Below are 45,027 nucleotides of genomic sequence, written 5' to 3'. Positions count from 1 at the left end.
GCCCCGGTCTCTCGACCGGGGCTGACCTGGTGGTGCGCGATACTGGGATTGAACCAGTGACCTCTTCCGTGTCAGGGAAGCGCTCTCCCGCTGAGCTAATCGCGCGAGGTGGAGACGGGAATCGAACCCGTGTGCACGGCTTTGCAGGCCGTTGCCTCACCACTCGGCCACTCCACCGCGCAAGGGGGACGGCAACTTTCGCTACCTGGCCCTACCTCTCGAGCGGATGACGGGATTTGAACCCGCGACCCTCACCTTGGCAAGGTGATGCGCTACCAGCTGCGCTACATCCGCATTTCGCCTCCTCGGGGGCTTTTGAGCCCTCCGTGGTGCGAGACAGAACATTAGCCCACCCGCGCTGCAAGGTACAAATCCGCTGGTAGGCGGCTTGCTGGGGCGTTAATGCCCGGGTCGCGCACGGCGTGCGTGAATTCTCCCAGGTCGGAACGCGATTTGGTACCGCGCGGGCACCCCGTGCTAATGTTCCAACTCGTTCAGCCGCTCCGCGGTCGAGCGAAATCCCGGTCCCATAGCTCAGCGGGAGAGCGTCCGCCTCACACGCGGAAGGTCGCTGGTTCGAAACCAGCTGGGACCACAAAATGCCCTTGACTTCAGTGCAGGTCAGGGGCGTTTCCGTGTCGGTAGCCGGGTGGCATCCTTACCCCGCTTTCGCCATTGTTGACCTTGATTTTCCGGGCTGAGGGGCACGTCCGGGGCACGCCTACCGGCTTCCGATGCATCGGTGACTTCCCTTTCCCTGCTTCCTCATACTGGCTGTCCCTGGCTGAGGGAGGTCGTGTCAAGGGCGCTCTTTCCCTTGACTCGGCCGAGTGAAGTCAGACAATCGGGCCATGAGGAGGCAGGGGTTCCCCAGCTCGATGCCGTAGACCGGACCGCACAGCCTGGCTGGCGGAAACCGGGTGATGGGGGCCAAAGCCCCCGCCGCCGGATCAGGTGCCGTCGCAGCCGCAGCCCATGCACAGCAGCAGCGTCTCGTCCAGGTACCAGGCACCGCGAGTCCACGTGCAGGTGCCGGGCTCGAAGGGCCATTCGTGGTCGGGGAACACCGCGCGGCCGACCTCGACCGGGGTGCCATCGGCGCAGTCGCGGACGGTGGCGGTGGTCCACTCGCCGCCGAGGTGGGAGATGTCGGGGAGTTCGTCGATCGGGTAGCTCATGTCGGGTGCCTTCCTGCCGGGGTGGTCTGACTGAGGGCGTCTCGATCACGGCTGTGCTGGGTGTCAAGAGTTGCGAAGCAATCACGCAGTGACGCCGTAGGCGCTCTTGATGCCCGGCGCAGTCGTGATAGCCCTCGGATCGGTCAGACCGTCCCGGCAGGACCGCACAGGGCGCGAGACGGGCGAGGAACTGCCCGGAATCGGACGCAACCCGGGAAGCACCGGCGCCAACCTTGCAACGGCGCCTACCCCGGACCCGGCGCGATGTTCCCCGACCACGAATGGCCCGGACCGGACCACAGCCGGTGGACCGGGCAGAGTGCCGGTCGATTCGGATCGACTGCGGGAGGTCAAGCCGGGGACGGCTCACGGCGTGCCCAGCACTGCTCGGTGAACGAGAAAGCGGCCCGAGCCGGTGAGTCTGCGTGCTGCCACGTCGCCAGAGCGCATGCCCGATTACGTGAAATGGAGCGGATGCGCTCCGGTGGTCTGCGTGCCGTCCGACGCGCTCGACGCGCCGCGGCGACCGCAGTTCAGGGAGCCGCGCTGCGCGTCGTAGCGCGGCGGCGGCGCGTAGCGCCGCCGGTGCGCCTTGACTCTATATAGCGAATTTCCGCAACAACTCGAACTCGTGGTGCTGACGCAGCAATGCCCCGGTCGATACAGCATTGTCGGTGCTGTACCGCCGGGGCATGTTCGCGGGTGAAGCTACACGGCTTGACCAACCTCGGCCAAGATGCGCTCTGCGGCCTCTCCGGGTCGATCGGAGTTCGTCACCGCTCGGCCGATGACCAAGATGTCGGCTCCGCTACGAATGGCACCCGACGGTGTGGCAACTCGGGCTTGGTCGTGCGTCGGTGTGCCTTCCGGTCGGATGCCGGGCACAACCGTGAGGATCGTCGGCGCAACGGCTCGGATCACAGAAAGATCGGTTGCAGCACAGACGATTCCGCCGCAGTTCGCGGCCACGGCGGCTTCAACTCGCCACCGGAGTGCTTCTTCGGAGGCATTCGGGTCGCTGGTGAGCACGGTGACCGCGAGCACAGTCGGCGCGTCAACCCCCGCGGAACGCGCTCCCTCATCGAGCCCGGCGACTGCGGCTTGCATCATTTCGACACCGCCGGATGCGTGGACGGTCAAGAATCGAGCGCCGAGCGAACCGAGCACTTTGCTGGCTCCGCGCACGGTGTTCGGGATGTCGTGGAGTTTCACGTCCACAAACACGTCCATTCCGAGTTCTCGGATTTCCTCGACCGCCCGTTGACCAGCTGCGCTGAACAGCTGTAGACCAACCTTCGCGATTCCGATGCTCGGTTGCACCTCTTTCGCGATGGACACAGCCTGATCGAGATAGCTGGTATCGAGGGCGATTGCGAGCTTATTTCGTGCGTCGTTGGACAAAGTTCCTCCTACTGGTCGTTCTCGGACAAGGGCGCTTCGAAGGTCTCGAAGGTGATGACGTGGCCGTGTGCGGGGCGTACGTTTATTACCGCTTCGAGCGGTTCGCCGTCGGCGCCGAATGTGCCGTGGCTGTGCTCGAAGATGACGCCGGGCTCGGGCAGCCCGAAGATCTCGCTTTCGTCGCTGGTCGCTGCGCGGGCACGGATCTGATTCTCGGTTCGGGTGACGACGTGTCCCGCACCCTCAATCAACGCGACGACTCGGATTTGACTGTCGTTTTCGAGGGCGGGAACTTCTCGAACGATGGCCTCCGGAAAGAACATGAACGTGTTCTCGCTCAGAACGTCGTTCACGAATGTGCGGCTGTGGCGGCGGAAGATTCGCACCCCCGTGTCGAGTTTCAAAAGGGCCGCAACGAGGGGCGGGGCCTCGATCCATTCTCGCCCAACAGTGTCTTTCCGGACGTTCCCATTGACATCGCCCGCGAAAAGAAGTCCCTGTGCCGCCCGCGCCCGCGCGTATCGACCAGTCATCGGCCAGTTGGTGGCGCGAAGCTCGGGCGGTATCGGGATGGCTCGCATCCCGGGGCGGTAGATGAGCACACCTTCGGCGGTGAGGTGCTGCACCGCACGCCCGGCGGTCTTCTCGTTCACGTCGAATCGTTCGGCCAGTGCGGCGTTGCTCGGAAGAGGTGACCCGTCGTACTGACCGGCCAAGACCTCCGCTTTCAGCGTCTCGGCGATGGAGACGTACTCAGGCTTTCTCGGCATTTCGACAGGATACAGGCGTCTAGGGGGCTAGCCCATCTCCCCTATCCACCCCGTAGACAGGTACCTAGTACCTAGGTACTATGTAGTTAGTGGATAGCCACTGACTACCGAGCCAAAGGGGTTTGAAAGATGGCGATCAAGAGGGGTTTTCGGTTCCCGATCGAGTCGGGGCAGGCGTTCCCGGAGAAGCTGCTGTTGATGGGTGAGATTGGCCCGTCGATCAAGTACAACCCGGACCGCAGCGCGTTGGCGGAGCAGGAGCGGGACTTCAACCCGAAGACCGGGGAGGGGTCGGGACTGCCGCTGTGGAGCGCCACGGTGAGCGATCCGGATGAGGCGAAGGCCAAGCGAGCCTCGTTCGAGATCAAGTTCATCTCCGAGCACCGGCCGGTTCCGGCGGGGCAGGAACTGGCGGCGGGTATCTGGCTGATCGAGCTGGAGGGCCTGACCGCGGAGCCGCGCGTGATGGGGCAGGGGGACTTCAAGTACCTGGGCTACGTCTACCGGGCGACGGGGATCAAGGGCGACAACAACACCCCGAAGACCGCGGTCAACGGCAACGGTGCGGGCGCGAAGGCGGGTGCGTGATGACCTACGTCAATCTGCACGCGATGCGGCTGTCCGGGGTCAAGGTCGACTACAGCGCGGCACGGGTGTCCACCAGCGGCGGCTACGAGGTTGAGCACTCGGCGGTGGTGGATGTGCACCTGGGCCGGTGCCACGAGGTGTACGTGTCGTTGTCGATCGAGGACGCCCGCGCGCTGCTGGCCGCGCTGCCGGGTGTGCTGGCCGAGCACGACGCCGCCGAGGCCGCGACCACCGATACCACCACCGGCGATGACGCGGTGGATGCCGGGAAGGCGGCGTAGGTCGTGTCCGAGCACTCGACGGCGATGCGGGCGGCCCGGTGGGTTGCGGTCCTGGTGATCGTGACCATCGGCGTCGCCGCCTTCGCTCTCTCGTTCGCTGCGCTCGAAGAGTTGGCGATCATGGCCCGCACCCCTGAGCATCTGGCGTGGCTGTGGCCGGTGATCGTGGACGGCACGATCATCCAGGCGACCATCTCGATGCTCGTCCTTGCGTCGGGGCCGGAGCGGCGCTGGTTCCTCGGGGTGCTGGTCTGCGGCGCCCTGGTCTCGGTCACCGGCAACTCCGTGCATGCGGCGATGGCGGGTGAGCACCTGCCCTGGTGGGCCGCTGCTCTGGTCGCCGCGGTGGCTCCGGTGTCGTTGCTGGTGGATACGCACGGGCTGGCGATGCTGTTCCGGGCCTCCAACCGCGACACCGCTTCGGAGCCCGTGGCCGAGCCCGAACAGTCCGCGGTCGTGGTCTCCGACCCGAGCCCGGTCGATCCTCCTCGCCCGGCCCCGGTGCGTCGCCGCAAGCCCGCCGCTCGTCGCGATCCGGCCAAGGTCGCCCGCGCGATCGAGATGCACGCCGACGGCGCGAAGTTCCCCGACATCGCCGCCGCGCTTGGGGTCTCGCCCTCGACCGCCCGCAACTACGTCGGCAAGGCCAAGACCGCCGACACCCCGGCCCCGGCACTTGCCGCGCCGCAGCCTCAGCCGACCGCGGCGTCTCCGGCGTCGTTCACGGCCCCGATCCGTCCTGTTCTTGCTGCCCCGCCTCGTCCGGTGGTGCAGCCGATGCTGCCGCTCACTGTGGCAGCTGGGGGGTAACCCGCCATGTCTCTGGAAGCTCTCATGGTCACCACCACCAGCGTCGTCGGCGCCGGTCTGCTGACCTGGTGGCGATACCTCGACCACCACACCACCCGACCCGACTCCCTCGACCAGATCGTCCAGGCGGCTCCGCCGGAGTTGCGGACCGCGGCGTTCATCCTGGCCGACCCCGCCCAGACCAACATCATGTTCGAAGCCCTCAAGCTCGGCTCCCGCGAGCACGGGTTCCCGCATGTGGTCGCCTGGGGCTACACCGACCACGGCATCGACGCCGAGGTGCAGTTGCTCGGCGGGCAGAAGCCGGGCGACTGGACCAACGACGACACCACGGCCACCCTGGCGACCTACTTCGCGGTGCCTGAGGTCACCGTGGTCTCGACCGAACCGTCCCACGTCCGGATCCAGGTGCGGACCTTCGATGTGCTGGGCGAGACCATCGACGCCACTGCCCCGGCCCCGGCGCCCGTGGTGAAGGTGGTGACCGCAGCGTCGGTCGGGGTCGATCTGGAGTCGATCCCGGTCGGGGTCACCGAACTCGGTGTGTCGTGGCGGGTGCGAATCCTGTACTCGCACATCCTGGTTGCGGGCGCTACCGGCTCGGGCAAGGGCTCGGTGCTGTGGTCGATGCTCGATGGTCTCGGTCCCGCTATCCGGGCCGGGCTGGTGGATGTGTGGATGGCCGACCCCAAGGGCGGGGCGGAGTTCGGGCGCGGGGAGAACCGGCTGTTCGTCCGCTTCGCCGTCGACTCGGAATCGATCCTGGCCATGCTCAAAGAAGCGGTCGAGGTGATGCGTGAGCGGCTGGCCCGGATGCGTCACGACGGGCTGCGCAAGCTCGTTCCTACGACTGATGAACCACTGATCGTGATCATCATCGATGAGGCCGCGTCGCTGTCGTCGTATGCCACCCGCGAGGAGCAGAACGAGTTCCGGCGCCTGTCCGGGCTGCTGCTGTCCCAGGGCCGCGCTGCCGCGGTCACGGTGGTCGCCGCGCTGCAGGACCCGTCGAAGGAGACGATGCCCAACCGGCAACTGTTCCCGGTCCGCATCGGGCTGCGCCTGGACGAGCCCACCCAGACGGCGATGGTTCACGGCCAAGGCGCTCGGGATCGGGGTGCGCGCTGCGACAAGATCAGCGAGGACACCCCCGGCGTCGGCTATGTCGGCGAAGACGGCACGACCGGATTCGTGCGGGTGCGCGCCTTCTGGGTGGACAACGACGCCGCGAACGCCATCGTGGACGCCTACAGCCCCGCCCAGCCCGACACCGCCCCGGCCGCGGATTACTCCGGGTTCGACCCAGACGACCTCGGTGACGAAGGCGGGGTGGCGGCGTGAGGCGCGGGTTCGTGACCGAATCGCACGTGGTCGTCTACTGCGACTCCTGCGGGGACCTCTACACCGGCAGCGATGGCGAGTCGGTCTGCTTCGACACCCGCTACCAGGCGATCGCCTACCTGAACTGCCTGCCCGGCCCGGCTCGCTGGGTCTACGACGGCGACACCATCATCTGCCCCCGCTGCCAGGGCGCCACCCGCTGCGCCGAGCACGCCCACTCCTTCCCCGAAAACCGAGGCTCCCTGATGTCCGATGTCCGAAATCTGTTCTTCGACAACCCGAACCACGGCCGCGACCGGGACGCCGAGCTGGTGGTCGACACCCGCGCCGAGCGTCGCTGCCGCTGGGAACGCTTCGGCGCGGACCCCCTGGCGGTGGTGGTGCACCTGCTGGCCGAGACCGGCGACGCCCCCGGCTGGCACCTCGACCTCGACCTGCACGGCGGGGACGACGACTGGCCGGAGGCGGCATGAGCACCACCGGCAAGCCCGCCGCCGACGAGGTGCACCCGATCGTCGCCAAAGCCGCGGCCGGGGTCCGCAAGCGCCGGACCCGCAACACCGCCCCGATTCCCTTCGCCCCGACACCGGGCCAGCTCGAACTCTTCGCCCCCGCCGACCTGGAGGACCAGCAGCCGTGAAGACCACCACCACGACCACCGAGACCGGCACCGACCCCTTCGACGCCATCCTCACCGGCGCCGGATACGCCCTGCTCTACACTGGCTACGCCGCCGCCCTGGCGATCAAGTGGGCGGTGCTGTTCCCGGTCATCTCCGCTCCGCTCGGGTTCTCGGTGCTGGCCGGGGTCCTGCTGGGCTGGCCGGTCGGCCTCGGGCTCGGGCTCGTGTTCACCGCGGGGATCATGCTCTGGCGACACCGGAGTCCGGAGATGTTCGAGCGGTGGGTCACCGACCGTGTCCGCACTCGGTTCCTGACCTGGTGGCGCTACACCCGCCGCTGGCGTCGCCTGCTGGCTGCCTGCAACCTCACCCTCCGCGACGGCGAGCGCACGTTCTGCCCGCGGCTGCTCTCGGTCGCGGTCGGCACCTCCACCGACGTGGTCCGGGTGAAGATGCTGGCCGGGCAGTCCCCGGCCGACTTCGAGAACCGCGCCGAGCACCTGGCCCACGCCTTCGGCGCCGACGCCGCCCGCGTCGCCATCACCGGCCCGGCCACCGTCGAACTGTCGTTGCGCTACGGCGACACCCTCGCCCAGACCATCACCCTCCCGACCCACCGGCACCTGCCCGGCGCGCTGGGCTCGATCGAGAAGGGACAGGCGGCGTGAGGTTTTACCTGGGCAGCCACCACCCCGGTTGGCTGACCCGCACCCCGGTCCCCTTGTTCATCTCCGATGTCCGCCTGTCCCGCTACAAGAGCTTGCCCCGTGCGATCGGCCGGTGGGCACTGGACTCCGGCGGGTTCTCCATGCTCAGCGTGCACGGCACCTGGGACGCCGGTCCCACCCCGGCCGAGTACGCCGCGCGGGTGCGCCGCTACCGCGACGAGGTCGGCGGCCTGGACTGGGCGGCGCCGCAGGACTGGATGTGCGAGCCGTTCATCACCGACCGCACCGGCCTGAGTGTGGCCGAGCACCAGGCGCGCACGGTCACCAACTACCTGACCCTGCGTGACCTCGACCCGGACCTGCCGTTCGTGCCGGTGTTGCAGGGCTTCGACCTGCCCGACTATCTCGCCTGCGCCGACCTCTATCAACAGGCCGGGATCGACCTGGGTGGGGTGCAGGTGGTCGGGGTCGGGTCGGTGTGCCGTCGCCAGGGCACCCGCGACGCCGCCGCGATCATGACCGCTCTCTGCCAGCACCTGCCCGGGGTGCGGTTGCACGGGTTCGGGATCAAGACCAGCGGCCTGCACCAGTACGGCGCCCTGCTCGCCTCCGCGGACTCGATGGCCTGGAGCTACGGAGCCCGCCGCTCCGACCCGCTGCCCGAGTGCACGGGGCACAAGAACTGCGCGAACTGCCTGACCTATGCCCTCGGCTGGCGCACCAAGGTCCTCGACGCGATGACCACCCGCCACCACACCGTCAGCACCCGCAGCCGTGACCGCGGGCAGCTGGCGCTGTTCGACCTGGAGGACGCCGCATGACCCACACTGCCACCACGGTGGTGAACGATGACCCGTCACAGCCCGCCGTCTCCCGGCAGACTGCGGCGGATCGTCGTGCGCTCCCGAACCTCAACGAGATCGCCGAATCCGCCGCCGAGCACGAAGGCGTCTGCGCGCGGATGATCCCGATGCGCGCGTTCGACCGCGACACCGGCCGCATCTCCTACATCGGCGTGCCATGCAAGTCCACCATCGCCTCGGTCTGCCCCGCGTGCGCGAAGGCTGCCCGCTACACCCGCATGATCCAGTGCAAGGAAGGCTGGACGCTGGCCGAGGAGCCGCAGCGGGACGAGCCGGAAGTCACTGCGGCACAACGTGACCTGCTCGATGCTCGGGTGCGGATGTTCACCGAGTACCACGCCGCACGCCAGGAAGGTGACGACGAAGCAGCCGACGCGATCCGCGAACTCGTCGGTGAACTCGACGCCGAGTTGAAGGAGTCCGGGGCGCGTGGCCCGTTCCCGCCGCTGGACCCCAAACCGCGCCGCAAGGCCAAGTCCACCCGGCGTCGAGACGACGTGCCCGACCTGCCCCGCAAGAAGGTCGCCAAGCGCACCGTGGGCCGGGAGTACGCGGGCAAGTACCGGCCGTCGACCTTCTTCACCCTGACCCTGCCCAGCTACGGCCGGATCAACGAAGCGCCCAACGCTGAGGGCGAGATGGTCAAGGACGGCTCCCCGGTGCACCCGGACTCCTACGACTACACCCAGGCAGCCCGCGACACCATACACCTCAAGGCCCTGTTCACCCGCTGGGTGCAGAACCTCCGGCGCGCGGTCGGCTGGAATGTGCAGTACTTCGCCACGGTCGAGCCGCAGAAGCGCGGCGCTCCGCATCTGCACATTGCCATGCGCGGCACGGTGCCGAACGAGATTCTGCGGGCGGTGACTGCGGCGACCTACCGCAACATCTGGTGGCCGCACCACGACCGCGAGGTCTACACCGATGACCTGATGCCGGTCTGGGACCACCAAGCGAACACCTTCGTTGACCCCGACACCGGGCAGCCGTTGACCACCTGGGATGAGGCGCTGGAGGTCATGGACACCGTGGACGAGCTGGAGCCCGCGCACTCGCTGCGCTTCGGTGCCCAGTGCAAGACGGTGCAGATCCTGGCCGGGTCGGACGAGGAAGACCGCAAGGTCAAGTACCTGACCAAGTACCTCACTAAGTCGGTCACCGAGATTCTCGAGCCCGACAGCGTCCGGGTGGCGGTCCACTACGACCGGCTCCAGGAAGAACTCAAGCGCACCCCGTGCTCGAAGACCTGCGCGGTGTGGTTGCGCTACGGCATCGTCCCTCACGGCGCGAGCGCCAAGACGGTGGCCGGTCGGTGCAAGGGCAAGGCGCATCGCCGTGAATGCCTCGGGCTGCCCGGCCAGCGGGTCATCTCCTCGGGGCTGTGGACCGGCAAGAGCGTGGAGGACCACCGCGCCGACCGGGCCGAGTTCGTCCGCCAGTACCTGGCCGCGGCGGGAATCGAACGGCCTGAACCGGCGAACCTGCGCATCACCCCGATCCGCCCCGGCGACAGGGACGCGCCACCCCGCGCGCATCTGGTGATGGCGGCTGTCGCTGACCGGATCAGGAAACGCGCCGAGTACGACGCCGCCCGCCTGGCCATCGCCGCGGATGGGCCACCGGGGACCGAGATTCTTTCCGCAATTCAGCCAGCAGCAGCGTAGGGGAGTGGAGATGGACAACAGACCGGAGTACGTGGGAGTGAAGGGGGCGGCGGTCTACCTCGGTACCGGTGAGCGGTTCATCCGCCGGTTGGTGGCCGAGCGGCGGGTGGTCTTCTACAAGGTCGGTGGGCTGGTGCGGTTCAAGGTCGCGGACCTGGAGGCGTATGCGCAGGCCGGGCGGGTCGAGGCGATCGAGGTCCGCTGGCACGGTGGAAGGGCGGTGGCCTGATGCCTGCTCGCCGCCGGTTCGGCAAGGTCCGCAAGCTGCCCTCGGGCAAGTTCCAAGCGTCGTTCATCGGCCCGAACGGGTTGCGGCAGAACGCCCCGCAGACCTTCCGGACGAAGACCGATGCTGACCGCTGGCTGGTGAAGGTCGAGGCCGACATTAGCCGAGGAGCCTGGCTGGACGAGAAGCTGGGACGGCAGCGGTTCGAGGACTACGCCAAGGCGTACCTGCGCGAGAACTCCGACGTGGGGCCACGCTGGGAGGAGACCTGCCTTCGGAACATGCGCCTGCACATGACCGACCTACTCGACCGGCCCTTGGTGGCGATCACCGCGCCGGTCGTGCGCACCTGGCACGCGAACGCTCTCGCTGGGAAGGGTGGCCGGACCTCCATTCAGCAGTCGTACCGATTCCTGCGGGCCGTGATGAATCAGGCCAAGCGGGACGGCGCGATCATGGTCAACCCCTGCTCGATCAAGGGCGCCGGTACCGACCGGGCCAAAGAACGCAGCATCGCCAATGTCGAGGATGTCGCTGCGCTGGTGGAGGCGATCTATCCGCGGTACCGAGCGGCGGTGCTGCTGGCGGCGTGGTGCGGGTTGCGCCGGGGCGAGATCATCGGGCTGAACGTGGTGGACGTGGACCTGGTGGCGAACGTGGTCCAGGTCCGACGCAACTGGGTCGAGCTGCTGGAGTCCGATGAGGCATTCGAGGCGGACCCGAAGACCGACGCCGGTGCTCGTCCGGTGGCGATCCCGCCGCACCTTCGCCCGTACCTGATCGAGCACCGCGAGCAGTGGGCCGGGCCGGTGTGGATGTTCGTCGGCCGTGACGGGCAGCGGATGCGGGGTAACGCGATCTACCAGGCGTTCGTCCGGGCGCGGAACAAGGTCGGGGTCTCGGTGACCTTCCACGACCTGCGGCACACCGGGCAGAGCTTGGCTGCACTCACCGGAGCGAACTTGGCCGACTTGAAGAAGCGCCTCGGGCACTCCTCGAACGCTGCCGCCAGCCGATACCTACACGCGGTGGACGGCCGGGACCGCGAGGTCGCCGACGAGCTGAGCCGGATCGCTGCTCGGGGCAATGCCGCCGAACTGCCGCGTCGGATCGTCGTGAAGCACTGATGCTCTTGGAGGCACGGATGGGGCACGGATTTGGTTTCCGTGCCCCTGAACTGCGATTATGCTCCTGCCTCACACGCGGAAGGTCGCTGGTTCGAAACCAGCTGGGACCACACATCAGGATTGGCTGGCCGGTGGATCGCTCGGGCGGAGTCTCGGCGACCTCTGCACCGACCTGGAGGCGGCTTCTGAGGGGGATCGTGATCGAGGGCGCGCCGGTGTCGCGGGCCGAAATCGCGCTGGAAGTGGGCTCAGTTCAGGCGGGCGGCCAGGGTGGGCTGCCCTGGTCCGTCGAGTTCGCCGATGGCGCCTGCGCGACCTGCCATAGCCATGAGCAGTGCTTCGCCGGGGCCGGTGACTTCGGGGCCGGCGCCGTGGGTCCAGTCGATGTCGATGGCGCGCAGGCGTAGTCCGCTGATGCGGGGCTTGGCGCCGAGGCGGGGGTTGCCGGGGGTCTGGTCGAGGACGTAGGCCAAGTGCTCAGGCGGGATCGTGCGTGGCATGCCGAGCGGTCGGCGGATGTCCTGGTGGTGCACGGTGCCGTCGACCATGGCGATCATCCCGCCGAACGCCGCGGTCAGTCCGCGCGGCTGCACATGCTCGCGGAAGAAGGCGAGCAGCTCACCGGTGTCGAGGTCGGCGAACTCGGCTACCCCGACTTCGTTGGCCCGCACCCAGCGCCCTTTGGCGAAGCGGCGCAACAGCCCGACGGTTCCGAGGTGGTCGTAGCTGACCATGTGCGCGGCGACGTCACGCACCCGCCAGCCCGTGCACAGGCTCGGGGCGTTCCACTGTTCTTCACTCAGCGTGGCCAGCAGCCCGGCGAGCTCTTCGCGTTCGGCGCGCGCCATCTCCAGCACGGTCGCGGTCACGGGCGACCCTCCGCGATGTGGGCGTAGCGGTCGAGCACGGTGCTCCACCCACCGCCGCCCTCGGCGATGGCGGTGCGAATCGCGGCACCGTCGGCGAGGCGGTCCAGGTGCCGGTGGGTCAACGCGACCGCTGTCTGCTCGGGTCCCTCGCTGGTGAAGCGGATCTCGATCTCGCTGGACCGGTCCGGGTCGGGGTCGAATTCCCAGCGTCCGTTGATCTGCCAGGTCAGCACCAGTCGGTGCGGTGGCTCCCAGGCCAGGGCCCGACCCCAGTCGCATTCGGCGCCGTCGGTGCCGCGTTCGTACCAGCGCCCGCCCACCCGCGGTTCCAGCACGACGTCGGCCAACGCGGACCGGCCGATGTGATAGGCCGAGGGCCACCAGCGCCCGATCGAGCCGGTGAAGAACGCGAAAGCCTGCTCGATCGGCAGCGCCACGGTGGCGCCGCCCTGTAGTCCGGGAACGGTCACGATGGCTCCTGTTCGGCACCGGCGGCCTCGGCCGCCTTCTGGAAAGAGGTCAGGGCGTCGTCCCAGATCCGCTGGAAATACGCCTGCAGCGCGGCCAGCCCCTGCGGATCGACCCGGTAGATCCGGCGCGTGCCCTGCGGGGTGGCGACCACAAGACCGCCGTCACGCAGCACCCGCAGGTGCTGGGAGACCGCCTGCGGGGTAATCGGCAGCTGCTCGGCGAGTTCGCGCACCGAGCTCGGCCGCCGGGCCAAGCGCTCGATGATCTCCTTGCGCATGGGGTCACCGAGCACGGTGACATCCACACCTTCGAAAGCAACCACCTTCGAAAGTGTGCGCTTTCATTACCGGTGGCGCAAGCCCGATTCGCCGGGCTGTCGAGGGGAGCAGGGTCGCCGGCCCGGTGGGCACAGGCATTGCGTCGTCAGCCTGTGACGTAGAAGGTTCCGATGCTCGGCGTCTGGAAGCCGCCGACGCCGGGCAAGGTGGCCGTGACCACGACCTGGCCCGGTCCGGCGACGATCTCGGCCCGATCGGCCGACCGGTCGGTGACTGTTCCCGAAGCGCCGGTGGACAGGTTCTGCCAGGTGTAGACGTACCCATGACCCGCCGGTGCCGGATAGATCGCGCCGTGTCCGTGCGCCACCGTCGGCTGCACCAGCGCGGCCCCGTTCGCGGGGTCGACGGCGACGATCAACCCGGGCACCTGCAGCCGCGTCTCCGCCGGGTACGACGGCTGCGAGCGAGGTCCAGCTCCGGTCTGCTCGCAGGTGACACGGTGTCAGCCGATACACCGGAGGGCGTCATGTTGAGTATCGGAGATTTCGCCGCCCACGGGCGGGTGTCGGTGCGGATGCTGCGCCACTACGATGCGGTCGGGCTGCTGCGCCCGGATCGGGTGGATCCGGTGAGCGGCCACCGCTGGTACGGGGCGGGGCAGCTGGCGAGGCTGAACAGGATCGTCGCGATCAAAGAACTCGGCTTCACGCTGGAGCAGGTGGGCCGGATCCTGGACGACCGGGTCGGCGATGCCGAGCTGCGGGGCATGCTCCGGCTGCGCCGCGCCGAGCTCGAGCAGCGGATCGTGGCCGACCGCGCACGGCTGGCCCAGGTGGAGGCGAGGCTCCGGATGATCGAGAAGGAGGGCGCCATGCCCGTCGATGATGTGGTCGTGAAGTCCGTGCCCGCGGTGCGGGTCGCGGAATTGAGCGCGGTGGCCGACGATTTCGAGCCGACGTCGATCGGCCCGGTGGTGGGCCGGTTGTTCGAGGAGCTCTGCGCGCGGCTGGAGCGCGCGCGGGTGCCGATCGTCGGCCCGGCCATCTGCTACTACGAGCAACGCGCAGTCGGTGACGGGTCGGTGCTCGCGCACGCGGCGATGCCGGTGAACGTCGGACCCGATCCCGGCCACGATTTCGACGTGGTCGATCTGCCCGCCATGGAGCGAGCGGCGACGGTGATCCACCGGGGTGACATGAACGGGGTCCTGGAGCCGTGGCAGGGGCTCGGGCGGTGGATCGCGGACAACGGTTACCGCAGCGACGGGCCCGGCCGCGAGGTGACGCTGGTGTACTCCGAGGACGCGGGGGAGTGGGTCACCGAGATCCAGGAGCCGATCGCACCCGCCTGACCTGCCTCGTTCGCGGCGGTGGGCGCTACCGGCCGTCCCCCGCCGGGGACGGGTCCGGCTCGTCGACGAGCACCCCGACGAAGGGCTCACCCTCGCCCGCGAAGGTGTACGCCCCGCCCGCGATCCGCTGGATGAGGCCGCGGGTCCACTCCGCGCCGCGATCCGCCGAGTGGATCCACAGGTTCATGATTTCGCCGATGTGGCCGAACTGCTCGGGGCCGTCCGCGGGGTCGTAGTGCTCGGTGACCGCGGAGCGCCACCGTTCGAGCCCGGCGATCCGCTGCTCGAGCAGGTCGACGGCCTCGGCTCTGGGCAGGTCGACCATGAAGCCGAGGCCGGCGGAGAGCGCGTCGGAGTTCTGCTCGTGCGAGCTCAGCGCCGCGCGCAGCAGGGCGAAGAACTCGGCGGTGCCCGCCGCGGTGACCTCGTATTCGACGCGGGGCGGCCCGCCCGCGGTGCTCGGCGCCACCTCGTGCTCGAAGAGCAGGCCCTGCTTCGCCAGCTGCTTGAGCGCGTGGTAGATCGAGCCGGGCTTGGCGTTGCTCCACTCGTCCGCGCCCCAGTACTCCAGGTCGTTGCGGATCTGGTAGCCGTGCGCCCGCCCGTGCTGGCGGACCGCACCCAGGACCAGTAGGCGGATGGCGGACATGGACTCCCTCTCGGTCGATGTGGTCAGGCCAGGTCTAGCAAAGTCCGGTTGATTGTGTGCGCCATCCGTCCGGTGGCGGACTTTCCCTACCCTTTGGTCTGTCTTTACTATCGTGGGTGACCTCAGCGTCACCGGTCACGTACCACAGCGCCGCACGATCACGCGGCGCGTTCGATGCCGCACATGTTCCGCCGATGAACCGGGCACCGCCCCGGCGAAGGAGAAATATGTTCACCGACACCGACGTCGCCCCGCAACTCCGCTCGATGCGCGAAACATGTTGAAGCGCAAGGTTTTCAAACCTGCCGCTTGAGCGTGCACCGGCGGCGAGGGCTCTCAGGGTTTGCTAAGTCATTACCCCTACCCTCGCTCTGCATTACCTTCCCCGACCCGTCGAAGCGTCGGGTAATCGCTCCACCGCGACTGCCGGTTCGCGGTCAGTGCCCCTGTCGGACAGCGTGATCGTCAACCGACCTCGGCTGCGCCGGGTCGGCGAAGGAGAAGACATGGCTATCGAGAACGACCTGGCTCCACCCGGCCCCGATTTCCGGGACCGGATGAAATCCATACTGCGGCATGATGTTCCCGCGTCCATCGTGGTGTTCCTGGTCGCGCTGCCGCTCTCGCTCGGTATCGCGGTCGCCTCCGGCGCGCCGGTGGAGGCGGGGCTGATCGCCGCGGTCATCGGCGGCATCGTGGCCGGGTTCCTCGGCGGGTCGGTGCTGCAGGTCAGCGGCCCGGCCGCGGGGCTGACGGTGGTGGTGGCCGAGTCGATCAACCAATTCGGCTGGCGGGTCACCTGTTTCATCGTGGTCGCGGCCGGAGTGCTGCAGATCCTGTTCGGGTTGAGCCGGGTGGCGCGGGCCGCGCTGGCGGTAGCGCCGGTGGTGGTGCACGCCATGCTGGCCGGCATCGGCCTCACCATCGCGCTGCAGCAGGTGCACGTGCTGCTCGGCGGCGAATCGCAGAGCAGCGCCTGGGCCAACATCACCGGGCTGCCCGCGCAGATCGTGAACCTGGACGCCTGGGACGCGGCCATCGGGCTGGTGGTCGTCGCCATCATGGTCGGCTGGAAGCGGGTGCCGAAGCGGCTCGCCGCGGTGCCGGGGCCGCTGGTGGCGGTCGTGGTCGCCACGGTGCTCTCCCTGGTGCTGCCCGCCGACGTCGAGCGGATCGTGCTGAACGGCTCGCTCTTCGACGCCATCGCGCTGCCGCAGATCCCGGACGGCGGCTGGGCGGCGGTCGCGCTCATGGTGCTCACCATCGCGCTGATCGCCAGCGTGGAGAGCCTGCTCTCGGCGGTCGCCATCGACAAGATGCACGACGGCAAGCGCACCAACTTCGACCGCGAGCTCATCGGCCAGGGCTCGGCCAACGTGCTCTCCGGCCTGGCGGGCGGGCTGCCGGTGACCGGCGTGATCGTGCGCAGCGCGACCAATGTCGCGGCGGGCGCGCGCAGCAAGGCCTCGGCGATCCTGCACGGGGTCTGGCTGCTGGTCTTCTCGGTGGCGCTGGCCTCGCTGGTCGAGCAGATCCCGCTGGCCGCACTCGCCGGGCTGCTCATCGTGATCGGTACCCAGCTGGTCAAGCTGGCGCACATCAAGCTCGCCAAGCGCACCGGTGACCTGCTGATCTACGCCTCCACCATCCTCGGCGTGGTCTTCCTGAACCTGCTGGAGGGGGTGCTCATCGGGCTCGCGCTCGCCTTCGCGCTGCTGCTCTGGCGGGTGGTGCGGATCCACGTGCACGCCCAGCAGGCGCCCGGCTCCGAGCAGTGGGTGGTGCGGATCGACGGCTCCTGCACCTTCCTGGCGCTGCCGAAGCTCACCGGTGAGCTGGGCAAGGTGCCCGCGGGCGCCGACGTCACGGTGGAGATGACCGTCGACTTCCTCGACCACGCCGCCTACGAGGCGCTCGAGGAATGGGTGCGCCAGCAGGAGAACGGCGGCGGCTCGGTGCACTTCGTCGAGATCGGCAGCGCCAGGATGGCGGATGCCACCGCCGGGCCGCCCGCCCGCGGCATGGGCCGCGCCATCTGGGACGACATCCTCGGCCCCTGGCGGCACGAGGAGGCGCCCGCGGACAAGGTGACCGCGGGCGTCGCGGCCTACCACCGCGGCCACGCGCACGTGGTGCGGCCGCACCTGGACGAGCTGCGCGACCGGCAGGACCCGGACTCCTTCTTCCTCACCTGCGCCGACTCCAGGATCGTGCCGAACGTGATCACCAGCAGCGGCCCCGGCGACCTGTTCACCGTGCGCAACGTCGGCAACCTGGTCCCGGCCACCGGCGACCCGTCGGTGGAGGCGGCGCTGCTCTTCGCGCTGGCCGAGCTGAACGTGCGCAGCGTCGTGGTCTGCGGGCACTCGTCCTGCGGGGCGATGAAGGCGCTGCACTCCGGCGCCGAGGCGGGGCCGGAGATCGGGGCGTGGCTGGCGCACGCCGCGCCCAGCCTGGAGCGCTTCCGGCTCGGCCACCCGGTCGCGCTCGCCGCGCGGGCCGCGGGCTTCGGCGAGGTCGACCAGCTGAGCATGGTGAACGTGGCCGTGCAGCTGGGGACGCTGCGCAACCACCCTGCGGTGCTGGAGCGCGGGGCCGCGGTCACCGGGCTGTTCTTCGACATCGCCAGCGCGCGGGTGGTCGAGGTGACCGAGGGCGGGATCGCGCAGATCGACGAGAGCGGGCAGCGGCGGATGCTCGAGCTGGTCTGAGCGCCACGGCCCGGCGTACGCGCGGCCGTCGCGGCGGCTCGTACGCTGGGCTCGTGAGCATTGATCCCGACCCCCGCGCGGCTCGCGGTGAGCCCGAGCACAAGTACGCCTGGCGGCGCCGGATCGCGGAGCGCCGCGGCATGGAGCTCGGGTACCGGATCCTGGTCGCGCTGGTCGGGCTCGCGGTGCTGGCGCTCGGCATCGTCGCCATTCCCTACCCGGGGCCGGGCTGGGCCATCGTCTTCGCCGGGCTCGGCATCCTGGCCAGCGAATTCGCGTGGGCCAAGCGGGTCCTGGCGTGGCTTCGCGAGCGGTACCGGCATTTCATGACATGGTTCTCGGCGCGCGGGCCGCTGGTGCGCGCGCTCGCGGCGCTCGGTACCTTCCTGATCGTCGTCGCGACGCTCTGGGTGCTGGGTACGTTCTCACTGGTCGGCGGCTGGATCGGAGTGGAGTGGCCATGGTTGCGCAGTCCCCTGAACTGACCGAGGTCGGCGGCGCCGCGCTGCGCGACCCCGCGTGGGTCTCCGCGCGGATCGCGGAGATGGGCCGGAGCTGGGGCACCGACTCCTGCCGGGCCGCGGGCACGCTGTGGTGGTGCATGGTGGCCTCCGCCCTGGTCCGGCCGGTGATCGGGGCGTACGCCGCGCAGGCGGCGGTGCCGGTGGTCGAACTGGACCGGATCACCTGCCCGGTGCGCGCCGACGGCGGAGTCGAGACCGTGCGGCTCGCCGAGCCGGCCGGGCCGGGTGCGGCTCGGGGGCCCGCGGCCCACCGCGACGGCGAGACCGGGCCGGAGGCGGCCGGAAGCGGCGCGGAAACTCCCGCGGCGGCCGACGCGGCGGGGGCGAGCCGCGCCGCGGCACCGTCGGGGCGAGCGGCCGCGCAGGCGCTGCGGGCCAGTCTGGCCTCGGCGATCGCCACCGTCGCGCAGGCCTCCGGCGCGGGCATCCCGGCGCTCTGGGCGGTGGTCGCCGACGCCATCGGCAACCGGGCGATCGACGCGGGCGCCCCCGCGGCCGCGGGCGTGCTCGCGCGCGACGTCGGCGGCAAACTCCCGGCACCGCGCTTCCAGGAGGTCGCGGGCCGCACCTTCGTCAAGCGGATCTCCTGCTGCCTGGTCTTCGAGGCACCCGGCTGCGACATGTGCACAAGCTGCCCGAAGCGCCCCGCCGCCGAGCGGGAGCGGCTCCTGACGGCACTGACCACGGGGAACTGACTCCCGGACGGACACCGGCCACGGTGTCCGTCGGCGCATCCGCACGGCGGTGCCGATAGCATGGCAGCGCCGGCGCACACGGGTGCCCGGCACCGGGGCGGGAAACCGCCCCCTGGGCGCGAAACGCCCGCATCCGACGACGCCGAGGAGAGCTCAGCCGTGACCATCTCAGCCCCGATCAGTCCTGCCACCCACGTCCGGGTGCCTGCCGGGACGACGGCGGGTGCCGCGGTGCGCGAGGCGGGGCTGCCGACCAAGGGCCCGGACACCATCGTGGTGGTGCGCGACGCCGATGGCCTCAAGGATCTCTCCTGGGTGCCGGAGGCCGACGTCGAGGTCGAGGCGATCGCCGCGAACACCGAGGCGGGCCGCAGCGTGATCCGGCACTCCGCCGCGCACGTGCTGGCCCAGGCGGTGCAGCAGGAGTTCCCGGAGGCCAAGCTCGGCATCGGCCCGCCGATCAAGGACGGCTTCTACTACGACTTCCGGGTCGACCGCCCGTTCACCCCGGAGGATCTGGCCAAGCTGGAATCCCGGATGAAGAAGATCGTGAAGGGCGCGCAGCGCTTCGCCCGCCGGGTCGTCGACATCGAGGACGCCAGGGTCGAGCTGGCCGGTGAGCCGTTCAAGCTGGAGCTGATCTCGGACAAGTCCGGCATCGACGACCCCGAGGTGATGGAGGTCGGCGGCAAGGAACTCACCATCTACGACAACCTCGACCCGCGCTCCGGCGAGCGGGTCTGGGGCGACCTCTGCCGCGGCCCGCACATCCCGACCACCAAGTTCATCCCGGCCTTCAAGCTCACCCGCAGCTCCGCCGCGTACTGGCGCGGCGACCAGAGCCGCGAGGGGCTGCAGCGCATCTACGGCACCGCGTGGGAGTCGCCGGAGGCCCTGGAGCAGCACCTGCACCTGCTGGCCGAGGCCGAGCGGCGCGACCACCGCAAGCTCGGGCTGGAGCTCGACCTCTTCAGCTTCCCGGACGAGCTCGGGTCGGGGCTGCCGGTGTTCCACCCGAAGGGTGGCATCATCCGCAAGGAACTGGAGGAGTACTCGCGGGCGCGGCACGTGGCGGCCGGGTACGAGTTCGTGAACACCCCGCACGTCACCAAGGGGCACCTCTTCGAGGTCTCCGGCCACCTGGACTGGTACCGGGACGGCATGTTCCCGGCCATGCAGCTGGACGCGGAGTACAACGAGGACGGCACCGTCCGCAAGCCCGGCCAGGACTACTACGTCAAGCCGATGAACTGCCCGATGCACAACCTGATCTTCCGCTCGCGCGGCCGCTCGTACCGCGAGCTGCCGCTGCGGCTCTTCGAGTTCGGGTCGGTGTACCGGTACGAGAAGTCCGGCGTGATCCACGGCCTCACCCGGGTGCGCGGCATGACCCAGGACGACGCGCACATCTACTGCACCAAGGAGCAGATGCACGCGGAGCTCACCAGCACGCTGCAGTTCGTGCTCGGGCTGCTCGCCGACTACGGCCTGGACGACTTCTACCTGGAGCTCTCCACCAAGGACCCGGTGAAGTTCGTCGGCTCGGACGAGATCTGGGAGGAGGCCACCGAGACGCTCGCCAAGGTCGCCGCGGCCTCCGGGCTGGACCTGGTGCCCGACCCGGGCGGGGCCGCCTTCTACGGCCCGAAGATCTCGGTGCAGGCCAAGGACGCGCTCGGCCGCACCTGGCAGATGTCGACCATCCAGCTCGACTTCAACCTGCCGGAGCGGTTCCAGCTGGAGTACACCGCCGCCGACGGCAGCAAGCAGCGGCCGGTCATGATCCACCGGGCGCTCTTCGGCTCGATCGAGCGGTTCTTCGGCGTGCTCACCGAGCACTACGCGGGCGCCTTCCCGGCCTGGCTGGCGCCGGTGCAGGTGGTCGGCATCCCGGTGGCCGACGCCTTCGCCGAGCACCTCGACGGGGTGGTCGAGCGGCTGCGCGACGCCGGGATCAGGGCCCAGGTGGACCGCACCGACGACCGGATGCAGAAGAAGATCTTCAACCACACCGCGCAGAAGGTGCCGTTCATGCTGCTCGCGGGCGAGCGGGACGTCACCGCGGGCGCGGTGAGCTTCCGCTTCCGGGACGGGAGCCAGGTGAACGGGGTGCCGGTGGACGACGCCGTCGCCACCATCCTCGCCTGGATCGCGGGCCGGGAGAACGCGTCGCCGTCGGCGGACGGGTTCGAGGTCCGGAAGGCGGGTTCATGAGCGAGGAGTTCCTGGTCCGGGGCGCGGGGGAGCCGGACCGGCTGCAAAGGCTGTGGACGCCCTACCGGATGTCCTATATCTCCGCGGCCGCCACGGCCGAGCCGAAGGTCGGGTCCACGGGGCACCCCTTCACCGACATCCCGCTCATGGACGACGAGGACGGCCTGGTCATCGCGCGCGGCGAACTCGTCTACGCGGTGCTGAACCTGTACCCGTACAACCCCGGACACCTCATGGTGGTCCCGTACCGCAGGGTCGCCAAGCTGGAGGACCTGACCGACGCCGAGGCGGCCGAGCTCATGGCCTTCACCCAGGAGGCGATCCGCACGGTCAAGCGGGTCTCCTCCCCGCACGGCTTCAATGTCGGGCTGAACCTGGGCGGGGTCGCGGGCGGTTCGCTCGCCGACCACCTGCACCAGCACGTCGTCCCGCGCTGGGGCGGCGACGCCAACTTCATCACCGTCATCGGCGGCGCCAAGGTGATGCCGCAGCTGCTGCGCGACACCAGGGCGCTGCTCGCCGCCGCCTGGAAGAACCCGGACCCGGTCGCGAAGGATGTCGAGTGAGGTGCTGAGCTTCTTCGGCCGCGCGACCTTCGCCAAGGCCACCGCTCCGCTGGGCAAGGCGCTGGTGCGCACCGGGCTCACCCCGGACGCGGTCACGCTGCTCGGGACGGCCGCCACCATCGCGGCCGCGGTCACGCTCTTCCCGGCGGGCCACCTGTTCTGGGGCACCATGGTGATCTGGCTGTTCGTCATGTTCGACATGCTGGACGGCGCCATGGCCAGGGCGCGGGGCGGCGGCACCAGGTACGGGGCGGTGCTGGACGCCACCTGCGACCGGGTCGCCGACGGCGCCATCTTCGGCGGGCTGGCCTGGTGGGCGGTGTTCCACGAGAACGACAAGGTGCTGTTCGCCGCAACGCTGGTGGTGCTGGTGACCTCGCAGGTCATCTCCTACGCCAAGGCGCGCGCCGAGGCCAGCGGGCTCTCCGCCGACGGCGGGCTGATCGAGCGGCCGGACCGGTTGATCATCGTGCTGGTCGGCGCCGGGTTCACCGGGATCGGCGGGTACTGGGGGATCGAGTGGCTCACCTGGGCGGTGCACGTCGCCATGTGGATCCTCGCGGTGCTCAGCACCGTCACGGTGTTCCAGCGGGTGCTCGCGGTGCGCAACTCGCCGGGCGCCCGCGACCTGCTCCCGCCCACCGGGCCCGCACCGGCGCAGGAGGCCGGATGAGCGGGCGGGTCGCCGCGCCCGTCGGTTGCCGACCGCTCGGGAGCGCCGCATGAGCGTCGGCGAGCGCGTGGCCGCGCTCGGGTACGCCGCGGGCTGGCGCGTGGTGCGCATGCTGCCGGAAGGGTTGGCGCGCAGTGCCTTTCGTTTCGGTGGGGACCGCGCGGCCCGCGGCGGCGGCCCGGAGCAGTTGCGCCGCAACCTCGCCCGCGTCCTCGACGTCCCCCCGGCCGAGGTGCCGGACGAGCTGATCCGGGATGCGCTGCGCTCCTACGCCCGCTACTGGCGCGAGGCCTTCCGGCTGCCGACCATGGACCACGCCGCGCTCGGCCGCTCCCCGCTGCTCCCGGTCGAGGGGCTGGTGCACCTCGACGCCGCGCTCGAGCGCGGTAGCGGCGTGCTGCTGGTCCTGCCGCACTCCGGCAACTGGGACATGGCCGGAGTCTGGCTGGTGCAGAACTACGGTCGCTTCAGCACCGTCATGGAGCGGCTCAAGCCGGAGTCGCTGTTCGAGCGGTTCGTGGCGTACCGGGAGAGCCTCGGCTTCGAGATCTTCCCGCTCACCGGCGGCGAACAGCCCCCGTTCGGCACGCTCGCCGAGCGGCTGCGCGGCAACGGCATCGTCTGCCTCCTCGGCGAGCGCGACCTCACCGGCCGCGGCGTCCCGGTCACCTTCTTCGGCGAGCGCACCTGGATGCCCGCGGGCCCCGCTGCGCTGGCGGTCGAGACCGGCGCCGCGCTGCTCCCGGTGCACCTGTGGTTCCGCGAGACCGAGGACGGCACCGAGGCGTGGGGGCTGCGGGTGAGCCCGGCCGTCGACACCACCGCGGGCGTCGCCGCCGCCACCCAGGCCCTCGCCGACTCCTTCGCCGCGGGCATCGCCGAGTTCCCCGCGGACTGGCACATGCTGCAACCGCTGTGGGAGGGCGACCTCTCCGACCGCAGGCGCGCGGCGATCGAGGCCGCGCAGGCGGGCAGGCAGCCCGGCGAGGCGGGCCGATGAGGATCGGCATGGTCTGCCCGTACTCGTTCGACGTGCCCGGCGGGGTGCAGGCGCACGTGGTCGAGCTGGCCAGGGTGCTGATCGAGCGCGGCCACCGGGTCAGCGTGCTCGCTCCCGCCGCCGAGGAGACCGAGCTGCCGGACTTCGTGGTCTCGGCGGGGCGCGCGGTCGCCATCCCCTACAACGGCTCGGTCGCCCGGCTCGCCTTCGGCCCCATGGCCTACACCCGGATCCGGCGCTGGATCGAGACCGGCGACTTCGACGTGCTGCACATCCACGAGCCGAACGCGCCGAGCCTGTCCATGCTGGCGCTGAAGATCGCCGAGGGGCCGATCGTCGCCACCTTCCACACCTCCACCACGAAGTCGCTGGTGCTCAGTACTTTCCAGGGCGTGCTGCGGCCCTACCACGAAAAGATCACCGGCCGGATCGCCGTCTCCGAGCTGGCTCGGCGCTGGCAGGTGGAGGCGCTCGGCTCGGACGCGGTGGAGATCCCGAACGGCGTCGACGTGCAGGCCTTCGTCCGCGCGCCGCTGCTGCCCGGCTACCCGCGCCCCGGCGGCACCGTGCTCTTCCTCGGCCGCTACGACGAGCCGCGCAAGGGCATGGCCGTGCTGCTCGCCGCGCTGCCGGAGCTGGTGGCGCGGCACCCGGAGGTGCAGATCCTGGTGGTCGGCCGCGGCGACGAGGAGCGGCTGCGCCGCGAGGCCGGGCCGCACGCCGACCGGCTGCGCTGCCTCGGCCTGGTCTCGGACGCGGAGAAGGCCGCGGCCATGCGCAGCGCGGACGTCTACGTGGCGCCGAACCTGGGCGGCGAGAGCTTCGGCATCATCCTGATCGAGGCCATGGCCGCGGGCACCGCGGTGGTCGCCAGCGAACTCGACGCCTTCCGCCGGGTGCTGCGCGACGGCGCCGCGGGCGTGCTGGTCCCGATCGGTGACTCCGCCGCCCTGGCCGCCGCGCTCGGCGACCTGCTCGCCGACGAGCCGCGGCGGGACGCGCTGGTGCAGACCGCGAGCAGGGTGGTCGGGGAGTACGACTGGCCGGTGGTGGCCGAGCAGATCCTGCGCGTCTACGAGACCGTCACCGTCGGCGACGAGGGCGTGCGGGCCGCCGGATGATCACCTTCTCCGCCACCACCGTCCTGGTCCTCGCGATCGTCGTCGCGGCGCTGGCCGCGCTGGCGCTCTGGGCCTACTCCACCGCCAACCGGCTGGACCGGCTGCACGTCCGCAACGACCAGTCCTGGGCCGCGCTGGAGTCCGCGCTGGCTCGGCGCGCGGTGGTCGCGCGGGCGGTAGCGCTCGCCATCGCGGGCCCGGTCTCCGACCCGGCCGCCGCCGAGCAGGCGCGCAGGCTCACCGCGCTGGCGGGCCGCGCCGAACGGGCCGAGCGCGGCGAGCGGGAGGCGGCGGAGAACCGGCTCGGCGCCGCGCTCGCCGCCGTCGACCTCGAGCAGCTGCGCCCGCAGCTCGTCTCCGAGCTCGCCGACGCCGAGGCCAGGGTGCTGATCGCCCGGCGCTTCCACAACGACGCCGTGCGCGACACCCTCGCGCTGCGCACCAGGCGCCCGGTGCGCTGGCTGCACCTCGGCGGCACCGCCCCGCTGCCCACCTACTTCGAGATCCCCGAGCGCACCACGCCCGCCGCCTCGACCGGGCTCGCCGTCGACACCAGCCGCACCTCCGCCCGGGTGGTGCTGCTCGACCACTCCGGCCGGGTGCTGCTCATGCGCGGCTCCGACCCGCGGACCCCGGAGACCGCGTTCTGGTTCACCATCGGTGGCGGCGTCGAGCCGGGCGAGACGCTGCGCCAGGCCGCCGTGCGCGAGCTGCACGAGGAGACCGGCCAGATCGCCGACCCCGCCGCGCTGCGCGGGCCGATCTGGCGGCGGGTCGCGGTCTTCCCCTTCGACGGCGAGATCATCCGCGCCGAGGAGCTCTTCTTCGTGCTCCGGGTGCCCGCCTTCGAGCCGAAGCCTGCCTCCCCGACCTTCGTCGAGCGCCGCTCGATCTCCGGCAACAAGTGGTGCGCCCCGGACGACATCGCGGCACTGGACCGCTCGGGGGAGACCGTCTACCCGTACCAGTTGGACGAGTTGCTCGCCGAGGCGGTGGCGGTCGCCGATGGCGGTGACGAGCCCGAGGTCCGCTCGATCCGCTGAAACATACCTGTGATCTGCTGCACAATCGAAGGGCAGGAGGGTCCCCGGCCCCCGGGGTCGGGTAACCCTGTACGGACGCGTCATCGGGGGCGCGCGAGAGGTGGAGGTAACACATGTCGTATCTGCTGTTCGATTTCCTGACGCCGCTGATCGGCCCGGCCGCAGCGACGTACTGGGCCGAACTGCTGGTCGTCGCTCCGCTGTAACGGCCGTCACGGTCGCGGCGGGGTTGCTGTAGAACGCCGGTCCGGTACCAGACCAGTGGTGCCGGACTGGCTATCAAGTGGCCTGCCTGGCACGCCTAGAATCGGGGACGTCCCCCGACCGATTGGCGCACATGACCCAGGAGTTTGCCGTGACCACCCCCGATCCCACCCCCACCACCGGTACCGCCCGCGTCAAGCGCGGCATGGCCGAGATGCTCAAGGGCGGGGTGATCATGGACGTCGTCACCCCCGAGCAGGCGAAGATCGCCGAGGACGCGGGCGCCGTCGCCGTCATGGCGCTGGAGCGGGTCCCCGCCGACATCCGCGCGCAGGGCGGCGTCTCCCGGATGAGCGACCCCGACATGGTCGACGGCATCATCTCCGCCGTCTCCATCCCGGTCATGGCCAAGGCGCGGATCGGCCACTTCGTGGAGGCGCAGATCCTGCAGAGCCTCGGCGTCGACTACATCGACGAGTCCGAGGTGCTCACCCCCGCCGACTACGCCAACCACATCGACAAGTGGAAGTTCACCGCCCCCTTCGTCTGCGGCGCCACCAACCTCGGCGAGGCCCTGCGCCGGATCACCGAGGGCGCGGCCATGATCCGCTCCAAGGGCGAGGCCGGTACCGGCGACGTCTCCAACGCCACCACCCACATGCGCAAGATCCGCCAGGAGCTGCGCCGCTTGTCCTCGCTCCCCGAGGACGAGCTCTTCGTCGCCGCCAAGGAGCTGCAGGCGCCGTACGAGCTGGTCCGCGAGGTCGCCGAAACCGGCAAGCTCCCCGTCGTGCTCTTCACCGCCGGCGGCATCGCCACCCCCGCCGACGCGGCGATGATGATGCAGCTCGGCGCCGAGGGCGTCTTCGTCGGCTCCGGGATCTTCAAGTCCGGCAACCCGGCGCAGCGCGCCGAGGCGATCGTCAAGGCGACCACCTTCTACGACGATCCCGACGTGCTGGCCAAGGTGTCGCGCGGGCTCGGCGAGGCGATGGTCGGCATCAATGTCGAGGACATCCCCGAGCCGCACCGCCTCGCCGAGCGCGGCTGGTGACCTTTTCCTGAACGCCGTCCGGTGCCGCGAGGTGCCGGGCGGCGGTTTCTTCGTGTTGCAGGTCGTTCGGCGACGCGGGAGGTAGTTCGGGCAGACGCCGGGAGCGCTGCCCGATGGCTGTGATCAGGTCCGTGTACTCGTCGACCAGCTCCGCGAGCCGGAACCAAGCCGCGTGCACGTGCGGAGCCGCCACATCGTCCACGGTCATCAGCAGGTGGTAGGCGCGTACCTGTGCCTGGGCCAACCGGTCGATCACCGTTCCCATCGTTTCGGTTTGCACCTTTCCGAACTCGTAGGCCAGCTGTGCCAGCCGGCGGTCACCAACATGATGCCCACGGATCGCGGATAGCAGCGCCTCGCCCGTGAGCAGCACCTCGGCAGTGGGTCGGTGACCATTCGCCATCAGTGCGACTGTCCCGGTGCGGACCGATCCGGAGCGGCGGAAGGGTGCGCGAACGTTCGCTGTCCGGAGCAGTCCATCAGCGCCAACCCGACCAGTTCGAGCAGCGTCAGGCCCAGCGTGGCCGCGCAGTCGCGCAAACCGTTCAACTCTTCGGCGACCCGCAGGGCGGCACGGGCCTGGTCAGCGGACAGGGTTCGACCGGGTAAGTAGCTCACCACCCACCGGTCCTGCCCGACACTTCGAGCGCGATGGCACTGGTCACCGCCAGGGTTCGGTGAATTTGAGTCGATTCGCCTCAGCATGCGGCACCGATTGGTTCTGGGTATCGACGTCGTCTGTGGCGGGTTCGGGTGAATCGACGGCTTCGAGCCGGCATACGTACCTCGTCGGGCTGATGGGTCAGGAGCGCGGCTCGGCGATGTGCTCGACCGGGTGGCGGACCGGACCGGTGAATTCGATGTCGGCTTGTGCCGGACCGAGGGTCTACCCCTCGATTTCGACAACAGCGACGCCTCGGCCTGAGCTAGGGAGCGATCCATCTCCACGGGCGCTCACCGCGCCGACTCCGGATGCAGGCCAAGCGGTAATCCGCCTGCGCACGCGCGTGATCGCTGACGGTCGCGTGTCGTAACGCGAACAGGCACAGCTCCAGCGAGCGAATGTCGCGGAGGATGGGGTAGCTGTGCCATTCGGTGACATCGGCACCGTACGAATCGCGGAACGCGGCCCACCGAGACGGTGGGTCGGACAGGGTGTCGGACTGGAACGCGACGGTCGCTTGGTCCCATTCGGGTGGACCGATTGCGCAACGCTCCAGATCGACCACATGCCCGCCGTGGGCGGCGGCCACGGTGTTGTGTGGACTGGGGTCTCCGTGGATGACGCACCACGAGGTGGGCCAAGCGATACCGTCCCACCGCTGTGCCAGTTCGGCTGCATGGCCACTCAGCCACGACCTGGCGTCGTCATCGACCGAAGTGCGGGCGATCTGTTCGGCGAACTCGGGAAGTGCGAAGCGCGCCAGCCCGAGGTGCGAGGGCACCCGCAATCCGTGCAGCGCGCGCAGCAGCGCAGCCGTCTCGGCGGGGTCGACCGGTCCTCCTCCGCCGAGATCCTCCCAGAAGGTCACCGGCCGTCCGGAAACGACCACGGGATCGGGAACGAGTGGCTCGGGCGCACGGACCCCGTGGGAGCGCAGCCAGTCGGCTGCCCTCAACTCCCGGATAGCGGTCTCGAGCTGCCCACGCTGAAGCACGCGGATCACGGTGCGATCGTCGGTACGCAGCATCGCGTTGTCCCGCAACCGAATCGCGCTGATCCGACCTGCGGGGACATCGGCCGAGGCGCACGCGCGTCGTGCCAGATCGAGGAGATCGACGGTGGTCACGACGGCCTCGATTCCGCTATCGGCATTGCGGCCAACGCGGCGGCGGTCTCGAACAATCCGGCCGAGTTCGCGCCCTTGAACAGGACCACTTCCCGCCTCCGAAGCAGCGAGGTGAGCACCTCGAGCGCTTCGTCCCGGGTGGTGACATGGGTGACCCGTGCCCCACCTGCCGCACGCGCGGCCTCTGTCATCAGTCGCGCGTGGTCGGCACCGACCGCGATCAACTCGTCGATGCCCAGCTCGGCGGCGTGCCGACCGACCTCGCGATGAACCTCGGCAGCGCTGTTGCCGAGTTCGCGCATCTCCCCGAGGACCGCGATCGCGGGGCGACCGCCCGCACAGAGCGCGGCGAGCGATTCGAGGGCCGCCGCCACACTCTCCGGGCTGGCATTGAACGCATCGTTGACGATGGTGACGCCGTCCTCGCGCTCGGTCACTTCCATGCGGCTGCCCGAGAGCAGCCCGACCTGTTCCAGTGTGTCGGCAACCGTCGCGAACGGCACTCCGGCGCTCAACGCGAGCGCCGCAGCGGCCAGCGCGTTGGTGAGGTGGTGTCCGCCCACCACCCGCAGCCGCACCGGTGCGCGCTCCGATCCGTATCGCAGCACGAAGCAGGCGCGAGCGTGGGCGTCGAGAGTGACGTCCTCTGCTCGGACGCTGGCTTCGGGGTCGGTGCCGAACCACACCACTCGCGCGGCCGTGTGCGCGGCCATCGCTCGCACCAGCGGATCATCGATATTGAGGACCGCCGTGCCGGTGGCGTCGAGCGCCTCGACCAGTTCTCGTTTCGCCGTCGCAATGGCCTCTCGGCTGCCGAACTCCCCCAGGTGCGCCGAACCGACTCCCAGCACCGCGGCGATTGTCGGCCGGGCGATACCGGCGAGGTGGCTGATGTGGCCCGCGCCCCGAGCTCCCATCTCCACAACCAGGAAGTCGGTGTCGGCCTGCACGCGCAGCACTGTGTGCGGGAAGCCGATCTCGTTGTTGAAGGACCGTTCGGTGGCGACCACCGAACCCGACCGGGCCAGGATCTGGGTGAGCAGATCCTTCGTGCTCGTCTTGCCCGCAGACCCAGTGATCGCGAGCACCGTGCCTCGGTAGCGAGCGGCAACCGCCCGCGCCAGATCGCTCATCGCGGTTACGACATCGTCCACGATCACCGAGGCGACGCCGGTCGCCCGAGTGGCCAGCACCGCGACGGCGCCCGAGGTGATGGCCTCGTGAGCGAAGTCGTGGCCGTCGGCGCGGGAACCGCTCAGGCAGGAACAAGCCGCCCTCCACAACATGGCGGGAGTCGAACGCCGTAGGCCCGGTGACCTGACGGCCGGCGTCATCGACACCATCGAGGGCGCCGCCGGCAGCTGTGGCGATCTCGGCAATGGTCATCGGGATCATCGGGAATTCTCCCCTTCTCGAGTACTGCGGCGGCACAGCTGGTCGGCCACGATCATGCGCTTTCTTCTTCCGTCGATGGGATTCGCACCATCCATGTCACCGGTGAATCCGTGTGTGAGCACAGTGATCACACGTGCTGCTCACAATGCCTCACCGGCTGGGATCGGTGGCCTATCGTGGATGTCGACAAACAGAACATCGTTGAGAGCTGGGTGGGGATCATGCTCGAAACAGGACGGCCGACCGTGGGCGCAATGCTGGCCAGAGCCCGCCGCGACGCGGGACTGACTCAGGCTGCCGTAGCCAGGCAATGCCGAGTCGACCGCTCCTACATCGCGCATGTCGAAGCCGGACGATCGGTGCCGGACCGCCGGTTCTGGATCGTCGTCGACGGCGCGGTCCGCGCAGGTGGCGCACTGGTGACCGCCTTCGACACCCACACTGCGGTCACCCCGGCTGCTCCGGCAGCTGCGGTCGATATGCATCAGCTACCCCTCGACCTGAAGGCATGGATCGACATGAACCGACGCGAACTGCTGGCTTTCCTCGGCGCCGCCGGGACCCTGCCCGCCGCCGCCGTGCTGGCCGGGCTCGATGATGCCGCACAGAGCCGCCTCGGTTACGCCCTGGGCGGCAAGGTCGATCGAGCTGCCATCGAACAACTCGAAGCCGTCGCCGAGGTCACCGCGCAGCAATACGAGTCCTTCGGGCCCCGCGCGGTGGCGGCGATTCGCCGCGGCCAAGCCGAGCTGGTCGAGTCGCTACTCCCGGATTGTCCGGCCGCACTCAAATCTCGTCTGCACGCCGTGCGGGCCTCCTTGGCGCGGGTCATCGGCTGGCAGGCGTACGACGCCGGTGACATGCGGGCGGCGATGGCCCACTACGAAGTAGCCCGGTCGGCGGCGGACGATGCCGCTGATCCGGCATTGACCGCGCTCGTGCTGTGCAACTCTTCCCTGGCCGCCACCCGCGACGGCCGTCCCGGACTCGGCGTCGATTACGCCGCTGCCGCCCGATGGTGGGCCACCCGGGCACAGAACCGGCTGCTCACCGCCTATGCCCTGGATATGGCCGCCGAGGCGCACGCCGAACGGGGTGAAGCGCGCGAGTGCCGCAGCGCGCTCGATGAAGCCGACGACCTCATCGGTAGCGCCGAGCCCACCCTGCCGACCTACGTCTTCGACGCGGCGATCCACCACGGCTTTCGTTCGGAATGTCTGGTCGGAGTGGGTGACCGCCGGGCTGGTGTCGGCGCGGCGCGGCGTTGTGTCGAGCTGATCGACCCGGCTTATGCCCTTTCCCGAGGATTCGCGGACATCGGACTCGCCGCCGCGCTCGCGCACGTGGGGGAAATCGAGGAATCGGCTAGGATCACCCGCGCGACCAGCGCTGTTGCTACTGCCTACGGCTCGCCTCGCCTCGCATCGGAGGTCAAGCGAACGCGACGGACTCTGGGGGCCGCAGCGCCGGACGCACCCGTGGTGCGGGAACTCGAGGAATATCTCGCCACTGTGCCGTGAGGTTGTGGGTGCGTAATTCCGAAGGCGGTTACTCCGGCGTCCGGGGCGGACGGGGACCGGCTCAACCTCCTCGGGCTGCTGCCGTTACCAGGGACGCTCGACGGGTGTTTCCTCCTCGAGCCACTCGAGGTCGGTTCTGTCGAGCCCCGCGGCGATAGCCGTCGCAGGATTCCCGGTCCACCGGCGACAGAGCGAGCATCCGCGGGAATGCTTCGGAGACGCGCTCGGCGAGCGAGCAGGTCGCGGGAAGGTCTGCGGTCCCCATGGATCCAAGCTATTCGGAATCGAGAGTGTGCACCGGGCCCACCGTGCATCGGATCAGTCCGAGATGCGGAGGGCGGGCTTGCTCGGGTGGTCCCAGCGGACTGCGAAATCGGGCACCTCGGGGTACTCGGCGGCGTGCGCGAGCAGGGCGGGGACGGTCCAGTGCTGAGGTTCGGGGGTGCGGCGGCGGAGGGCGGGTTCGCTCAGCTCGAGCCGGACCGTGAGGTCGAAGGTGAGGCCGCGGCCGAGGAGCATGGGGCCGGGGACGACGAGGACGGTGCCGGGGGAGGCGTTGCGGAGGGTGGCTCGGGCGGAGCGGTCAGCGGCTTCGTCCCAGAGCGCGGGGAGCCAGCGGGCGCGGTCGCGGAGTGCGCGGAGCACTTCGCGGTCGAGCGCGGCGTAGTCGAACCAGGCGTCGCGGTAGGAGTCGATGTCGTCGCGGCCGTACTCCAACCGCAGCGAGGCGGGGCGGACGTAGCCGTGCACGGGCACCGCGGCGGCGTCCCGACCGGCAGCGCGCAACCGCGAAACCACAGCGTCGGCAACCGATTCCGGGTCGGCGGCGTCGGCGCCGTCCACCGCGACGACGGCGCGCCCTGGCCGGGCGAGGACCCGCTCGGCGACCCGGGCGACGAGTTCACCGGGGCTCAGGGGTTCGTAGCGCGGCACGGCTCCATCTCAGCAAACGGCTGCGCGGCAGGTCCGCCGGGTGCCGCCGACCGCGCCGACCGGCCGGGATACTCTCAGCGCATGGCGACAATCGAAGAGGCACTGGAGATCGAGCGGATCGAGCGGGACATCTTCCGCGGCGCCTCGGTCAAGACGCAGCTGCCGCGCACCTTCGGCGGTCAGGTCGCCGGGCAGGCGCTGGTCTCGGCGGTGCGCACGGTGGAGCCGCGGCACCAGGTGCACTCGCTGCACGGGTACTTCCTGCGGCCGGGGAACCCGGACCAGCCCACCGTGTACCAGGTCGAGCGGATCCGCGACGGCCGCTCGTTCTGCACCCGCCGGGTCACCGCGATCCAGGAGGGGCAGGCCATCTTCACCATGTCGGCCTCGTTCCACACCGGCGACCAGGGGCCCACGCACCAGGACGTGATGTCCGACGTGCCCGCCCCGGACGAACTGCCCGACGTCTCCACCACGCTGAGCGCGGAGAGCCTGTGGCTCATGCGCGAGTGGGAGCACTGGGACATCAGGATCGTGCCGCGCGAGGACGTGGCGCGCAGGCCGGGCGTGGTCTCGCAGCAGCAGGTGTGGTTCCGCTACCGGCACCCGCTGCCGGACGACCCGCTGCTGCACGTCTGCACGCTCGCCTACATGAGCGATATGACGCTGCTCGGCTCCTCCAAGGTCACGCACCCGAACGAGCCCACCCAGAACGCCTCGCTGGACCACGCCATGTGGTTCCTGCGCCCGTTCCGCGCCGACGACTGGCTGCTCTACGACCAGTCCTCGCCCTCGGCGGGCTTCGGCCGCGCGCTCACCGGCGGCAAGATCTTCGACCGGGAGGGCAGGCTGGTCGCCGCCGTGGTGCAGGAGGGGCTCATCCGCACCCTCAGGGACCAGCAGTGACCGATCCGGGGAGCGCCCCGTTCCGCCCGGTCGTCGGCGTGCTGGCGCTGCAGGGCGACGTCCGGGAGCACATCGTCGCGCTGGAGAAGTGCGGCGCCACCCCGACCCTGGTGCGCCGCGCGAGCGAGCTCGCCGCGGTGGACGGCCTCGTGCTGCCCGGCGGTGAGTCGACCACCATCTCCAAGCTGCTGCAGACCTTCGAGCTGCTGGAGCCGCTGCGCGCCCGGCTGCGCGCGGGGATGCCCGCCTTCGGCTCCTGCGCCGGGATGATCCTGCTCGCCTCCGAGGTGCTCGACACCAGGGCCGACGCGCAGCACCTGAGCGGCATCGACATGACAGTGCGGCGCAACGCCTTCGGGCGGCAGGTCGACTCCTTCGAGGCCGACCTGGACTTCGCCGGGCTGGACGACGGGCCGATGCGCGCGGTCTTCATCCGGGCGCCGTGGGTGGAGCGCGCGGGGGACGGCGTCGAGGTGCTCGCCACCGTGCCGCACGGCCCGGCCGCCGGGCGGATCGTCGCGGTCAGGCAGGGGGCGGTCGTGGCGACCTCCTTCCACCCCGAGGTGACCGGCGACCTGCGGGTGCACGAACTCTTCGTGGACCTGGTGCGGCGGGCCAAGGGCGAGCGCGACGACCTGGGCTGAACCGGGCGAGTAACGTACACACGTCGAACGTGTCACCGACTCGAAGGAAGTAGGCAATGAGCGGCCACTCCAAATGGGCCACCACCAAGCACAAGAAGGCCGCGATCGATGCCAAGCGAGGCAAGCTCTTCGCGAAGCTGATCAAGAACATCGAGGTGGCGGCGCGGCAGGGTGGCGGTGACCCCGAAGGCAACCCGACGCTGTTCGACGCCATCCAGAAGGCGAAGAAGTCGTCGGTCCCGAACGACAATATCGAGCGGGCGCGCAAGCGCGGCGGCGGCGAGGAGGCCGGCGGCGCCGACTGGCAGACCATCATGTACGAGGGGTACGGGCCGAACGGGGTCGCGGTGCTCATCGAGTGCCTCACCGACAACCGCAACCGCGCCGCGGGCGAGGTCCGCGTCGCCATGACCCGCAACGGCGGGAACATGGCCGACCCGGGGTCGGTGGCGTACCTGTTCCACCGCAAGGGCGTCGTCACCCTGGAGAAGAACGACCTCTCCGAGGACGACGTGCTCACCGCCGTGCTGGACGCGGGCGCCGAGGAGGTCAACGACCTCGGCGACACCTTCGAGGTGATCAGCGAGCCCGGTGACCTGGTCGCGGTGCGCAGCGCGCTGCAGAGCAGCGGCATCGACTACGACTCCGCCGAGTCCGGCTTCCAGCCCTCGGTCTCGGTCGCGGTGGACGCCGACGGCGCGCGCAAGGTGATCAAGCTGGTGGACGCGCTGGAGGACAGCGACGACGTGCAGAACGTCTACACCAACGCCGACATCTCCGACGAGGTGCTCGCCGAGCTGGACGACTGACTCAGCCCAGGCGCTGGAAGTACGCCTGCTGCGCCGGGAAGTAGTCGTCGAAATCGGGGCGGTCCGCGCCGGAGCGGGCCGCCCCGAACAGGTCCAGGTAGTACTCCCAGCCGGGGCCGATCATGCCCGGGTCGGCGCCCTCGTCCAGGTGGTGGACCAGCGCCAGCTCGGTGCCGTCCGCGGTGGGGGTGAGCAGGACCTCGAGGTGCCAGGAGCCCGCCTCGTCCTCGGCGCGCAGTTCGAGGCGGCGCGGTGGCTCGCAGGCTTCGATCCGCATGTCCATCCAGGGCTCGCCCTCCTCGAACGCCATCTGCACCCGGATGTCGCCGCCCGGCTCGCCCGCCCAGCGGCCAAACCACAGCGCGGTGCGGTCGGGGTCGGTGAGGTCGGTCCAGATCTCCTCCGCCGGCGCGGCGTACCGCCGTGTGAGCACCAGATCGCGGCCGGTGGCGGTGCGCTGCAGGGTGCCGGTGGGTTCGGGAGCCACGGTGTTCCTCCATTCGGAGCGGGTCGGGTATGCCCGCATTGTGCCCCGCAGGTCCGACAGATAACCGGTGGCCACGCGCGGCGGCCGCGCCGGGGGTGCGGGGCGCAGCCCCGCATAACCAACCCTTGCTACCGTGTCGCCAGGCGGCGGAACCGACCGTGTGAGCTAAACTCTCGAACAATTGTTCGCCCAAAGGGAAGGGGTCGGGGTGCGGGTGATGGGCGTCGACCCCGGGCTCACCCGGTGCGGGCTCAGCATGGTGCAGAGCGGCCGCGGCCGCACCGTCACCGCGCTGGACGTGGACGTGGTGCGCACCCCGCCCGAGCTCGACCTGGCACACCGCCTGCTCCTGGTGGCCGATGCCGCCGAGCAGTGGATGGACACGCACCGCCCGGAGGCGGTCGCCGTCGAGCGGGTCTTCGCCCAGCACAATGTGCGCACGGCCATGGGCACCGCGCAGGCGGGCGGCGTGATCGCGCTGGCCGCCGCGCGCCGCGGCATCCCGGTCGCCTTCCACACCCCGAGCGAGGTCAAGGCCGCGGTGACCGGTAACGGCGCGGCGGACAAGGCCCAGGTCACGGCGATGGTCACCCGGATTCTCGGGCTCCAGGTGGCGCCGAAGCCCGCGGACGCCGCGGACGCGCTGGCGCTGGCCATCTGCCACTGCTGGCGCGCCCCCCTGCTGGACCGGATGGCGAAGGCCGAGCGGGCCGCGGCCGAGGCGAAGCGGAAATACCAGGCCAGGCTGGCCGAACAGCGGAAGGCGGTGCGGCCGTGATCGCGTCGGTGCGCGGCGAGGTACTGGAGATCGCGCTGGACCACGCGGTGATCGAGGCCGCGGGCGTCGGCTACCGGCTCAGCGCCACGCCCGCCACGCTCGCCGGGCTCACCCGCGGCGAGCAGGCCAGGCTCTACACCGCCATGATCGTCCGCGAGGACTCCATGACGCTCTTCGGCTTCGCCGACACCGAGGCGCGCGAGCTCTTCGGCCTGCTGCAGACGGTGAACGGCGTCGGCCCGCGGCTGGCCATGGCGGTGCTCGCGGTGCTGGAGCCGGAGGCGCTGCGCAAGGCGCTCGCCGAGGGCAACCTGACCACGCTCACCCGGGTGCCCGGCATCGGCAAGCGCGGCGCCGAGCGGATGATCGTCGAGCTCAGGGACAAGGTGGACGCCGTCCCGGTGCAGTCCGGCGGCCCGGCCGCCGCGGCGGCGGGCCCGGTGCGCGACCAGGTGGTGGAGGCGCTCACCGGCCTCGGCTTCCCGCTCAGGCAGGCCGAGCCCGCGGTCGACACCGTGCTCGCCGAGCAGCCCGGCGCGGGGACATCGGCGGTGCTGCGCGCCGCGCTCGGGCTGCTGGGCAGGAATCGATAGCCCGTGGACGACGCCGATTTCGCCGCCGACGACGGCTCCCCGATCGCCGCGGCCGCGCTGCCGTCCGACGGCGAGCTGGAGAACGGGCTGCGCCCGCGCTCGCTGGACGAGTTCATCGGCCAGCCCCGGGTCAGGGAGCAGCTGGCGCTCGTGCTGCGCGGCGCCAAGCAACGCGGCGGCACCCCGGACCACGTGCTGCTCTCCGGCCCGCCCGGGCTCGGCAAGACCAGCATGGCCATGATCATCGCCGGTGAGCTCGGCACCGCGCTGCGGGTCACCTCCGGCCCGGCGCTGGAGCGCGCGGGCGACCTGGCCGCCATGCTCAGCAACCTGGTCGACGGGGACGTGCTCTTCATCGACGAGATCCACCGCATCTCCCGCCCGGCCGAGGAGATGCTGTACCTCGCCATGGAGGACTTCCGGGTGGACGTCGTGGTCGGCAAGGGGCCGGGCGCCACCTCGATCCCGCTCGACATCGCGCCCTTCACCCTGGTCGGCGCCACCACCCGCTCCGGCGCGCTGACCGGGCCGCTGCGCGACCGCTTCGGCTTCACCGGCCACATGGATTTCTACGACCCGGAGGAGCTGCTGCGCATCCTGCTGCGCTCGGCGCGGATCCTCGGCGTCGCCATCGAGCCGGACGCCGCCGCCGAGATCGCGGGCCGCTCCCGCGGCACGCCCCGGATCGCCAACCGGCTGCTGCGCCGGGTCCGCGACTACGCCGAGGTGCGCGCCGACGGCCACGTCACGCTCGCCATCGCCCGCGCGGCGCTCGAGGTGTACGACGTGGACGGCCTCGGGCTGGACCGGCTGGACCGCGCGGTGCTCGGCGCGCTGGTGCGCGGCTTCCACGGCGGCCCGGTCGGCGTCTCCACACTGGCCGTCGCGGTGGGGGAGGAGGCCGCGACCGTCGAGGAGGTGTGCGAGCCGTTCCTGGTGCGCGCCGGGCTGGTCGCGCGCACCCCGCGCGGCCGGGTCGCCACCACCGCGGCCTGGGAACACCTCGGCCTGGTGCCGCCCGCCGACTCGTTCTACGGCTCGCTCGAGGTGCGCGCGCACGAATCCCAGCAGACGCTGGACCTCTTCGACTGAGCAGCACTGTGCGCGCCCGGTTAGAGTCGGTCGAATGACGGTCGTCCACTCGGTGCTCGGGCGCATTCCGGAGCCGCACCGCAGCACCGTGATCCGCCACCGCGAGCTGCTGAAATTCGCTGTCGTCGGCGCGATCACGTGGTTCATCGACACCGGCGTCGTCTACGCGGTGAAGCTCACCGTGCTGGGCGACAAGCCGCTCACCGCGCGGCTGCTCGGGGTGCTGATCGCGACCATCGCCTCCTACATCCTGAACCGCGAGTGGTCCTTCCGGACCAGGGGCGGCAGGCAGCGGCACCACGAGGCCGCGCTCTTCTTCGCGGTCAGCGCGCTCGGCATCGGCGTCACCATGATCCCGCAGGCGATCTCGCTCTACGTGCTCGACCTGCGGGTGCCGTTCGTCGGCCCGGTCACCCAGGCGGTGGCGAACTTCGTCAGCGGGCAGATCCTCGGCGTGCTGCTGGCCATGGCCTTCCGCTTCTGGGCCATCCGCCGCTTCGTCTTCCCGGACGAGCTGAGCGAACCGGCGCCGGGCGCGAGCGACCGCTAGCTGCGCTGCTCCAGCGCGGTGACCACCAGGTCCAGGAAGGCGTCGACCTCCTCGCGGCTGTAGCCGCGGGTGCCGAGCCTGGCACCGGTGAACCGCACCTCGCGCACGTCGGCGGCGGTCAGGTTGCCCGGCCCCGCGTGCGCCAGGGTGGCGGCGACCAGGTCGAGGAAGGCGTCCACCTCCTCCTCGCCGTAGCCGCGGCGGTCGAGCACGGCCGCGGTGAAGCGCACCCGGTGCACGTCGTCCGGGGTGAGGATGGCGGCGCCGGCGCCTGCGTGCGCGCGCTGCTCCGGCGCCGGGTGCCCGCCGTTCTGCCTGGACTCCAGCTCCAGCCGGATCCGGTCCAGGTACTCGTCCACCTGGTCGGTCCGGTAGCCGCGGCCGCCGAAGCGCGGGGCGGGAAACGTCACCCGGCGGACGTCGTCGGCGGTGAGCGCGCCCGCGCCCGCCAGGGTGGCGGCCACCGACCGCAGGAACTCGTCGACGTGGTCGGCGTGGTAGCCGCGCTGCCCGAGCGGCGGGCGGTCGAAGTGCGCGCGGCCGACCTCGTCCGGGGTCATCCGCGGCGGAACGGGGGCGCGACCTGCCGGAACCTGCGACTTCCTGATCGACCGGTTCATTCCGAACACTGTAGAAAACCCCCGCGGCAGTGGTGGACCCCGCAACACGATACCGAGGCGAGCGCTCCCGCGGTCCCGGTTCAGCCGGGGTTGCCGTCGCCTTCCCGGCGCACGCCGTCCACCAGCAGCCGGCGGATCGCCTCGGCGAGCGCGCGCACGTCGCCCTCGGGGTCGCGCAGCCCGTGCAGCACCGCGGCGAGCAGCATCCCGGTGACCGCCTTCGCGGTGTTCGCGGTGTCCAGGTCGGCGCGCAGGTAACCCCGCTCGACGCCGTGCTCCAGGTAGCCGGCGGTGAGCGCGTCGGCGGTGTCCAGCAGGCCGTACAGCCGGGCGGTGAGCTCGTCGTCGATGCCGGTGGCGTGGAAGAGCAGCAGCTGCGCGACCCGGCGGTCCTGCACCAGGATCACCGTCAGCGCGGCGCCGATCCGCTCGATCTGGGCCCGGTAGTCGTCCAGCGTCGCGGCGGCGTCGGGGGAGTTCTCGGTGGCCAGCGCCGCGACGATGCGCGCGGCGAGCTCGTCGATGACGTGGTCGATGATCTCCCGCTTGTTGCTGAAGTAGCGGTAGAAGGTGCCGTGGCCGATGCCGAGTTCACCGGCGATGTCGGCGATCCCGGTGGCGTGGTAGCCCTTCTCGGCGAAGCAGACGAACGCGGTGTCGATGATGTCGCGGCGCAGCTCGGCCTTGCGGCGCTCGGCCCGCGTCGATGGCTTCGTCACCCCGCCGATGATACGGTCGGCACAGCGCGGAATGACATGTCATTCCGTGACAGGAGAGTCACAAGGGAAGGTGCGGCAATGACGCCTCGCGAAGACGGAGCACACCGGTACGACGCGATCGTGGTCGGCGCGGGGTTCGGCGGCATGGGCGCGGCCATCCAGCTGGACCGGCTGGGGCTGGGCGACTACCTGATCCTGGAGCGCGAGGACGACCTCGGCGGCACCTGGCACGTGAACCGGTACCCAGGGCTGGCGGTCGACATCGCCTCGGTCACCTACTCGTACTCCTTCGAGCCGAACCCGTACTGGTCCCGGCTCTTCGCGCCGGGGGAGGAGCTGCGTCGCTACGCCGGGCACGTGGCCGAGCGGTACGGGCTGCGCCGCCGCATGCGCTTCGGCACCGCGGTCGAGCAGGCCCGCTGGGACGTCGACGGGCAGCAGTGGGTGGTCACCACCGACACCGGCGCCGAGCTGACCGCGCGCTTCCTGATCACCGCCACCGGTTTCCTCTCCCAGCCCTACACCCCGCCCTTCCCCGGCATCGACGGCTTCACCGGGCGGATCGTGCACACCACCGCGTGGCCGGACGGCCTCGACCTGACCGGGCAGCGGGTCGGCGTGATCGGCACCGGCGCCACCGCCGTGCAGCTGGTCCCCGAGCTCGCCGAGCAGGCCGCCGAGCTCACCGTCTTCCAGCGCACCCCGATCTGGGTGGTGCCCAAGGTGGACACCCCGATCCCGGCCGCGGTGCAGCGGCTCTTCGCGGCGGTGCCGGTGACGCAGCGGGCCGCGCGGCTGGCCAACACCTCGGTGCTGGAGGCGATCATGGTCGCGGGCGTGCTGGAGTTCACCAGGGCCAAGGTGCTGAACCGGGGCGCCGGGCTGCTGGCGAAGGCGCACCTGCGCGCCTCGGTGCGCGACCCGGAGACCAGGCGCGCGCTCACCCCGGCCTACGACTTCGGCTGCAAGCGGCCGACCTTCTCCAACCGCTACTTCCGGGTCTTCAACGAACCGCACGTGCGCCTGGAGACCGGCACCATCGCGGCGGTGACGCCGGACGGCATCACGCTCGCCGACGGCTCCGCGGTCGCGCTGGACACCCTGGTGCTCGCCACCGGCTTCGACCTGTGGCAGGCCAACTTCCCGGCGATCCGGGTGCTCGGCCGGGACGGCACCGACCTCGGCGCCTGGTGGCGGGCGAGCCGGTTCCAGGCCTACGAGGGGATCACCGTGCCGCGCTTCCCCAACTTCCTCAGCCTGAACAGCCCGTACTCCTACAGCGGGCTCTCGTACTTCACCACCGTCGAGGCGCAGATGAAGCACATGGGCAGGCTGCTCGGCGAGCTGGCCCGGCGCGGCGCGGCCACCTTCGAGGTCACCGAGCGGGCCAATGCCGACTTCCTGGACCGGGTCACCGAGCGGCTCGGCACCTCGGTGTTCTACGGCGGCGACTGCGCGTCGGCGCGCAGCTACTACTTCGACCCGCACGGCGAGGCCGCGCTGCTGCGCCCGACCAGCACCCTGAACGCGCACCGGGAGGCCGTCCGGTTCCCGCTGGACGACTACGTCTACGGCGGCGCGCCCGCCTGAGTGCGGGGCCGGTTGCGCCAACTGGCAGACTGTGTGGGTACCTGTCCACCCCACCCACGAACCAGGACTGACGTCGACGATGGAACTGCTGTTTCCGCTACTGCTGGTCGCTCTGCTCGTGCCGATGTTCCTCGGCGTTCGCCGCCAGAAGCGTGAGGCCGAGAAAGTCGCCGCGATGCAGGACGACCTGAAGGTCGGGGATCGGGTCACCACCACTTCGGGGCTCTACGGCACCGTGGTCGAGGTCGATGAGACGACCGTCGACCTGGAGATCGCCGAGGAGGTCGTGACGACCTGGCTGCGCCAGGCGATCCGCGAGGTCCGCACCGAGGACGAGACCGCCGTCGAGGAGCCCGGCACCGCCGTCGCGGCGACGCCGGACGAGCCCGAGGCCCCCGCCGCGCCGGTGACCACCGAGGAGACGCCCGGCCAGACCGAGACCCGGCTGACCAAGGACTGATCTCGCTCGCCGCGGTTCACGCAGTCCGCGCCGGTCCCCGGCGCGGGCATCTCGGCGCGCCCGGTGGCGCGCCGGTTCCACTCGACTTCCGCTCTAGGAGATGACGCACTGTGCCTCCGTCACAGGGATCGGCGCACCCATGGCGACTGCTCGGCCTCTTCGTTGCCCTGCTCGCTCTGATCTACGCGCTGGTTTTCTTCACCGGGGACAAGTCCCCGACCCCGAAACTCGGTATCGACCTGCAGGGAGGCACGCGGGTCACGCTGACGGCGCGCACGCCGGACGGCAGCAGGCCGAGCCAGGACAGCCTCAGGCAGGCGCAGTCCATCATCGAGAACCGGGTGAACGGCCTCGGCGTCTCCGGTTCGGAGGTGGTGATCGACGGCGACACCATCGTGATCACCGTCCCGGGTGAGGACGGCCAGCAGGCGCGCACCCTGGCGACCACCGCCAAGCTCTACGTCCGCCCGGTGCTGACCGCGGTCCCGGCCGCGGGTCGCGCCACCGCGCCGCAGCCGGGCACGCCCGCCCCGGCGCCCGGCGGTGCTGTCCCCGCGCCCGCGCCCGTCCCGGACGGTGCGGCCCCGGCTCCCGCCCCGGACGGCGCCGCCCCGGCCCCGGCCCCGGCGCCCGAGGTGGCGCCCGCGCCGCAGCCGCGGCTCTTCCCGGCCCAGCTGCCGCCGGAGCCCGCGCCCCCGGTCGAGCAGGTCCCGCCGCCGGGTGAACCGGCGCCGGCGCCGCCCGCCGACCAGGTCCCGCCGCCCGGCGAACCGGTGCCCGCGCCGCCCGCCGAGCAGGCCCCGCCGACCCCGGCGCCGACCCCGGAGCCGAACACCGCGGACCTGACCCCGGCCGAGCAGGCCAGGGCCGAGATCGCCGAGGCCAAGACCACCAGGCAGAGCACCGACCAGGCCGTGCAGCAGGCGGCGCTCGCCACCCTGGACTGCACCAAGCCCGACCCGCTGCGCGGCAACGACGACCCGAACCTCCCGCTGGTCGCCTGCGCGAGCGACGGCACCGAGGTCTACCTGCTGGACAAGAGCCGGATCGACGGCCAGGACATCGCCGACGCCAGCTCCGGGCTGAACCAGCAGCAGGCGCGGCACGAGGTCTACCTGGAGTTCAAGTCCGGCGGCAGCGACGAGTGGGCCGCGCTCACCGGCGAGTACGTGCAGAAGCGCGTCGCCTTCGTGCTGGACTCGCAGGTCGTCTCGGCGCCGGTGGTGCAGCAGGGCCCGCAGCAGGGCGGCCGCACCCAGATCTCCGGCAATTTCACCGCCGCCTCGGCCAAGGAGCTCGCCAACACGCTGAAGTACGGCTCGCTGCCGCTCTCCTTCGAGACCTCGGAGGCACAGACCGTCTCCGCCACGCTCGGCCTCTCCTCGCTGCGCGCGGGGCTGCTGGCGGGCGCGGTCGGGCTCGCGGTGGTGCTGCTCTACTGCTTCGCCTACTACCGGATGCTCGGGCTGCTCACGGCGTTCTCGCTGATCGCCTCCGGCTTCGCGGTCTACGGCATCATGGTGCTGCTCGGCCGCTGGATCGGGTTCACCCTCGACCTCGCGGGCGTCGCGGGCCTGATCATCGGCATCGGCATGACCGCCGACTCCTTCGTGGTGTTCTTCGAGCGCATCAAGGACGAGATCAGGGAGGGCCGCAGCTTCCGCTCGGCGGTGCCGCGCGGCTGGCAGCGCGCCAGACGCACCATCCTCTCCGGCAACGCGGTCAGCTTCATCGCCGCCGCGGTGCTCTACATCCTGGCCGCGGGCCAGGTGCGCGGCTTCGCCTTCACGCTCGGGCTGACCACCATCCTGGACGTGGTGGTGGTGTTCCTGGTGACGGCGCCGCTGGTGCTGCTCGCCTCGCGCACCGCCTTCTGGTCCAAGCCCGCGGTCAACGGCCTCGGCGCGATGCAGCAGATCGCCCGGGAACGCACCGCCGCTCGCCCCGCACTCGGGAAGGCGTGAGAGCACCATGACGAACAGCCACACCGACCGCGAGCCCGCGTACTCGCTGGAGAACGGCACCAACGCCACCGAGGTCACGGACGTCTTCGCGCCCGTGCAGCGGGCGCACGCGCGCGGCTTCTTCAGCAGGCTCTACACCGGCACCGGCGCCATCGACGTGATCGGCAACCGGCGCCGCTGGTACCTGATCACCGCGGTGATCGTCCTGATCGCCGTTGGCAGCATGGCGATCCGCGGCTTCAACTTCGGCATCGACTTCGAGGGCGGGTCGCAGATCCAGTTCCCGGCCGGGTCGGCGACCACGGAGCAGGTCGAGCAGACCTACTCCGAGGCGCTCGGCTTCGAGCCGGAGGCGGTGCAGACCGTCGGCACCGGCGGGTCGGCCACCGTGCTGATCCGCTCGCAGGCGCTGGACGCCGCGCAGGTCGACCAGCTGAACTCCGCGCTCTACGAGCGGTTCCAGCCGACCGACTCCGCGGGCAACCCGAGCCGGGCCGCGATCAGCGTCTCCGACGTCAGCGAGACCTGGGGCGACCAGATCACCCGCAAGGCGCTGATCGCGCTGCTGGTGTTCCTGGTGATCGTCTCGGTCTACATCGCGGTCCGCTTCGAGCGGGACATGGCGATCGCGGCGGTGGCGGCCATGGTCTTCGACGTCGCGGTGACGGCGGGCGTCTACTCGCTGGTCGGCTTCGAGGTCACCCCGGCGACCGTGATCGGCATCCTGACCATCCTCGGCTTCTCGCTGTACGACTCGGTGATCGTGTTCGACAAGGTCGAGGAGAACACCAGGGGCATCCTGCACCTGAATCGCCGCACCTACGGCGAGCAGGCCAACCTGGCGATCAACCAGACGCTGATGCGCTCGATCAACACCGCGCTGATCGGCATGCTGCCGATCGTCGGGCTGATGGTGATCGCGGTCTGGCTGCTCGGCGTCGGCACGCTCAAGGACCTGGCGCTGGTGCAGCTGGTCGGGCTGCTGGTGGGCAGCTACTCCTCCATCTTCTTCGCGACGCCGCTGCTGGTCTCGCTCAAGGAGCGGTGGGGTCCGGTAGCGGCGCACACCAGGAAGGTGCAGGCCAAGCGCGCGGCCGCGGCCGCGGCGCGGGTCGGCGCCGCCGCCGAGCGGCGCGCGGGCACCGCGACCGCCCGCACCGGCCAGGAGCCGGAGCCGCGGCGGCCCCGCACCAGCGCGGGCCAGAGCCCGCGGGC

At 70.5% G+C, this 45,027-nt stretch carries 50 protein-coding genes and 4 tRNA genes; 35 read left to right on the top strand and 19 right to left on the bottom strand.

Annotated elements, in window-relative coordinates:
* Positions 1-30: 30 nt before the first annotated feature.
* The 3 genes from ACFUUZ_RS24875 to ACFUUZ_RS24865 all read right to left on the bottom strand — a co-directional run bounded on the left by ACFUUZ_RS24875 (position 31) and on the right by ACFUUZ_RS24865 (position 294).
* Positions 31-105: transfer RNA gene (locus tag ACFUUZ_RS24875), tRNA-Val, on the bottom strand.
* Between the two features lies 1 nt (position 106).
* Positions 107-177, bottom strand: a tRNA-Cys gene (locus ACFUUZ_RS24870).
* Positions 178-221: 44 nt separating this feature from the next.
* Positions 222-294 (bottom strand) — tRNA-Gly (locus ACFUUZ_RS24865).
* A 229-nt stretch (positions 295-523) separates the two neighbouring features.
* On the opposite strand from ACFUUZ_RS24865, the gene ACFUUZ_RS24860 reads away from it, so the two are divergent.
* Positions 524-595 (top strand) — tRNA-Val (locus ACFUUZ_RS24860).
* A gap of 355 nt (positions 596-950) precedes the next feature.
* Here ACFUUZ_RS24860 and ACFUUZ_RS24855 read toward each other — a convergent pair.
* The 3 genes from ACFUUZ_RS24855 to ACFUUZ_RS24845 all read right to left on the bottom strand — a co-directional run bounded on the left by ACFUUZ_RS24855 (position 951) and on the right by ACFUUZ_RS24845 (position 3,349).
* Complete coding sequence (locus tag ACFUUZ_RS24855) at positions 951-1,178, bottom strand: hypothetical protein (protein WP_378700151.1); 228 nt, start codon at positions 1,176-1,178, stop codon at positions 951-953.
* A 708-nt stretch (positions 1,179-1,886) separates the two neighbouring features.
* The gene (gene pyrF / locus ACFUUZ_RS24850) at positions 1,887-2,579 is read right to left on the bottom strand and encodes an orotidine-5'-phosphate decarboxylase (protein WP_378700149.1); all 693 of its coding nucleotides are present in this window, start codon (positions 2,577-2,579) and stop codon (positions 1,887-1,889) included.
* Between the two features lie 8 nt (positions 2,580-2,587).
* Positions 2,588-3,349: a GntR family transcriptional regulator gene (locus ACFUUZ_RS24845; protein ID WP_378700147.1), complete on the bottom strand. Its 762-nt coding sequence runs from the start codon at positions 3,347-3,349 to the stop codon at positions 2,588-2,590.
* A 129-nt stretch (positions 3,350-3,478) separates the two neighbouring features.
* On the opposite strand from ACFUUZ_RS24845, the gene ACFUUZ_RS24840 reads away from it, so the two are divergent.
* Genes ACFUUZ_RS24840 through ACFUUZ_RS24790 form a run of 11 tightly spaced genes read left to right on the top strand, consistent with a single transcriptional unit; the run spans position 3,479 to position 11,539 of the window.
* On the top strand, positions 3,479-3,937 hold the full coding sequence (locus ACFUUZ_RS24840; RefSeq protein ID WP_378700145.1) for a hypothetical protein: 459 nt from the start codon (positions 3,479-3,481) through the stop codon (positions 3,935-3,937).
* Positions 3,934-4,218 carry a hypothetical protein gene (locus ACFUUZ_RS24835; RefSeq protein ID WP_378700143.1) on the top strand — a complete coding sequence of 95 codons (285 nt, stop codon included), beginning with the start codon at positions 3,934-3,936 and terminating at the stop codon, positions 4,216-4,218. The genes ACFUUZ_RS24840 and ACFUUZ_RS24835 overlap by 4 nt, the downstream gene beginning before the upstream one ends.
* 3 nt (positions 4,219-4,221) lie before the next feature.
* The gene (locus tag ACFUUZ_RS24830; protein WP_378700141.1) at positions 4,222-5,028 is read left to right on the top strand and encodes a DUF2637 domain-containing protein; all 807 of its coding nucleotides are present in this window, start codon (positions 4,222-4,224) and stop codon (positions 5,026-5,028) included.
* Between the two features lie 24 nt (positions 5,029-5,052).
* The gene (locus ACFUUZ_RS24825; protein ID WP_378700139.1) at positions 5,053-6,369 is read left to right on the top strand and encodes an FtsK/SpoIIIE domain-containing protein; all 1,317 of its coding nucleotides are present in this window, start codon (positions 5,053-5,055) and stop codon (positions 6,367-6,369) included.
* Positions 6,370-6,380: 11 nt separating this feature from the next.
* Positions 6,381-6,842, top strand: a complete 462-nt coding sequence (locus ACFUUZ_RS24820) for a hypothetical protein (RefSeq protein ID WP_378700137.1) — start codon at positions 6,381-6,383, stop codon at positions 6,840-6,842.
* Complete coding sequence (locus ACFUUZ_RS24815) at positions 6,839-7,009, top strand: hypothetical protein (protein ID WP_378700135.1); 171 nt, start codon at positions 6,839-6,841, stop codon at positions 7,007-7,009. Before ACFUUZ_RS24820 ends, ACFUUZ_RS24815 begins: the two co-directional genes overlap by 4 nt.
* Complete coding sequence (locus ACFUUZ_RS24810) at positions 7,006-7,659, top strand: hypothetical protein (protein WP_378700133.1); 654 nt, start codon at positions 7,006-7,008, stop codon at positions 7,657-7,659. Before ACFUUZ_RS24815 ends, ACFUUZ_RS24810 begins: the two co-directional genes overlap by 4 nt.
* Positions 7,656-8,480: a hypothetical protein gene (locus tag ACFUUZ_RS24805; RefSeq protein ID WP_378700131.1), complete on the top strand. Its 825-nt coding sequence runs from the start codon at positions 7,656-7,658 to the stop codon at positions 8,478-8,480. The genes ACFUUZ_RS24810 and ACFUUZ_RS24805 overlap by 4 nt, the downstream gene beginning before the upstream one ends.
* Positions 8,477-10,186, top strand: a complete 1,710-nt coding sequence (locus tag ACFUUZ_RS24800) for a replication initiator (RefSeq protein WP_378700129.1) — start codon at positions 8,477-8,479, stop codon at positions 10,184-10,186. The genes ACFUUZ_RS24805 and ACFUUZ_RS24800 overlap by 4 nt, the downstream gene beginning before the upstream one ends.
* A gap of 10 nt (positions 10,187-10,196) precedes the next feature.
* Positions 10,197-10,415: an excisionase family DNA-binding protein gene (locus ACFUUZ_RS24795; RefSeq protein WP_378700127.1), complete on the top strand. Its 219-nt coding sequence runs from the start codon at positions 10,197-10,199 to the stop codon at positions 10,413-10,415.
* The gene (locus tag ACFUUZ_RS24790; protein ID WP_378700125.1) at positions 10,415-11,539 is read left to right on the top strand and encodes a tyrosine-type recombinase/integrase; all 1,125 of its coding nucleotides are present in this window, start codon (positions 10,415-10,417) and stop codon (positions 11,537-11,539) included. Before ACFUUZ_RS24795 ends, ACFUUZ_RS24790 begins: the two co-directional genes overlap by 1 nt.
* A 248-nt stretch (positions 11,540-11,787) precedes the next feature.
* Here ACFUUZ_RS24790 and ACFUUZ_RS24785 read toward each other — a convergent pair whose 3' ends face one another.
* The 4 genes from ACFUUZ_RS24785 to ACFUUZ_RS24770 form a co-directional block, all read right to left on the bottom strand.
* Complete coding sequence (locus ACFUUZ_RS24785) at positions 11,788-12,387, bottom strand: maleylpyruvate isomerase family mycothiol-dependent enzyme (protein WP_378700155.1); 600 nt, start codon at positions 12,385-12,387, stop codon at positions 11,788-11,790.
* A gap of 17 nt (positions 12,388-12,404) precedes the next feature.
* Positions 12,405-12,878, bottom strand: coding sequence for an SRPBCC family protein (locus tag ACFUUZ_RS24780; RefSeq protein WP_378700123.1), 474 nt, complete (start codon positions 12,876-12,878; stop codon positions 12,405-12,407).
* Positions 12,875-13,201, bottom strand: a complete 327-nt coding sequence (locus ACFUUZ_RS24775; RefSeq protein WP_378700121.1) for an ArsR/SmtB family transcription factor — start codon at positions 13,199-13,201, stop codon at positions 12,875-12,877. The genes ACFUUZ_RS24780 and ACFUUZ_RS24775 overlap by 4 nt, the downstream gene beginning before the upstream one ends.
* A 101-nt stretch (positions 13,202-13,302) precedes the next feature.
* Positions 13,303-13,575: a hypothetical protein gene (locus tag ACFUUZ_RS24770; protein ID WP_378700119.1), complete on the bottom strand. Its 273-nt coding sequence runs from the start codon at positions 13,573-13,575 to the stop codon at positions 13,303-13,305.
* Positions 13,576-13,683: 108 nt separating this feature from the next.
* On the opposite strand from ACFUUZ_RS24770, the gene ACFUUZ_RS24765 reads away from it, so the two are divergent.
* Complete coding sequence (locus ACFUUZ_RS24765) at positions 13,684-14,508, top strand: MerR family transcriptional regulator (RefSeq protein ID WP_378700117.1); 825 nt, start codon at positions 13,684-13,686, stop codon at positions 14,506-14,508.
* A 25-nt stretch (positions 14,509-14,533) separates the two neighbouring features.
* Here ACFUUZ_RS24765 and ACFUUZ_RS24760 read toward each other — a convergent pair whose 3' ends face one another.
* Positions 14,534-15,157, bottom strand: a complete 624-nt coding sequence (locus ACFUUZ_RS24760) for a PadR family transcriptional regulator (RefSeq protein WP_378700115.1) — start codon at positions 15,155-15,157, stop codon at positions 14,534-14,536.
* A gap of 506 nt (positions 15,158-15,663) precedes the next feature.
* Between ACFUUZ_RS24760 and ACFUUZ_RS24755 the strand changes: the two genes are divergently transcribed.
* From ACFUUZ_RS24755 to pdxS, 10 genes are all read left to right on the top strand, one after another.
* Positions 15,664-17,868, top strand: a complete 2,205-nt coding sequence (locus ACFUUZ_RS24755) for a solute carrier family 23 protein (RefSeq protein ID WP_378700113.1) — start codon at positions 15,664-15,666, stop codon at positions 17,866-17,868.
* Between the two features lie 53 nt (positions 17,869-17,921).
* On the top strand, positions 17,922-18,353 hold the full coding sequence (locus ACFUUZ_RS24750) for a TIGR02611 family protein (protein ID WP_378700111.1): 432 nt from the start codon (positions 17,922-17,924) through the stop codon (positions 18,351-18,353).
* A complete protein-coding gene (locus ACFUUZ_RS24745; RefSeq protein WP_378700109.1) occupies positions 18,329-19,087 on the top strand; it encodes a (2Fe-2S)-binding protein in 759 nt (252 codons plus the stop codon). The genes ACFUUZ_RS24750 and ACFUUZ_RS24745 overlap by 25 nt, the downstream gene beginning before the upstream one ends.
* A gap of 159 nt (positions 19,088-19,246) precedes the next feature.
* Complete coding sequence (thrS, locus tag ACFUUZ_RS24740) at positions 19,247-21,301, top strand: threonine--tRNA ligase (RefSeq protein WP_378700107.1); 2,055 nt, start codon at positions 19,247-19,249, stop codon at positions 21,299-21,301.
* Positions 21,298-21,867, top strand: a complete 570-nt coding sequence (locus ACFUUZ_RS24735; RefSeq protein ID WP_378700105.1) for an HIT family protein — start codon at positions 21,298-21,300, stop codon at positions 21,865-21,867. The genes thrS and ACFUUZ_RS24735 overlap by 4 nt, the downstream gene beginning before the upstream one ends.
* A gap of 1 nt (position 21,868) precedes the next feature.
* Positions 21,869-22,540: a phosphatidylinositol phosphate synthase gene (pgsA, locus tag ACFUUZ_RS24730; protein ID WP_378700103.1), complete on the top strand. Its 672-nt coding sequence runs from the start codon at positions 21,869-21,871 to the stop codon at positions 22,538-22,540.
* A gap of 49 nt (positions 22,541-22,589) precedes the next feature.
* Positions 22,590-23,540, top strand: coding sequence for a phosphatidylinositol mannoside acyltransferase (locus ACFUUZ_RS24725; RefSeq protein WP_378700101.1), 951 nt, complete (start codon positions 22,590-22,592; stop codon positions 23,538-23,540).
* On the top strand, positions 23,537-24,661 hold the full coding sequence (locus ACFUUZ_RS24720) for a glycosyltransferase family 4 protein (protein ID WP_378700099.1): 1,125 nt from the start codon (positions 23,537-23,539) through the stop codon (positions 24,659-24,661). Before ACFUUZ_RS24725 ends, ACFUUZ_RS24720 begins: the two co-directional genes overlap by 4 nt.
* Complete coding sequence (locus ACFUUZ_RS24715; RefSeq protein ID WP_378700153.1) at positions 24,661-25,704, top strand: NUDIX domain-containing protein; 1,044 nt, start codon at positions 24,661-24,663, stop codon at positions 25,702-25,704. Before ACFUUZ_RS24720 ends, ACFUUZ_RS24715 begins: the two co-directional genes overlap by 1 nt.
* A 355-nt stretch (positions 25,705-26,059) precedes the next feature.
* On the top strand, positions 26,060-26,962 hold the full coding sequence (pdxS, locus tag ACFUUZ_RS24710; RefSeq protein ID WP_378700097.1) for a pyridoxal 5'-phosphate synthase lyase subunit PdxS: 903 nt from the start codon (positions 26,060-26,062) through the stop codon (positions 26,960-26,962).
* Here pdxS and ACFUUZ_RS24705 read toward each other — a convergent pair.
* The 4 genes from ACFUUZ_RS24705 to murF form a co-directional block, all read right to left on the bottom strand.
* The gene (locus ACFUUZ_RS24705) at positions 26,910-27,365 is read right to left on the bottom strand and encodes a DUF4254 domain-containing protein (protein ID WP_378700095.1); all 456 of its coding nucleotides are present in this window, start codon (positions 27,363-27,365) and stop codon (positions 26,910-26,912) included. The genes pdxS and ACFUUZ_RS24705 overlap by 53 nt on opposite strands.
* Positions 27,365-27,583, bottom strand: a complete 219-nt coding sequence (locus ACFUUZ_RS24700; RefSeq protein WP_378700093.1) for a hypothetical protein — start codon at positions 27,581-27,583, stop codon at positions 27,365-27,367. Before ACFUUZ_RS24700 ends, ACFUUZ_RS24705 begins: the two co-directional genes overlap by 1 nt.
* Before the next feature lie 305 nt (positions 27,584-27,888).
* Positions 27,889-28,752 (bottom strand): phosphotransferase, encoded by an 864-nt coding sequence (locus tag ACFUUZ_RS24695; protein WP_378700091.1) that lies wholly within the window; start codon positions 28,750-28,752, stop codon positions 27,889-27,891.
* A complete protein-coding gene (gene murF, locus ACFUUZ_RS24690; RefSeq protein WP_378700089.1) occupies positions 28,749-30,038 on the bottom strand; it encodes a UDP-N-acetylmuramoyl-tripeptide--D-alanyl-D-alanine ligase in 1,290 nt (429 codons plus the stop codon). Before murF ends, ACFUUZ_RS24695 begins: the two co-directional genes overlap by 4 nt.
* Before the next feature lie 285 nt (positions 30,039-30,323).
* On the opposite strand from murF, the gene ACFUUZ_RS24685 reads away from it, so the two are divergent.
* Positions 30,324-31,667 carry a helix-turn-helix domain-containing protein gene (locus tag ACFUUZ_RS24685; protein ID WP_378700087.1) on the top strand — a complete coding sequence of 448 codons (1,344 nt, stop codon included), beginning with the start codon at positions 30,324-30,326 and terminating at the stop codon, positions 31,665-31,667.
* Between the two features lie 318 nt (positions 31,668-31,985).
* Here the strand turns inward: ACFUUZ_RS24685 and ACFUUZ_RS24680 are convergent, their stop codons facing one another.
* A complete protein-coding gene (locus tag ACFUUZ_RS24680) occupies positions 31,986-32,600 on the bottom strand; it encodes a hypothetical protein (RefSeq protein WP_378700085.1) in 615 nt (204 codons plus the stop codon).
* 81 nt (positions 32,601-32,681) lie between these two features.
* On the opposite strand from ACFUUZ_RS24680, the gene ACFUUZ_RS24675 reads away from it, so the two are divergent.
* The 3 genes from ACFUUZ_RS24675 to ACFUUZ_RS24665 are packed head-to-tail and all read left to right on the top strand — an operon-like array spanning position 32,682 to position 34,959.
* Positions 32,682-33,506 carry an acyl-CoA thioesterase gene (locus ACFUUZ_RS24675; protein WP_378700083.1) on the top strand — a complete coding sequence of 275 codons (825 nt, stop codon included), beginning with the start codon at positions 32,682-32,684 and terminating at the stop codon, positions 33,504-33,506.
* Positions 33,503-34,150, top strand: coding sequence for a pyridoxal 5'-phosphate synthase glutaminase subunit PdxT (gene pdxT / locus ACFUUZ_RS24670; protein WP_378700081.1), 648 nt, complete (start codon positions 33,503-33,505; stop codon positions 34,148-34,150). Before ACFUUZ_RS24675 ends, pdxT begins: the two co-directional genes overlap by 4 nt.
* A gap of 56 nt (positions 34,151-34,206) precedes the next feature.
* Positions 34,207-34,959, top strand: coding sequence for a YebC/PmpR family DNA-binding transcriptional regulator (locus tag ACFUUZ_RS24665; RefSeq protein ID WP_378700079.1), 753 nt, complete (start codon positions 34,207-34,209; stop codon positions 34,957-34,959).
* Position 34,960: 1 nt separating this feature from the next.
* On the opposite strand, the gene ACFUUZ_RS24660 is transcribed toward ACFUUZ_RS24665, so the two are convergent.
* Positions 34,961-35,446 carry an SRPBCC family protein gene (locus ACFUUZ_RS24660; RefSeq protein WP_378700077.1) on the bottom strand — a complete coding sequence of 162 codons (486 nt, stop codon included), beginning with the start codon at positions 35,444-35,446 and terminating at the stop codon, positions 34,961-34,963.
* 208 nt (positions 35,447-35,654) lie between these two features.
* Between ACFUUZ_RS24660 and ruvC the strand changes: the two genes are divergently transcribed.
* Genes ruvC through ACFUUZ_RS24640 form a run of 4 tightly spaced genes read left to right on the top strand, consistent with a single transcriptional unit; the run spans position 35,655 to position 38,459 of the window.
* Positions 35,655-36,224: a crossover junction endodeoxyribonuclease RuvC gene (gene ruvC / locus ACFUUZ_RS24655; protein WP_378700075.1), complete on the top strand. Its 570-nt coding sequence runs from the start codon at positions 35,655-35,657 to the stop codon at positions 36,222-36,224.
* Positions 36,221-36,817, top strand: coding sequence for a Holliday junction branch migration protein RuvA (gene ruvA / locus ACFUUZ_RS24650; RefSeq protein ID WP_378700073.1), 597 nt, complete (start codon positions 36,221-36,223; stop codon positions 36,815-36,817). The genes ruvC and ruvA overlap by 4 nt, the downstream gene beginning before the upstream one ends.
* 3 nt (positions 36,818-36,820) lie before the next feature.
* Positions 36,821-37,909 (top strand): Holliday junction branch migration DNA helicase RuvB, encoded by a 1,089-nt coding sequence (ruvB, locus tag ACFUUZ_RS24645; RefSeq protein ID WP_378700071.1) that lies wholly within the window; start codon positions 36,821-36,823, stop codon positions 37,907-37,909.
* Between the two features lie 34 nt (positions 37,910-37,943).
* Positions 37,944-38,459: a GtrA family protein gene (locus ACFUUZ_RS24640; RefSeq protein WP_378700069.1), complete on the top strand. Its 516-nt coding sequence runs from the start codon at positions 37,944-37,946 to the stop codon at positions 38,457-38,459.
* Here ACFUUZ_RS24640 and ACFUUZ_RS24635 read toward each other — a convergent pair.
* Together ACFUUZ_RS24635 and ACFUUZ_RS24630 are read right to left on the bottom strand one after the other, a co-directional pair.
* Positions 38,456-39,079 (bottom strand): DivIVA domain-containing protein, encoded by a 624-nt coding sequence (locus ACFUUZ_RS24635; RefSeq protein ID WP_378700067.1) that lies wholly within the window; start codon positions 39,077-39,079, stop codon positions 38,456-38,458. The genes ACFUUZ_RS24640 and ACFUUZ_RS24635 overlap by 4 nt on opposite strands.
* A gap of 80 nt (positions 39,080-39,159) precedes the next feature.
* Entirely contained in the window at positions 39,160-39,798 is a 639-nt protein-coding gene (locus ACFUUZ_RS24630) for a TetR/AcrR family transcriptional regulator (protein WP_378700065.1), read from the bottom strand.
* Between the two features lie 78 nt (positions 39,799-39,876).
* On the opposite strand from ACFUUZ_RS24630, the gene ACFUUZ_RS24625 reads away from it, so the two are divergent.
* The 4 genes from ACFUUZ_RS24625 to secF all read left to right on the top strand — a co-directional run.
* Positions 39,877-41,388, top strand: coding sequence for a flavin-containing monooxygenase (locus ACFUUZ_RS24625; protein WP_378700063.1), 1,512 nt, complete (start codon positions 39,877-39,879; stop codon positions 41,386-41,388).
* Between the two features lie 79 nt (positions 41,389-41,467).
* On the top strand, positions 41,468-41,848 hold the full coding sequence (gene yajC, locus ACFUUZ_RS24620; RefSeq protein WP_378700061.1) for a preprotein translocase subunit YajC: 381 nt from the start codon (positions 41,468-41,470) through the stop codon (positions 41,846-41,848).
* A gap of 110 nt (positions 41,849-41,958) precedes the next feature.
* A complete protein-coding gene (secD, locus tag ACFUUZ_RS24615; RefSeq protein WP_378700059.1) occupies positions 41,959-43,812 on the top strand; it encodes a protein translocase subunit SecD in 1,854 nt (617 codons plus the stop codon).
* A gap of 7 nt (positions 43,813-43,819) precedes the next feature.
* Positions 43,820-45,027, top strand: a 1,208-nt coding sequence (gene secF, locus ACFUUZ_RS24610) for a protein translocase subunit SecF (protein WP_378700058.1), incomplete at its 3' end; no start/stop codon positions are given.

This window comes from Nocardia sp. NPDC057353, assembly GCF_042667085.1.
Lineage (GTDB): Bacteria > Actinomycetota > Actinomycetes > Mycobacteriales > Mycobacteriaceae > Nocardia.
This window is presented reverse-complemented; position numbering and strand designations above follow the sequence as displayed.

What these genes read in the sequence shown, in the direction of transcription:
- ACFUUZ_RS24635 (WP_378700067.1), bottom strand. Translation starts at nt 39,079, where the DNA reads ATGAACCGGTCGATCAGGAAGTCGCAGGTTCCGGCAGGTCGCGCCCCC.
- ACFUUZ_RS24855 (WP_378700151.1), bottom strand. Translation starts at nt 1,178, where the DNA reads ATGAGCTACCCGATCGACGAACTCCCCGACATCTCCCACCTCGGCGGC.
- ACFUUZ_RS24725 (WP_378700101.1), top strand. Translation starts at nt 22,590, where the DNA reads ATGAGCGTCGGCGAGCGCGTGGCCGCGCTCGGGTACGCCGCGGGCTGG.
- ACFUUZ_RS24815 (WP_378700135.1), top strand. Translation starts at nt 6,839, where the DNA reads ATGAGCACCACCGGCAAGCCCGCCGCCGACGAGGTGCACCCGATCGTC.
- ACFUUZ_RS24675 (WP_378700083.1), top strand. Translation starts at nt 32,682, where the DNA reads ATGGCGACAATCGAAGAGGCACTGGAGATCGAGCGGATCGAGCGGGAC.
- ACFUUZ_RS24790 (WP_378700125.1), top strand. Translation starts at nt 10,415, where the DNA reads ATGCCTGCTCGCCGCCGGTTCGGCAAGGTCCGCAAGCTGCCCTCGGGC.
- ACFUUZ_RS24825 (WP_378700139.1), top strand. Translation starts at nt 5,053, where the DNA reads ATGGTCACCACCACCAGCGTCGTCGGCGCCGGTCTGCTGACCTGGTGG.
- ACFUUZ_RS24760 (WP_378700115.1), bottom strand. Translation starts at nt 15,157, where the DNA reads ATGTCCGCCATCCGCCTACTGGTCCTGGGTGCGGTCCGCCAGCACGGG.
- ACFUUZ_RS24625 (WP_378700063.1), top strand. Translation starts at nt 39,877, where the DNA reads ATGACGCCTCGCGAAGACGGAGCACACCGGTACGACGCGATCGTGGTC.
- murF (WP_378700089.1), bottom strand. Translation starts at nt 30,038, where the DNA reads ATGTTGTGGAGGGCGGCTTGTTCCTGCCTGAGCGGTTCCCGCGCCGAC.
- ACFUUZ_RS24720 (WP_378700099.1), top strand. Translation starts at nt 23,537, where the DNA reads ATGAGGATCGGCATGGTCTGCCCGTACTCGTTCGACGTGCCCGGCGGG.
- ACFUUZ_RS24705 (WP_378700095.1), bottom strand. Translation starts at nt 27,365, where the DNA reads ATGGCGAATGGTCACCGACCCACTGCCGAGGTGCTGCTCACGGGCGAG.
- ACFUUZ_RS24640 (WP_378700069.1), top strand. Translation starts at nt 37,944, where the DNA reads ATGACGGTCGTCCACTCGGTGCTCGGGCGCATTCCGGAGCCGCACCGC.
- ACFUUZ_RS24795 (WP_378700127.1), top strand. Translation starts at nt 10,197, where the DNA reads ATGGACAACAGACCGGAGTACGTGGGAGTGAAGGGGGCGGCGGTCTAC.
- ACFUUZ_RS24845 (WP_378700147.1), bottom strand. Translation starts at nt 3,349, where the DNA reads ATGCCGAGAAAGCCTGAGTACGTCTCCATCGCCGAGACGCTGAAAGCG.
- ACFUUZ_RS24755 (WP_378700113.1), top strand. Translation starts at nt 15,664, where the DNA reads ATGGCTATCGAGAACGACCTGGCTCCACCCGGCCCCGATTTCCGGGAC.
- ACFUUZ_RS24785 (WP_378700155.1), bottom strand. Translation starts at nt 12,387, where the DNA reads ATGGCGCGCGCCGAACGCGAAGAGCTCGCCGGGCTGCTGGCCACGCTG.
- yajC (WP_378700061.1), top strand. Translation starts at nt 41,468, where the DNA reads ATGGAACTGCTGTTTCCGCTACTGCTGGTCGCTCTGCTCGTGCCGATG.
- ACFUUZ_RS24665 (WP_378700079.1), top strand. Translation starts at nt 34,207, where the DNA reads ATGAGCGGCCACTCCAAATGGGCCACCACCAAGCACAAGAAGGCCGCG.
- ACFUUZ_RS24735 (WP_378700105.1), top strand. Translation starts at nt 21,298, where the DNA reads ATGAGCGAGGAGTTCCTGGTCCGGGGCGCGGGGGAGCCGGACCGGCTG.
- ACFUUZ_RS24840 (WP_378700145.1), top strand. Translation starts at nt 3,479, where the DNA reads ATGGCGATCAAGAGGGGTTTTCGGTTCCCGATCGAGTCGGGGCAGGCG.
- ACFUUZ_RS24765 (WP_378700117.1), top strand. Translation starts at nt 13,684, where the DNA reads ATGTTGAGTATCGGAGATTTCGCCGCCCACGGGCGGGTGTCGGTGCGG.
- ACFUUZ_RS24745 (WP_378700109.1), top strand. Translation starts at nt 18,329, where the DNA reads ATGGTTGCGCAGTCCCCTGAACTGACCGAGGTCGGCGGCGCCGCGCTG.
- ACFUUZ_RS24800 (WP_378700129.1), top strand. Translation starts at nt 8,477, where the DNA reads ATGACCCACACTGCCACCACGGTGGTGAACGATGACCCGTCACAGCCC.